The organism is Stenotrophomonas sp. GL_111 (genome assembly GCF_057835245.1).
Genome location: NZ_CM174421.1, coordinates 3,657,332 through 3,715,002 on the forward strand (window position 1 = coordinate 3,657,332; position 57,671 = coordinate 3,715,002).

A 57,671-nucleotide genomic window follows, 5' to 3' on the forward strand; every position below is an offset into this window, starting at 1 on the left:
ATCTCCTTCACCGGCGGTACCAGTACCGGCCGCAAGGTGATGGCCAGTGCGTCCAGCTCCACCTTGAAGGACGTGACCATGGAACTGGGCGGCAAGTCGCCGTTGATCGTCTGCGCCGACGCCAATCTGGACCTGGCTGCCGACGTGGCGATGATGGCCAACTTTTACAGTTCCGGGCAGGTCTGCACCAATGGCACCCGCGTGTTCGTGCCGCATGCGCTGCTGGCCGATTTCGAACAGGCACTGCTGCAGCGGGTGGCGCGCATCCGCATCGGCGATCCGCTGGACCCGGCCACCACCTTCGGCCCGCTGGTCAGTGCCGCGCATATGCGCCGCGTGCTTGACCACATCGCCAGCGGCAAGGCCGAAGGCGCGCGACTGGTGTGCGGCGGCGAGCGCCTGCTCGAAGGCGCACTCGGCAAGGGCTGCTACGTGGCCCCGACCATCTTCAGCGACTGCCGCGATGACATGCGCATCGTCCGCGAGGAGATCTTCGGGCCGGTAATGAGCCTGCTGGCCTACGACGATGAAGACGAGGCCGTGCGCCGCGCCAACGCCACCGACTATGGCCTGGCGGCCGGCGTGGTGACGCCGGACATCACCCGCGCGCACCGCCTGATCCATCAGCTCGAAGCCGGCATCTGCTGGGTCAACTGCTGGGGTGAATCACCGGCACAGATGCCGGTGGGCGGCTACAAGCAGTCCGGGGTGGGCCGCGAGAACGGCCTGGCCACGCTGCGCGCCTACACCCGCACCAAGTCCATCCAGATTGAACTGGACCGCTACGCGTCGGTGTTCTGAACCGGCCTCACAGGAGCACCCCACGATGAAGCGCGAATACGACTACATCATCATCGGCGCCGGTTCGGCCGGCAACACGCTGGCCGCACGCCTCACCGAAGACGAAGGCGTCAGCGTACTGCTGCTCGAAGCCGGTGGCCCGGACTACCGGCTCGATTTCCGCACCCAGATGCCCGCCGCATTGGCCTACCCGCTGCAGGGCCGCCGCTACAACTGGGCCTATGAAACCGAGCCGGAGCCGCACATGGACAACCGGCGCATGGAGTGCGGCCGCGGCAAGGGTCTGGGCGGTTCTTCGCTGATCAACGGCATGTGCTACATCCGCGGCAATGCGCTGGACTTCGACCAATGGGCAACGTTCGACGGCCTGGAAGACTGGAGCTACCTCGACGTCCTGCCCTACTTCCGCAAAGCCGAAACCCGCGACATCGGCGCCAACGACTATCACGGCGACGACGGTCCGGTCAGCGTGGCCACCCCGAAGAACGGCAACAACGTGCTCTTCCACGCGATGGTGGAGGCCGGCGTGCAGGCCGGCTACCCGCGCACCGACGACCTCAACGGCTACCAGCAGGAAGGCTTCGGCCCGATGGACCGCACCGTGACCCCGCGCGGGCGCCGCTCCAGCACCGCGCGCGGCTATCTGGACATGGCCAAGGACCGCGCCGGGCTGGAGATCGTGGTGCACGCCACCACCGACCGCATCCTGTTTGCCGGCAAGCGCGCGGTGGGCGTGCGCTACCTCACCGGCAGCAGTGCCGAGCCGATCGATGCCAGCGCGCGCCGCGAAGTACTGCTGTGTGCCGGTGCCATCGCCTCGCCGCAGATCCTGCAGCGCTCCGGCGTGGGTGCACCGTCGCTGCTGGCTGCGCTCGGCGTACCGCTGGTGCATGACCTGCCTGGGGTCGGCGAGAACCTGCAGGACCACCTGGAGGTGTACATGCAGTACGCCTGCACCAAACCGGTGTCGCTGTACCCGGCCCTGCAGTGGTGGAACCAGCCGGGCATCGGTGCGGAGTGGCTGTTCAATGGCACCGGCATCGGCGCCAGCAACCAGTTCGAGGCCGGTGGCTTCATCCGCACCCGCGACGAATTCGAATGGCCGAACATCCAGTACCACTTCCTGCCGGTGGCGATCAATTACAACGGCACCAACGCGGTCAAGGAGCACGGTTTCCAGGCACATGTCGGTTCGATGCGCACGCCCAGCCGCGGCCGCGTGCATGCGCGTTCGCTGGACCCGCGCGAGCATCCCTCGATCCTGTTCAACTACCAGTCCACCGACCAGGACTGGCAGGAGTTCCGCGACGCGATCCGGATCACCCGCGAGATCATCGCCCAGCCCGCGCTGGACGAGTACCGTGGCCGCGAGATCAGCCCGAGTGCGGACTGCAAAACCGATGCGGAGCTGGATGCGTTCGTGCGCGCCCGGGCGGAGACGGCGTACCACCCGTCCTGCTCCTGTGCGATGGGCACCGATGCGATGAGCGTGGTGGACGGCCAGGGCCGCGTGCACGGCATGCAAGGCCTGCGCGTGGTGGATGCCTCGATCATGCCGCGCATCATCACCGGCAATCTCAACGCCACCACGATCATGATTGCCGAGAAGGTCGCCGACCGCATCCGCGGCCGTGCGGCGCTGCCACGCAGCACGGCGGACTATTACGTGGCCGGGGACGCGCCGGTAAGGCGCTGACGTCGCCGCGAAAACGGCAGGCGCCCATCGTTGGTGGGCGCGCGCGTCCCGGTAGTGCCGGCCGCTGGCGGCTCCTCATGACCCAACGGTACGGGAAGCCGGCCAGCGGCCGGCACTACCGGGTCACACGTATCAGGCGGGCGTGCCGGGTACCATCGGCGCCACCCGCCGTGCGGTGATCGTGCTGCCCACCGAGGCCAGCACCGTGCACCCGATGGCCGCCCACTGCAGCGTTGTCAGGTGCTCGGACAACAACCCCATCGCCAGCAGCGCGGCCACCGCCGGCTCCATGCTGATCAGGATGCCGAAGGTCTCCTTGGGCAGGCGTTTGAGCGCCATCATCTCCAGCGACATCGGAATCGCGCTGGAGACGATGGCCACGCCCAGCCCGAACAGCAGGATGTACGGGTCCAGCAACGCCATCCCGGCGTGAGCCACGCCGACCGGCACCACCACCAACGCCGCCACGCACAGCCCCAGCGATACCGTATGCCCGGCCGGCAGGTGGCCGGCACGCTTGCCGAAGATGATGTACATCGCCCAGCACGCCGCCGCGCCCAGCGCGAACATCACCCCGACCGGATCCAGCGGTTCCCCATGGCCCAGCGGCAACAGCAGCAGCAGGCCGACTAGCGCGCAGCCGACCCAGAGGAAATCGACCGGCCGACGCGAGGACCACATCGCCACCGCCAGCGGCCCGCAGAACTCGATCGCCACCGCGATGCCGAACGGAATCGTGCGCAGCGCCATGTAGAACATCAGGTTCATCGCGCCCAGCGTCACCCCGTAGCGGATGATCGCCCCGGCATCGGCACGCGAGGTGGTCCAGCGCCACGGGCGGAACACCGCCAGCAGCACCAGCGCCGAGAAGCCCACGCGCAACGCACTGGTGCCCTGCGCTCCGATCAACGGGAACAGCTGCTTGGCAAAGGAGGTGCCCACGGACAGGGCGGTGACCGAGCCGAGCACGGCCAGGACGGGAATCAGATGGGCATAGCGGGCGTTCGACATCGCGCCAGCATATTGCGCGAAGGCCGAAGCAGATGCTCAATTGCAGGGGCCTTCCTGCACGTTTCGCTCACCATGACCAACGTCCCCCTGCCCGACACCTTCGACCGCGCCATCCTGGCCATCCTGCAACGCGACAACACCACCCCGCAGCGCGAGATCGCCGAGGCCGTGCACCTGTCGGCGCCGGCCGTGCAGCGGCGCATCAAACGCCTGCAGGAAGCCGGCATCATCCGCGCCAACGTGGCGGTGCTGGACCAGGCCCGGCTGGGCCGCCCGCTGACCATCATGGTCGAGGTACGGGTCAGCAGCGAGCAGCCACACCGGGTGGCGCCGTTCCGCCGCCGCGTGCAGGACGACCCCGCCGTGCAGCAGTGCTACGCGATCACCGGCGATGCCGATTTCCTGCTGATCCTCACCGCGGCCTCGATGGAGGAGTACGAGGCGATCAGCGAGCGCCTGTTCGGTGGCGACGACAACATCGAGCGCTTCCGCACCGCAGTGGCGTTGAGTACGTTGAAACGCGGGCTGGACGTGCCGTTGCTGCCCTGAGCAGGCGCGCCCGGGCAGACCACCCGGTCAGCCTTTTACCGCAGCTTCGATCGCGGCGATATCGATCTTGCGCATCGTCATCATCGCGTCGAACGCGCGCTTGGCCACGCCGGGATCCTTGCTGGTCACCGCCGCACTCAGCACGCGCGGGGTGATCTGCCAGGACAGCCCCCATTTGTCGCGGCACCAGCCACAGGCGCTTTCCTCACCGCCGTTGTCGACGATGGCCTGCCACAGGCGATCGGTTTCGGCCTGATCGTCGGTGGCGATCTGGAACGAGAACGCTTCGCTGTGCTTGAACGCCGGGCCGCCATTGAGCCCGATGCACGGGATGCCGGCGACGGTGAAGTCCACGGTCAGCACGTCGCCCTGCTTGCCGGAGGGAAAGTCGCCCGGCGCATGGTGGACAGCGATGACCCGGCTGTCCGGGAAGGTATTGGCGTAGAAGGTTGCCGCCTCCAGGGCGGTGCCGTCGTACCACAGGCACAGGGTGTTCTTGGCAAGCATCGCGGTTCTCCAGTGGGCGCAGGCGATGCGCGCACAGTAGCGGCGGCGACGTTAAGTGGATGCCGATGACGGCGCGGCCGCGTAGGCCACCCAGCCCTTGAAGGTGAAGCCGGCGTAGAACAGCTCGACATTGCTGAATCCGGCTGCGTGCAGCAGCGCTACGTCCTGCTCGGGCGACAGCAAGGGCAGGCGTGCGCCGATGGCGGCGATGGCGCGCTCGGCATCGGCGTGCGCCACACCCGAAGATGCGGCGAAGGCCGCGTACCGGCGCAGCCAGCGCTGCTGGTCGCCGTTGGCCAAGGGGAAGCTGTGGTGGGCCACCACCAGCGGCGCGCCCGGTTTGAGCCGCTGGTGCAGCGCACGCAGGGTCTGCAGGCGCTGTTCGGCGTTGAGGAAATGCAGGGTGAGCAGGCAACTGGCGCCATCGAAGGCCTGCTGCGGGGCGTCGTCGATATAGCCTTCCAGCAGCTGCACCTGTGCTACCAGCGGGCCCAGCGTCTGCGTGGCCAGCCGCAGCATTTCCGCCGAGGGATCCACCCCCAGCAGCTGCCAGCCCGGATGCGCCGCGGCGAAGGCCTTCAGCTCCAGCCCGCCGCCGGCCCCGAGCACCAGCACCTGGCCGGTATCCGGCACGTGCTCGGCCAACAACAGCTCAGCCATCCGCTGCAGGCCGTCGAAGCCGGGGACCTGGCGGACCGGGCCTTCGGCATAGCGGGCAACGGCCTGCGGATCGGAGAACGACATGGGGCACCCGGCAACGACAGAGGGACCCATAATGTAACATCACAAGTTACATTAAGCCCGAGCGACCTCGATCGCTGCGCCCCACCAGCGCGCCGCCGCCTGCGCCACGGCGTCCGGATCGACCGCGCCCTCGCCGGCCCAGGCCACCACGCCGTCGGGGCGCACCAGCAGCGCGCTCAGCCCCAGCCCGTCCTTGGCGGTGCTGGCCAGATAGTCGAAACGGCCCGCCCACCGCGTGGCCACGTCGCGCAGCGGCGCCGCCGCATCCAGGTCCAGCAGCAGGCCACGGCCGCTGTGCAGGTGCGTGGCCAACCGGCTGCCATCGGCCAGCACCAGGTCCGGCGCGCTGCGCCCGAGCAGCGGGTGGCCCTCGCCCAGGTCCACGCGCAGCATCACGCCCCAGACGCGTTCGGCAAAGTAGGTGGCGCCATCGCCGGTGTCGATGAGGTCGCGCAGGATCGCTTCCAGCGCGCGCGACGCCGGGCTGGGCCGCATCAACGCCACCTGCGCACGCGACCAGTCCAGCACCTGCGCGCCGATCGGATGGCGTTCGCGGCTGTAGGTATCCAGCAACCCCGGCGGTGCATCGCCGCGCAGCGTCGCGGCCAGCTTCCAGCCCAGGTTCATCGCATCGCCGAGACCGAGGCTGAGCCCCTGCCCGCCCAGCGGCGAGTGCACGTGCGCGGCATCGCCAGCCAGCAGCACTCGCCCGTTGCGGTAAGTCGTCGCCTGGCGGGCACGGTCGGTCCAGGTGGCGGCCTGGTGCAGGGCCGTCACCTCGAGCGCAACACCGGTAACCCGGCGCAGTACGGCCTGCACGTGTTCCTGCGTGATCGGGTGCTGGCGATGGCAGGCACCGGCGTCGAACTCCACCATCGCGATCGTGCCGGGCGCGGTGTAGGTGTACATGCCCGTCGGCGTGTAGTGGCGGCCCGGGGGAAGCACTGCGGGGTCGGCCAGCGTCACCTGCACCGAGTAACCGGTGAACTCCGGATCGGTGCCTTCAAAGGCGAATCCACCCAGCTTGCGCACCGCGCTGCGGCCACCGTCGCAACCCACCAGCCAGCGCGCCTGATAGGTCTGGCCACCGGCCTCGATGCGCACACCGTCCTCGCCGGGGTCGATGGCGGCCACGGCGGCGCCGCGGCGGATCTGCACCCCCAGTGCGAGGGCGCGTGTGGTCAACGCCGCCTCCAGCGACGCCATATCGACCACCCGGCTGGGGCCGGCTGCATCGGGCAGGCGGTACGGCCAGCGCCCGCTGTCGATGCGGTCCTGAAAGAAGGCGATGCCGGCGAAGTGGCCGCCCGGCTGCCGCGGCTGGTCCATCCAATGGGCGGCGGCGGCGTTGCCGACCGGGCCGGGCCGGGTCAACGCCAGCGGCGGAATCTGCTCCATCAGGCCGCGCCGCTGCAGCGCCTCGGTGCTGGGCGCGGTCAACCCGCGCATGCCGAACGGCAGCACCTTCAGCGGCGAGTACGGGTCTTCGGCCTGCTCCAGCACCTGCACCGAGACGCCTGCCAGGCGCAGCTCGCAGGCCAGCAGCAGTCCCACCGGGCCGGCACCGGCAATCACAACGTCATGGGTCACGGGAAGTCCTCACGCACGGCCCCACCGACGGGATGCCGGTTGCGGCTGGCGCAGATATTACACTCGGTGTAATATTATTTGCATGAACATTGCCCCACTCCCCGCGCCCGGGCCCCGGGACCAGAAGAAGGCGGCTACCCGCCTGGCCATTTCCAATGTGGCCACCGCGCTGTTCGTTGAACATGGCTTCGAGGCGGTATCGGTGGATGAGGTCGCGCGCGCCGCCGGCGTCTCGCGCAAGACGGTGTTCAATTATTTCGCACGCAAGGAAGACCTGGTCTTCGATCGTGAAGAGGAAGGCCGGGCGATGATCCGCGCGGCGATCATCGGCCGCGGTGCGCAGCCACCGGTGCAGGCGTTCCAGGCCTTGATGCACACGCTGGTGATCCAACAGCACCCGCTGTTCCGCATCAACGAACGGCCGCTGCGGTTCTGGCGCACCGTAGCCGACAGCCCCGCGCTCACCGCCCGGGCGCGCGAACTGCAGGTGACCCTCGCCGAAGAGCTGGCCGAACTGTTCGCCGAAGCGGTTGGCCAGCCCGCCACCGATGCCGACGCCCGGCTGGCCGCCACCTTGTTGATGGGTACGCTGGTGGTGGCCTACCGCGACGCGCTGCAGGCATTCGGCACACCGCGCGACCCGGCAGCGGCCCTGCTGCAGGTGATGGAACGGGGGTTCCGTGGCGTCGCTGCCGCCCTGGCCGGCAGCGTCTACGCATGAGCCGGTTGCACACATCCAACCGGCACCGCTATCTGGCGTAGTAGCCGCGCTGCTCCAGATCCTCAAGCAGGGTGGGGCCACCCGGACACCAGCCGAGGGTGCTGCGGGTGTGTTCACTGCAGGCCGCCATGTTGGCGCCGGCCATGCCGGCGAACCACCCGAAGTGCTCACGGCCGCGCGCCGCAACCGGCAGCTTGAGTTGCCGCCCGATCATCTCGGCAATCTGCTGGAACGGCACCGATGCCTCCGTGACCGCGTGGTACACCGGCGTACTGGCGCCGTGTTCGATCGCCAGCCGGTACAGCCGCGCAGCGTCGTGACGATGCACCCCGGACCAGCAGTTGCCGCCTTCCAGGTAGGCTGACACCCCGGTCTGCCGCGCCAGCTGGATCAGGATCGGCACGAAACCGTGGTCGCCGAGCCCGTGTACCGACGGCGCCAGCCGTACCGTGGCTGCGCGAATCCCACGTGCAGCCAGTGCCCGTGCCGTCGGCTCGGACAGCCGCGGTGAGCCCGGATCGGGCAGGTCCGTCTCGCAGGCACCCGCAGGCAAGCCGAGCAACCCGGAAGTCACCAGCAACGGACGCAGAGTTCCCTGCAATGCCTCGCCAAGCGCTTCGATTACCCGACGGTCCTGCGCGCAGTTCTCGATGAAACGGGAAAAATCATGGTTGAACGCGGTGTGGATGACCGCGTCGGCCGTGGCTGCGGCATCGCGCAGGCGGTCCAGCGCTTCCAACGTGGCATGCACCACGTTGGCACCGCTGGCCGCCAACGCGGCCGCCTTGTCGCGATCACGTGCCTGGCCGGTGACCGTATGCCCGGCGCGCAGCAGTTCGTGGACCACGGCCGCGCCGACCCAGCCGGTCGCACCGGTGACGAATACATGCATGGTGTTCTCCTCTTCAGGCCGATGCGATCAGGCGATGCGCATCGACAGTTCAACGTCCTCGCCGACGGCGATGGACAGATACCCTGCGTCCGCCGCACGCACGCGCGCCAGATAGGCCGGTGCATGGTCGGCGTTGTCGGCCACGATCAGCGCGCCGGGGGCCAGGCGGTCTTCCACCAGGTCCAGCACATCGTTGTAGAGCGGCTTGGCGCCGTCGAGCAGCAGCAGGTCGATGCGCTCGGGCAGATCCTCGCGCAGGGTCAGCAGTGCGTCGCCTTCGCGGATCTCCACGAGGTCCTCGACCCCGGCGGCCATCAGGTGCGCACGCGCGCGCGCCACCTTGGACGGCTCGAATTCGCTGCTGATCAGGCGGCCGCCGCCGTTGTCGCGCAGTGCTGCGGCCAGGTGCAGGGTGGAGATGCCAAACGAGGTGCCGAACTCCACGATGGCACGGGCGCGGCGGGTGCGGGCCAGCATGTAGAGCAGGTGGCCGGTCTCGCGCGAAACCGGCAGCCATACGTCTTTCAGCTGCGCATACAGCGCCAGGTACTCGGTGCGGCTGTTCATCAGGCGGCTGCGCTCGTCATCGGACATCGTCGCGAAGGCGGGGCTGGTGGCCGCATCGGCTTCATCGAACAGGCGCGCCAGCAGCGGCGCCAGTGGCGCCGTGGTCAAGGTCGTCATAGGGGTTCCGGGGTCAGGGTTGAGGGCGGGCCGGGGCCCACCTAGAATGCGAGTGATTCGTCGCATTTCCAGAATACGGGCGATCCCCGATCTGCACTATTCGCATTCCCTGCCCCACCCAGGACCGCCATGTCTCCGCGCGCAACCCCGCAGATTTCCTCAAGAAAACAGCCCCGCCAGGCGCGCTCCAGTGAGCTGGTGGCGGTGATTCTGGAAGCGGCGGCTCAGGTTCTGGCCCAGCAGGGTGCCGCCCGTTTCACCACCGCGCGGGTGGCCGAGCGCGCCGGGGTCAGCATCGGCTCGCTGTACCAGTACTTCCCCAACAAGGCCGCGATCCTGTTCCGCCTGCAGGCCGACGAGTGGGAACAGACCACCGGCCTGCTGCAGCGGATCCTCGACGATGCCGCCACACCGCCGTTGCAGCGGTTGCGCACGCTGGTGCATGCCTTCCTGCGCTCGGAATGCGAGGAGGCCGAAATGCGCGTGGCATTGAACGACGCCGCCCCGCTCTATCGCGATGCACCGGAAGCGGACGCGGTCCGCGCCGCCGGCGAGCAGACCATCGCGCGCTTCATGGGCGAGGTGTTGCCGGATGCGACACCGGCAGCGCGCGAGCTCGCCAGCGATCTGGTCACCCGCACGCTCAGCACGGTGGGCAAGGAATTTTCAGGTACCCAGCCAAGCACCGAGGCGATCGAGGCCTACGCCGAGGCGATGGCGGATATGTTCTGTGCGTATCTGCAATCACAGAGCTGCACCAGGTAGTGCCGGCCGCTGGCCGGCTTCCCAGCCATCCGGGGTTGCCGGCCAGCGGCCGGCACTACCGACTGCCACTACCGTCTACGGGCGCGCCCTCAGCAACAACGCACCAAAACCAATGAAGATCGTGCCGACCACGCGGTCGAACACCTTGCGCAGGCCCGGCCTGGCCAGATAGCCGGCCAGGCTGTGACCGCCGGCGGCGTACACCGCGTACCAGAACATCTCCATCACCGCGAAGGTACTCACCAGCACCACGAACTGCGGCAGCTGCGGCTGGCCCAGGTTGACGAACTGCGGCAGGAACGCCGAAGCGAACAGCAGCAGCTTGGGGTTGCTGATGCCGATGATGAATCCATCGCGGAACAGGATGCGGCGCTTGGTCGGGGCAAGGACATCGGTGCTGCCCACGTCCAGCGGTGCATCGCCGCCGCGCCAGGCCTTGATGCCCAGGTACACCAGATACGCCACACCGGCATAGCGCAGCCCATCGAACAGCAGTGGCGAGGCCTTCAGCACCGCGCCCAGGCCGGCGGCGGAAATCGAGAGGGCCAGCACCAGCGCAGTCAGGCAGCCGGCCATCGCGGCCACGCTGCGGCGGAAGCCCACGCGCACGCTGCGGGTCATCACGTGCAGCATGTTCGGGCCGGGGGTGCCGCACAGGACGAACACGGTGACGGCGAAGATCCACCAGGTATGCAGATTCATGGCAATGCACTTCAAAAAATGGGTAGTGCCGGCCGCTGGCCGGCTCGCCCATGATGCCTGACCCAACGCCCCCTGGCAGGCCCTATCCAGGCATTGGCCGGCACACGCAACGCACTTTCCCGCGCGGCCCCATCGGATCTGGTCACCGGGGCCCTCTCCCGAGGGCCCCGGCATGGCTACGCCCGACTCATCCGGCCATCAGAAACGCAGGTCCGCGCGCATGTACCAGTAGCGGCCACGCGGGATGTCGTAGGTGGAGGCGTCATAGCCGTTGAGCGAGCACGACAGGCAGATCGGCGGATCCTTGTCGAACACGTTGTTGAGCCCGGCGCTGAGCTGCAGCCCCTTCATCCAGTCGATCTTGTAGCCCACCTGCATGTCATGGAAGGTGGTGGCCTTGAGCTCGTTGGTGCCCTCGGTCTGGTTGCTGCAGACCGGGAAGGCCACTGCATCACCGCAGTCTTCGGTCAGCTTGGAGATATGCCGCACCGTCCACGAGGCATTCCAGTTCGCCAGGTTCCAGCTCAGCGTGCCGTTGCTGGTCCATTCCGGGATCGAGCTGTCAGCCACTTCCACGCCCGGCTTCTGCGGCTGGCGCTGGCCGGCGGCCCCCAGGGCTTCATAGCGCCCGACGAAGGTGTTCTGCCAGCCCAGCTTGAACTGGCCGATGTCACTCTGCGGCAAAGTCCAGAACAGGTCCACGTCCCAGCCATCGGTCTTGATCGAGCCCAGGTTGGTCAAACGGTTGTTGAAGCTGCTGACCGCCCCGGTGGAGGCACGGCTGATGCCGGCGCAGTACACCGGATCGAGCGTATCCACGCACAGGTCCAGCTGGGTCTGGGCGTTGATGGCCTGGATCGCACCTTCGATGGTGTGCCGGTAGAAGGTCACGTCCACGTCGAAGCGTTCGGACCACGAGGCATTGCTGCCGAACCACGGGCTCCACACGAAGCCGGCACTGAAGCTGCGCGACCGCTCCGGATCCAGCGTCGCGTTGCCGCCGGTGGTCACCGAGATCTGCGAATTGGCCTGCTGGAAACCGCCGGGCACGCCGAGCGCGGCGCAGTTGGCCGCGTTGCCGCGCGGCGGGGTGCCGCCCAGGCCGATCGAGCACGGGTCGAACAGCTGCAGATCCGCGCGCGCCGCCGAGCCGTACAGCTCGCCGATCGATGGCGCGCGGAACCCTTCGGCATAGGTGGTGCGCAATACCAGGTCGTTGGTCACCTGCCAGCGCAGGCCGTATTTCGGTGTGAACTCGCCGCCGAAGGTGGAGTAGTCCGAATAGCGCCCGGCCAGGCTCAGGTCGAGTTTCTCGCCGAGCGAACTCTTGGCGAAGATCGGGATGCTCAGCTCCAGGTAGGCCTCGTTGACGTCATACGAACCGGAGGTCGGCAGCGACGGTACGCCGTTGTAGTGGCCGATCACGGTGAGCGGATCGGGCTGGTAGTTGCCTTCGTACTTGCGGTACTCGTACCCGGTGGCGAACGACACCGGGCCGGCCGGCAGGTTGAACAGGTCGCTGCTCAGGTTGGCGGTGAACAGGCTCAGCTCGTTCTGGCTGCGGTCGCGCACCACCGGCTGGATCCAGCGCAGCATGTCCGGGGTGATCGAGCCGACACCACCGAAGATGTTCAACGGCACGCAGCCCGGCGTGGCCGCACACACCGCCGGGTCGCCCAGCGCCATGTTGACCTTGAAGATGTCGTAGCTGCCGTAGTTGGTCTGCTCGGCCTTGTTCTTGCTGTACATGCCGTTGACGTCCCAGAACCAGCTGCGATCCGCGGCCTGGAAGTTGCCGACCAGACCGGTGGCAAAGTACTGCGTGTTGACCTCCTGCTCGAAGATGCGCGCGCCGCCTTCGACCGGGCGACGGCCGATCAGGCTCATGTTGCCCGAGGACACCAGGTCGAAACCGAACGGGTTGTACGGGTTCAACCGGGATACCACGATGTTGTCGGCCAGCGGGTTGCCGGTGGCACCGTCCGGGCCGAAGAACAGCGGTTCCGGGCCGGCCTGGTTGGTTGACTCGCGGCGGTTGCCCAGCGCCTTGATGTACCACTGCAGGTTGTCGGTGATGTCGAAGCGGAACTGGCCGAAGATGCCCTTCCGCTCCGACGGGGTCAGCACCATGTTGTATTCGGCGAAGTTGAAGCGGTCCGCCGAGGTGAAGCAGTGGTAGTCGTCGGTGCGGTTGCAGCCGGCGCTGCCGTCGTAGCGCGGGCTGCTGACCCCGGTGTTGGGCACGATGTTCTGCTCGGCACCGGTGTTGGGGTCGACGAAGGCGAAGCGCCCCTGCGGAATGCCGCCACTGCCGAAGGCCAGCCCGGTGCCCGGGATCGGGAAGCGCGACTGCTCGCGGTCGCGCGCATACACCGGGTCCTGCTTGGTCCAGCTCGCGCCCAGGAACAGCGTGTAGCGATCCCCGCTGGTGCCCCAGGCCAGATCGACGCCCTTCTGGGTACCATCGCCCTTGCTGTACTCGCCGTAGTTGAGGGTGACCTGGCCGCCATCGAACTCGCGCCGGGTGATGATGTTGACCACACCGGCAATCGCATCGGAACCGTACAGCGAGGACGCGCCATCTTCGAGCACTTCGATGCGCTCGACGATCGCCAGCGGAATGGTATTCAGATCCGTCGCCGCGCCCACGCCCGAGGCGGAGGACTCGTTGACCCAGCGGATGCCATCCACCAGCACCAGCACGCGTTTGGCGCCGAGATGGCGCAGATCCACCTGCGCCGAGCCAGCCCCGACACCGCTGCCGTCGGGCGGGAAGCCAAAGTTGCCGGACGAATTGAACTTGGCGTTCAACGCCGAGCCCGAACCGGTCAACTGCTGCAGCACCTCGCCGATCGAACTCAACCCGGTGCGCTCGATCTCGCTGCGGGTGAGGGTTTGAATCGGGACCTGCCCTTCCACTTCGGCGCGCTTGATGCGCGTACCGGTCACTTCCACCCGGTCCAGATCGGTGGTGCTGCGGGGTGTTTCCTGTGCACCGGCCAATGCCGGGGCAGCCAACAACAGGCACAGCGATACAGCGACCGCCAGTGGGCGGTAGTGCAGGTCGTTCATTCGCTCTCTCCACAAAGGAATGTTGGGCTGGGGCTGCCGCGCCCCCCTGCACGACGGCAGCGTCTCCTTTGTAAACAAACGGTAAAAGTGAAGCCGTGATGCCTGACACTTTTTCACGTCACTGCGACAATTCCGAACAGGCAAAAGTGAGACGCCACAACGCATGACGCCCCTGTAGGACAGGGGCGTCGGTGGTGCACTGCAGTGCGGTTCTGGCTATTGCACGAAGGCAATCCGCTCCAGCTGCGCGTTGGTGGCCGCGGCCAGCACCTTGGCTGTCACCGCGTATTCCGAGCCGGGGTCGGCGGCGATGCGCAGCACCGGCAGGTTGCCGGCATGGGTCTGCGCCTGCTCGCGCATACGCGCTTCCAATGCAGCCACCGGCATCGGCTGGCCGTTCCAGGTGACCTGATTGGCGGCATCCACGCGCAGTTCAATCGGCGCCGGCGGGTCCAGCGGCGGCGTGATCGGGGTAGTGCGTTGCGGCAACTGGACCGGGATGGGAATGGCCACCATCGGTGCGGTCACGATGAAGATGATCAACAGCACCAGCATCACATCCACCAACGGGGTCACGTTGATGTCAGCCAGTGGTCCAGCGGTCCCTGTCGCAGTAAACGCCATGCGGTCTGCTCCTTGCCGGGGGGCCGGTTGCCCCACTGCCGACACTACGCCGGCCTGCGGCGGCCGCCAGTGGCCGTGCGGGGTTCGTTCATGATCGAGTCGGCTTGCCCTCACCGTCGTTCACGCCGCGCCGTTATGCTTCCGGCATGACTCGAATCCCCCTGTATTTCTTCAGCGCAACCACCCTGCTCGCCTGTTCCGGGGTCAGCCCGGTGGCCGATGCCCAGAACCTGGACGCGCAGCGCGCGCAGATCAAGGCCGCCATCGACAACGCCGAACGCGGCCAGTTCGATGCCGCCCAGGCCGCCGCGCTGAACAAGCACCCGCTGTATGGCTGGCTGGAATACAGCAACCTGCGCCGCAGCATCGATACCGTCAGCACCGCCCAGGCCCAGGACTTCCTCAAGCGCTACAACGGCCAGGCCGTGGCCAGCAGCTTCCGCAGCGTGTGGCTGCCCGCCGTGGCACGGCGCCAGGACTGGCCCACCCTGCTGGCCAACTGGGTACCCACCGAGAATGTCGGCCTGCGCTGCGCACAGCTCAACGCGCGCCAGGCCACCGGCAAGGCCGATGCACAGTGGACCAGCGAGGCCCAGGCAATCTGGACCAGTACTGGCAAATCGCTGCCCGACGCCTGCGATGCGGTGTTTGCGGTCCTGGACGCCAAGGGCGGGCTGAGTGCCGACATGCGCTGGGCGCGTATCGATGCCGCCGCCGATGCACAGCAGCCGGCAGTGATGCGCAGTGCCGCGCGTGGCCTGCCGGCCGCCGACCTCAGCCTGGCCAACACCTATGCCGCCTTTGTCGACAAGCCCAATGCCAGCGCATTGAACTGGCCGCGCAACGAGCGCAGCCGACGCATCGCCACCGACGGCCTGGCCAAACTGGCCAAGGCCGACCCGGCCGCCACCGAACAGCAGTTGCCGCAGTACGCCAGCGCCCTGCAGCTCAGTGCCGCCCAGCAGGCCCAGGTGCTCTACCAGGTGGCCCTGTGGACGGTGGCCTCGTATGGCCCGGAATCGGCGCGCCGGCTCAACGCGGTGCCCGATTCGGCCTACGACGAACGCCTGCACGAATGGCGTGCGCGCGAAGCGATGTCGCGCGGCGACTGGCCGCAGGCGTTGGCCGCGATCCGCAAGATGGGCCCCACACAGCGCAGCGATTCGCGCTGGCGCTATTTCGAAGCCCGCATGCTGGAGAAGACCGGCAAGCGCAGTGAAGCGCAGCCGCTGTACCGCGAAGCCGCGCGCGCGGCGACCTTCCACGGCTTCCTGGCTGCCGACCAGCTCAGCCAGCCCAGCTACACGCTGTGCCCGTGGGAACCCGATGACAGCAAGCAGGCCCAGGCCGCCGTGGCGCGCGACCCGGCGATCGTGCGCGCGATGGAACTGTTCAAGATCGAACGCAACGGCTGGGCCGTGGCCGAATGGAACGACGCCCTGAGCCGTTACGACACCACCCAGCGCCGCATCGCGGTGGAAGTGGCGCGCGACAACGGCTGGTTCGACCGCGCGGTGTTCTCGCTCGGCAAGACCCCGGACGAGCAGCGCCTGTATTCGCTGCGTTTCCCGCTGCACCACGACGACGCGATCCGTCGCGAGTCGGAGCGCAACGCGATCGACCCGGCCTGGGTGGCCGCCGAGATCCGTGCCGAGAGCATCTTCAACCCGAAGGCGCGCTCACCGGCCAATGCGATGGGCCTGATGCAGGTACTGCCGGCCACCGGTGCCAGCGTGGCCAAGTCGATCGGGCTGACCAACTACGGCGGCGCCGCCAGCCTGTACGACCCGGACACCAACATCGCGCTTGGCACCGCCTACCTGCGCCAGCTGATGAACAAGTACGAGGGCCTGCCCTACATCACCATCGCCGCCTACAACGCCGGCCCGACCCCGACCGCCCGCTGGCAGAGTCAGCGCCCCGGCTATGACCCGGATATCTGGATCGAGACCATCAGCTACAAGGAAACCCGCGAGTACGTGGCGCGGATCCTGGCCTTCAGCGTGATCTACGACTGGCGTTTGAACGGCACCGCGCTGCCGGTGACCGACCGCATGAACGGCCGCCTGCAGGCCAAGCGCAAGGCACTCACCTGCACGGCCAACGCTGACAAGGGCGGTGACTGAGTATTGCCGCGCCGGCCACGGGCCGGCGCCCACACGGGGACATCCGGGAATGACCTTGCTTGCATGGAGCGCGCTGTTCGCCGGCTGGAGCCTGCTGGCGCTGTGGGTGCTGCGCTGGGGCGGCGCGGAATGGCTGGAGGGCTGGAAGTCGCTGTTCTTCATCGACAGCCTCGGTAGCCTGTGGGAAGCGGCGCAGATCAAGCTGTATTTCCTGTGCCTGTGGCTGGTCTACGGCGTGTGGTTCCTGGCCGGCGTATTCGTTCCCGCATGGCGGGGCCTGCCCTGACTGCGGCATCATGCGCACATGAAGATCTATCTGGTTGGCGGCGCCGTGCGCGACCGCCTGTTGCAGCGCCCGGCCGGTGACCGCGACTGGGTCGTGGTCGGCGCATCCCAGGCGCAGATGGAAGCGCTTGGCTACAAGGCCGTGGGCCGTGATTTCCCGGTATTCCTGCACCCCGACAGCGGTGAGGAATACGCGCTGGCGCGCACCGAGCGCAAGTCCGGGCGCGGCTACCGGGGCTTCGTGGTCGATGCCGATCCATCGGTGACGCTGGAAGAAGACCTGCAACGCCGCGACTTCACCATCAATGCCATCGCCTGCGACGAAGCCACCGGCACGCTGGTCGATCCGTATGGCGGCGTGCGCGATATCCAGCAGCGCGTGCTGCGCCATGTCGGCCCGGCGTTTGTCGAAGATCCGCTGCGTGTGTTGCGTGCCGCCCGCTTCATGGCGCGCTTTGCGCCGTTGGGCTTCACCGTGGCCGACGAAACGATGGCGCTGATGCAGCAGATCGCCGCCAGCGGCGAACTGGATGCGCTGGTGCCCGAACGGGTCTGGCAGGAACTGCGCCGCGCGCTCACCTATGCCCAGCCGTCGGCGTTCCTGCGCACGCTGCACGATGCGCATGCGCTTGGCCCAATCCTGCCGGAACTGGAAGCGCTGTACGGCGTCCCGCAGCGCGCCGAGTTCCATCCCGAAGTGGACACCGGCGTGCACCAGGAGATGGTCAGCGACATCGCCGCACGGCTCGCCCCGGGCGATGACCTGATCGGCTTCGCCGCGCTCACCCATGACCTCGGCAAGGGCCTGACCCCACCGGAGGAATGGCCGCGTCATCTCATGCACGAGCAGCGTGGCCTGGCACCGTTGCGCGCGATGAGCGAGCGCCTGAAAGTACCGCTGGACCACCGCCACCTGGCCGAAGCCGTCTGCCGCGACCACCTCAACGTGCACCGCATCGATGAGCTGCGCGACAGCACCGTGCTGGAACTGCTGGGCCGCTGCGATGGCTTCCGCCGCCCCGAACGCATCGCGCAGCTCGCGCTGTGCTGCGAAGCCGACAAGCGTGGCCGGCTGGGTTTTGAAGACAGCGATTATCCGCAGGGCGCCACGCTCAACCGCCTGCACCAGGCCGCACTGGCCGTGCAGGCGCGCGACCTGGACCTGACCCACCTGAAGGGCCCTGCAGTGGGTGAGCAGCTGGCCAAGGCCCGAACCCGGGCGATCGGCGCGGCACGCTGATCCCGTCCGCGCCTACCAGTCGAAACGCAACCCGATATTGCCCTCGATCACCTTGCGTTCCTTCTGCGCGCTGCTTTCCAGGTCACGCGTGTAGTCGGCCACCGCAAACGCACTGACGTTGGTGTTGAAGCGCGCCACCACGCCTACACCTACTTCCAGCGCGCGTGAGGCCTGCTGGTTGGTGATGCGGTTGTCGTCGAAATCGATGCGGTCTTCGCCGCTCAGGGTCTGCCAGTAGTTGAGCTTGAAATACGGTTGCCAGCCATTGCCGGCGAGGTCGTAATCGGCGGCCAGGCGCAGCCCGACGCGGCCGGTCCAGGCGTTGTCCGCATCGAAGCGCAGCTGCGCGAAGGCATCGGCGCTGTCATCGATGGCCGTGCGCTGCCACAGGATCTGCGCCTGGGGTTCCAGCCACCACGCGCTCTGGCCGACGCGCCACAGCGGCTTGCCGACTTCCAGCGAGGCGGTGGTGCCGTCGCCACGCACGTCGATGCCGATCCCGCGCAGCGACTGCGCATCACCGTCGTAGCGGCTCTGCATCAGCACTGCATCAAGGTAGCCGCCGGCACTGCCGACCCGGGTCCAGTACACCCCGACATGCTTGTCATCCAGCCGGGTGCGGCCGACCGCGACGTTCTCCCAGCCAATAGCAAAGCCGGTCACCTTGCCCTGCGCGCGGGTGCGGCCGACGAAGACACCGAACTGATCGCGATGGCTGTCTCCGGCATTGGCATACAGGTCCAGGCCGGCCTGGATGCCCTGCAGGTCGCCATCGAAGCCCGGCTGCGCATCGCCTTCCCAATGCTGCTCGTGGCTCTGTCCGATCAGCCGCACCCATGCCGCGCGCACGCTGCCCTGCCCGGCCAACAGACGCTGCTCGCCCTGGCGTTCGTGGAAGGTGCCGATGCTGGCCAGGCTGGTTTCGCGCAGCAGCGGCAGCAGTGCTGAATACAGACCGGTCTCGAAGCGGTACAGCGGAATGATGTCGCCCTGCGCCGGACGCGCACCGGGCGTCGGCGGCACCGACAGCGCCCCCGGCAGGCCGCTGTTGCCGCTGGGCACCGCGGGCGGCGTCCCGGTGACCGGCGGCGCCACCGGGGCCGGGTCGGCCGGCTCCGGCGGCGGCGGCGGTTCGGCAGCGGTGGGATCCGGGTCGTTGGGGGGATTCACGTCCGGCGGCGGGGGCGGCGCCGGCGGCAGCACAGGCGGGGGTGTCCCCATGCCCTCGGGCGGCGGCGGGGGCTGCGTCGTGCCGCCCTCGGGTGAAGGCCCCGGTGCCGGGGTGACATTGGCCGCCAGCGTGGAACGCAGATACCAGTTTTCACCGGTACCGCCACTGACACCGCCCTTGAACAGGAAGTACTCGTAGGCGCCGGCCGAGACCGGGTTGTACAACGCGAACGCCGTGGGCGTTGTGGTGGCGCCATTGATTGCCTGCACCACCAGGATGCCGTCGACGACGGTGGCGGCACCGGCACCGCCAACATTGAGGATGCCCACCCCGGTAGTGCCGCTGGCGCTGCCGTTGGAAATCACCAGCTTGTCCGATACCGAACTGTCATCGCCCAGCACGGTCTGCAGGTACAGCGCGCCGCCATTGCCGACGTAGTTGCCCACGATGGTGAAACTGTCACCGGCCCCGCCGCCATTGCTCAGGTCGATGCGGCCGGCGTTGCTGACCGTGGCCAGCTGCCCGGATGCGAACGGCGCGATACGGCCGTTGCCACCGCCTCCGAACACGGCGCTGGTGGCATCGATGGTGAACGTGCCGGTGCCCGTGCCACTGTCGCCCAAGGTGAGGGGGCCATCGAAGCTCAACTGCGTGTCGTCGCGCAGATCGACCTGCTCCCAGTTGGCGAAGCGCGCCACGCCGTTGGTCTTGACGTTGTCCAGGCCGAGCACGTCGGTGCCCAGCCCGCCATCGAACAGCGGCACCGCGCCCAGGTGCGACACGTTGAGGTTGGCGAGCTGGGCGACATCATTGCCGTCGCCGAAGTCGATGGCGTCGTGCACCACGCCACCGCCGTTCCAGCTCAGGCGGTCATTGCCGAAGCTCAGGCGGATCTCTCCGCGCACGGTGCCGCCGGTGAGGGTCACCGCATCGTCGCCGCCGCTGACGCTGATGTTGCCGCCGATGTACCCATCGGACAGCACGATGGTGTCGTTGCCGAAGCCGGCCACCAGGTTGCCGTCGATGCTGCCGCCGGACATCAGGAAGGTGTTGTTGTCCAGTTTCAGGTTGACCCGGCCTATCCGGCCGCCGGTCATCTCGGCGTAATCGCCATCGTCGAACGCGCCGATGATGCGGCCACCGGTCATGCGGAAACGATCCAGTGCATCGCCCTGCAGCAGCGCACCGACGGTGCCGCCGGTCATCAGGAACGTATCGATGCCCGCGCCTTGCTGCACGGTACCGGTGACGCTGCCGCCACTGATCTCGAAACTATCCTGGCCGTCGCCCTGGTCGACGCTGTCGATCACCCCGTCGCGGATCACCAGCGCGTCATTGTCGGCGCCCTGCTGCACGCCACCGCTGATGCTGCCGCCGAGCATCTCCACCTGATCATCGCCTGCACCGGAGACGATGCCACCGGCGCTGCCACGAATCACGCCGCGGTTGACCACGCGGCTGCTGCCGTTGAGCTGCAGGGCCACGCCTGCCGCGGCCAGCAGGCTGCCGTCGTTGACGATCAGATGGCCACTGCCGCCCAGCAGGGTGAGCGCGTTGCCGCTGGCCACGCTGAGCTGCGCGCCGCTGAGCACGTTGACGGTGATGTTGGCGGCACCGGGCGCGCTGACCACCGCCACCGGGTCCGGCGTGGGGGGCGCGGGTGAACAGGTGACGGTCTGGCCGGTCGTGGGGGCGGCGTTGTCGCAGCCGGCCCAGGCCGGCGCGGCCATCGCCAGCAGCGCCGTCCCCAGTGCCCCCCCACAACCACGACGCATCCAGAGCGAAATACGGTCGGCCAGCAGCGTGCGTGCTGGCGAGGCGGGCGTGAGGCGCATACACCATTCCTGTTCAACAAGAGGGGTACGGCTACAGCAGCGGCCTGGTAGAACTACGCAGGCCGACCTCGGCACTGTTACGGGTCACGCGTGATTGCCGGGTAAAAGTGCGAGCTTGATCCTGTCGCAATTGCCCCGCCTTGCCGCCGCTGGCAGCACACCGCTCAGATCTTCAGATGGATCCGGCGCACATCCAGCACCGCCACCACCGCCCACCAAAACGCCACAAAGCCCAGCGCACACAGCAGCGAGGCCAGCTTGGGCGCGTCCGGGAAGGCCGCCAATGCCTGCTGGTAAAGCCAGGCCCAGCCACCGCTGGCGGCCAGAACCAGCGCCATCGCCGATGAGCCCAGGTAGGCGGCAATCGCGTTGACCCCGAAGCGGCGGCCCAGGGCCGGGGCGCCCCAGCGGTCCACCAGCAGATGCGCGGCCAGCAACGCGGCCACCGACAGGGCACCACTCCAGAGTACGAACGTGGGCGTCCACAGATGCTTGTTCAACGGCAGCCAGGCCCAGCCCAGGGCCGCCAGTGCGGCGCAGCCCACTGCCAGCCCGGCAAGGGCACCCAGCCGCCGGGCGCGCAGCCAGCCCCCCGCAATCAGCCCGAGCAGCGTGGTGGCGATCGCCCCGGCCGTGCTGAGCAGGCCTTCCGGGTCGTGCCCCAGCCCGGTCAACGGCTGGTACTGGTACAGCATCGGCGCGAACAGCGCGGTATCCAGGCGGCTGGCAGGGTTGTGCCAGTGATCCAGCGAACCGGCGCCCAGCAGCACGGCCGCGTAGCCGGCCAACAGCCCGATCAACACGATCCATTGCGTGCGCGCACGGGTGTGGATGGCCAGCACCCCGACCACCGCCACGCACACGGCGATCCGCTGCAGCACGCCCCACAGACGATAGGCCGGCAGGTCCAGCAGGCACCACGCCAACAGGTGCAGCAACGCGCCCGCCACCAGGATGCGCAGCGCGCGTTGCAGCAGGCCACGCTGCAGCGCCGGGCGCAGTGCCATCTCACCGGCCCGCGGCGACAGGCTGAAGGCCATCGAGACACCTGCGATGAACAGGAACAGCGGGAAAATCAGGTCGGTCGCGGTAAATCCGTGCCAGTCCGCGTGCAGCAACGGGGCGTACACGTTGCCCCAGTCGCCGGGATTGTTGACCAGCAGCATCGCCGCCACGGTGAGCCCGCGCAGGGCATCGATCGAGCCCATCCGCGACGATGCCGGTGCGGCCATCACACGTCCTCGCGCTGGCCGGCAATCCAGGTGCTGCGTACCTGCAGCGCATCGTCGAGCAGCACCAGATCGGCCTGGTAGCCCTCGGCGATCTCGCCCAGGCGATCATCCACATTGAGGAACTGCGCCGGGTAGCGCGAGGCCATGCGGGCCGCTTCATCCAGCGGCAGGCCGAGCAGATGCACCGCATTGCGCACGGCGGTGGCCATGTCCAGCGCCGAACCGGCCAGCGAACCGGCCGCGTTGCGCACCACGCCATCCACGGCGGTGATCACCTCGCCATACAGCTCATAGCTGGGGTTGTCGGCACCGACAGGCGGCATCGCATCGGTGACCAGCATCACCTTGCCGCGCGGTTTGGCCGCCAGCGCCACGCGCAGGCTGGCCGGATGCACGTGCACGCCGTCGGCGATGATGCCGATCCAGCTGTCGCGATCTTCCAGCGCCGCGCCCACCGCGCCAGGTTCACGCCCGGTCAGCGGTGACATCGCGTTGTACAGATGGGTGAAGCCGCGGATGCCTGCGTCCAGCCCGGCGCGCGCTTCTTCGTAGCTGGCCGCGGTATGCCCGGCCGCCACGATCACGCCGCGCTCGACCAGCGCACGGATGCTGTCCAGCGGCACGCGCTCGGGGGCCAGGGTCAGCAGGGTCACGCCGTTGTCGAGCGAGGCCGCCAGCGCGATTTCCTCGGCATCGGGCACGCGAAATTTGTTGGCGTCGTGGGTGCCCTTGCGTGCCGGGGCGATGTACGGGCCTTCCAGGTGGATGCCGAGCACCCCTGGTACGCCCTGCGCGATCGCATCACGGGTGGCATCGATCGCCGCACGCATCACCTGCACGTCGTCGCTGATCAGCGTCGGCAGCAGGCCGGTGGTACCGAAACGGCGATGCGCGCGGGCCAGCGTGCGCAGGCTTTCCACATCGGGTGTGTTGTTGAACAACACACCGCCACCGCCGTTGACCTGCGCGTCGATGAAGCCGGGCAGCAGCCAGCCGCCGCCCAGATCCACCTGCTCATCGGCCGTACCCAGCTGCGGGGCGGCGTCGGACACCAGCGCGGTGATCCGGCCGTCTTCGATCACCACCGCGAGGTCGTCGCGGAACTCATCGCCGGCCAGGATGCGGGCATTGCGCAGCACGGTTTTCATCAGACGGTTTCCGTCACCTTGTTCAGATGCGGCGGCAGGTCCGGGTTGTGCCCGCGACGCAGCGCCAATGCATTGATCGCACGATAGAACGCCTGCACGGCCAGCAGCGGCGCGCAGGCCGGGTGCGGTGCCTGTGGCAACGGCAGGTCGCCGCGCACATCGGCCAGCCATACCTGCGCGTTGCGCGCTGCGAACTCCTGCACCACCGCGCGCGTGCCCGCACCGGTTTCATCGGGCTGGGCGAAGGCCAGCACCGGGAAGCCCGGGCCAACCAGCGCCATCGGGCCGTGCTTGACCTCGGCCGAGCTGTACGCCTCGGCATGCAGGCCGCAGGTTTCCTTGAATTTCAGGGCCGCTTCCTGCGCTGCGCCCAGGCCCAGCCCGCGGCCGAGCACGAACAAGTTGTGGGCCGGCACCAGGCCGTCGGTCAGTGCCGACCAGTCGCTGTTCCAGGCCTGGCGCAGCGCGTCGGGCAGCACGCGCAGCGAGGCGATCAGCGCCGCGTCCTGGCTCCAGTAGGCCACCAGCTGCAGAATCGCCGACAGCGAGGCCAGGTAGCTCTTGGTTGCCGCCACGCTGCGCTCGGCACCGGCGCCGAGCGGGATCACCGTTTCGGCCAGCTGCGCCAGCGGTGAATCTTCCACGTTGACCAGCGCCACCACGCGCGCGCCGGCCGCACGCGCGGCTTCGGCATTGCGCAGCAGGTCCGGGCTCTTGCCGGACTGCGAAATCACGATGTACAGCGCGCCGCGCAGTTGCAGCGGCGCTTCATACACCGAACCCACCGACGGCGAGGCCGAGGCGGTGACCAGCCCCAGCCGGGTTTCCAGCAGGTACTTGGCATAGGTGGCCGCATGGTCCGAACTGCCCCGTGCGCAGGTGACCACGAACGGCGGTGGTGCCGCGCGCAGGCTGGCCGCCAGCGTTTCCACCGCCGCCTGGTTGCGCACGAACTGCGCGGCGATCACGTCGGCCGCTTCCGCGGCTTCGCGGTACATCAAGGTGTCGTGGGGGGCTGGCAGGGACATGGGCACTCAGGTGGTTTCAGGAGAAGGAGGACGCGCGCCTTGCGGGCGCATCGGCGCGGTCGAGCCACGCACGACCAGTTGCGGGACGAAGCCCTGGTTCTGCAGCTGCAGCGGCGCATCGTCGTAGGCATCGCTGCGCAGCTGCGAAATCAACAGGCGCGCGGCGTGCCGGGCGATGTCTTCGGTGGCCTGCTTGGCAGTGGTCAGCGGCGGCCACGACTGGCGCGAGAACGGGCTGTCCTCGAAGCCGGCGATGGACAGGTCGTACGGCACGTTCATGCCGGCCGACTTGGCTGCGGCCAGCACGCCGGCCGCGATTTCATCGTTGGAACCGAAGATCGCGGTCGGCGGCTCGCGCAGCGCCAGCAACCGCCGCGCACCACGGAAACCATCGTCGAAGGTGTAGTCGCCCTGTACCACCAGGTGCTTGTCGATGCTCATGCCGTAGTCGCGCAGTGCGGCTTCGTAACCGGCGTAGCGCTCGCCGCTGGAACGGTGCGAGCTGCCGCCCCACAGGAAGCCGATGCGCTGGTGACCCAGCTGGATCAGATGCTCGGTGATTTCGTAGGCCGCCTCGCGGTCGTCGACGAACACACAGGCGCCGTCCTGCGGGTCGGCGGTGGCGGCGATGATGCGCACCAGCTTGATGCCGCGCGCGGTCAGCGCGGCGACCAGGTCGCTGCGTTCGGACATCGGTGCGGTCAACACCAGCCCGGCCAGACGCGATCGCTGCACCCAGTCGGCGAGCTCGTCGGCAAGCATCGGTGAACTGGAATCGCAGGGATGGATCTGCAGCCCGAACCCGGTCTCGCGGCAGGCGGCCAACACGCCGTTCTGCACGCCGATGATGTGGTACGGGTTGGGGTTGTCGTAGACCAGCCCGACCACCAGGGTGGTGCCGGTGCGCAGGTTGCGCGCAGCCGGATCGGGCTCGTAGTCGAGCTCGGCGATGGCACGCAGCACCCGCGCACGGGTGGCCTGCATCACCGAGGGCTCGTTGTTGATCACCCGCGAGACCGTCTTGAGCGACACCTTGGCCCGTTCAGCGACATCCTTGATGGTCGCTCTGCGCATGGTCTTTTCCTGGCTGTCCCGTGGAGCGTCCATGATCGCCGATCACTGGCCGTCGCGGGGCAGCCCGACCCGATGGCCGCGCAGGGAGTAGAACAGGATGTAGAGGTAGCACGGCACCATCAGCCCGGCGAACACCCACTGGAAGTCGAAGTGCTGCTTGAGCACCGCGAACGCCTGGGGAATGATCGCGCCGCCGGCAATGGCCATCACCAGCAGGGCCGAACCGGTTTCGGTGAAGCGGCCCAGCCCGCGGATCGCCAGCGGGAAAATCGCCGGCCACATCATCGCGTTGGCAAAGCCCAGCGCGGCCACGAAGCCCACCGATACATAGCCGTGGGTGAGCAGCGCGCCGATGCAGAACACCACGCCCAGCGTGGCCGAGATGCTCAGGTAGCGCGACTGCGAGACCAGGTGCGGAATCAGCGCCAGGCCCATCAGGTAGCCCAGCAGCATCGCGCCCAGGGTGATCGAGGTGAACATCTTGGTCTGGTCCAGCGGCAGGTCGAAGCCGTGGCCATAGGTGCCGATCGCATCGCCGGCCATCACTTCCACGCCCACATACACGAACAGGCACAACACGCCCAGCCACAGGTGCGGGAACTGGAAGATGCTGGTGCGCTCGGCAGTGCCCGGCGCGCGCGGCGGGGTGGCATTGGCCTCGGCGGTCTTGAGTTCCGGCAGCGGCGAGAACAATACGGCCACCGCCAGCACCACCAGCAGCCCCGCCATGGCCATGTACGGCGCCTGGATCTTGGCGGCGAAATCATTGAGCAGCACGGTCTTGGCGGCCGCATCGGCCACCTTCACCTGCGCGTCCAGGTCACCGATGCCATGCAGCACCAACGTGCCGATCAGCACCGGGGCCAGCATGCCGGCGATCTTGTTGCAGATGCCCATCAGCGCGATGCGTCGTGCGGCGGTCTCGATCGGGCCGAGGATGCTGATGTACGGGTTCACCGCCGTCTGCAGCAGGGCCAGGCCGCTGCCGATGATGAACAGGCCGCTGAGCGCGCCCGGGTACCAGCGCTGCTGGGCGAAGTGCGCGAACACCACCGCGCCGGCCGCCATCACCAGCAGGCTCAGGCTCAGGCCCTTCTTCATGCCGGTGCGCTTGAGTATCCACGAGGCCGGCAGCGCCAGGAAGAAGTAGGACAGGTAGAAGACCATCAGCACCAGGAAGGCGCCGACTTCGTCCAGCTCGAAGGCCAGTTTGACGAAGGTGATCAGCGGGCCGTTGAGCCAGGTGAAGAAGCCGATCAGGAAGAACAGCACGCCGATGATCAGGATCGAGGTGAGCACGCTCGAACGCGCGGAAGCAGCAGGCACGGCAGACATCAAGAAGGCTCCTGCATCGACGGCGCGCCAGGGCGGCGTCGGAAGAGTGGCTGGGAACAACGTTGTCACATTTATTCGTCGCAGCCGCTGGGTTTGTCAACAACTGGTTTTCCCGCGGTCACGCAGAATCGACATGCTGCACCTGCGCAAAAAACCCGCGATGCCTCGCCCCGTGGTCGTAGAGCCCGTAGTTCCAAGGACTTTGCGAAAACATGACAGGAGCGTGATGAAAACGTTTTCGGTCACACCTGGGCGCTGCAACGCAACATCGAAAGTCTACGGTTATCGTTGACATCGTTGTCAGAACGATTACAGACTCCGCCTCAATCGCCAGGCCGGCCCTGGCCGAGCGCACCCCAAAGGGAGTCCGTGTGACCGCAGCTGCCCACTCTGTACCGTCCCATGCCCTGCCCGCCGCGGTGCCGCCTTTCCTGGCCGCCGATGTCGGGGGAACGCATGTGCGGGTGGGCCGGGTCCAGGCCAGCCACGACCCGAGCCATCCGGTCCAGCTGCTGGACTACCGCAAGTTCCGCAACGCCGACTATTCCGGCTTGAGCGCGATCCTGGCCGAGTTCCTCGCCGACGGCCCGCGCCCGGCCCATTGCGTGGTCGCCACCGCCGGCTATGCCCGCGCTGACGGCACCGTGATCACCGCCAACCTGCCGTGGCCGCTGTCGGCACGTCAGATCGAACGCGACCTGGGCCTGGACGAGGTCTATATCGTCAACGACTTCGAAGCAGTGGCCTACGCCGCCGCCCAGGTCGATGCCAGCGGCGTACTGCAGTTGACCGGCCCGGCCACCGCCCCGCGTGGCCCGACCCTGGTGGTCGGCCCCGGCACCGGGCTGGGCGCGGCGGTGTGGATCCCGACCGCGCACGGCGCGGTGGTGCTGGCTACCGAAGCCGGCCAGCCGACGCTGGCCACCACCACCGAACTGGAAATGGCGATCGTGCGGCAGATGCAGCGCGAACACGCGCACGTCTCCGTCGAGCACGCCCTATCCGGCCCCGGGCTGATGAATCTGTATCGCGCCCTGTGTGCCTTGAATGGCCAACCGGCCACGCTGACCACCCCCGATGCGATCACCGCCGCGGCGATGTCCAACCAGGACGCGCAGGCGCGACAGAGCCTGGAGGTGTTCTGCGGGTTGCTCGGCAGCACCATCGGCGACATGGCCCTGCAGTACGGCGTCACCGGCGGGGTCTACCTGGCCGGCGGCATCCTGCCGCAGATCCGCGAATTCCTCTTGAACAGCAGTTTCGTGCCCCGCTACCTCAACAAGGGGCCGATGCGCGAAGCGCTCGAACGCATCCCGGTGAAGGTGGTCGAGCACGGCCAGCTCGGCGTGATCGGCGCCGCCAGCTGGTACCTGGGTCGCCAGGACGCCTGATCCGTTTGCAGCACCGCACACGCAGCCCCGAACACCCCGTACCAGAAATGCAGCACGCAACACGTGGCACGACACCGCCCGGGCTACCCCGTGCAGGCCAACGCAACTTCAAAACGAACGCCGGCAGCCGGCGACCATCGAGTGATGAGGAGAGACATCATGAACACCCGTAAGACCCTGCTTTCTGCAGCGATCGTCAGCTGCCTTGCCTTCGGCGCCCACGCGCAGCAGGCCCCGACCGCCGCCGCCACTGCCACCGACCTGGACACCGTGCAGGTCACCGGTATCCGCGGCTCGATGGAGAAGTCGCTCGATACCAAGCGTGAAGCCAATTCGCGCCTGGAAGTGGTCACTGCCGAAGACGTCGGCAAGCTGCCGGCGCACAACGTTGCCGATACCCTGCAGCGCCTGCCGGGCGTGAACATCAGCTCGTCCAGCGCCGACGAAGGCGGCTTCGACGAAGCCGACCGCGTCAGCCTGCGCGGCACCAGCCCGAGCCTGACCCAGACCCTGATCAACGGCCACAGCGTCGGCTCGGCCGACTGGTTCGTGCTCAGCCAGGGCAGCAACGTCGGCCGCAGCGTCAGCTACACCCTGCTGCCGTCCGAGCTGGTCCGCTCGGTGGAAGTGAACAAGTCCTCGCAGGCCAAGCTGCAGGACGGCGGCACCACCGGCACCGTCAACATCATCACCCGCAAGCCGCTCGAGTTCGCCAAGCAGATCACTGCTGAAGCCTCCATCGGTGCGGTGCGTTCGGACCAGGCCAAGTCCAATGATCCGCAGCTGTCGGGCCTGTTCAACTACAAGAACGATGACAGCACCTTCGGCGTGATGGTGCAGGCCTTCAGCCAGAAGCGCGAACTGCGCCGCGAAGCGCAGGAGCTTCCCTCGGGCTTCTTCCAGATCGACCCGAACGGTACCGTGGGCAAGAGCAACCCGGACCTGGCCGGCGTCTACGCACCGGCGCTGCTGGGCTCGACCCTGTTCGAACAGACCCGCGAGCGCAAGGGCGGCCTGATCTCGCTGCAGTTCAAGCCGGCCGACAACCTGACCCTGGGGCTGGAAGGCTTCAGCTCGAAGATGGAAGCCAACAACTACAACCGCAACTTCATGTTGTGGGGCGGCAAGATCCTCAACGACGACAAGAACGACAGTGGCGCGATCGTCCGCCCGGGCCAGGCGCCGCTGCCCGGCTACGTGGTCAAGGATGGCGTGCTCACCAATGCCAACTTCGCCGGGGTCGCCGGCACGCCGTACGCCGTGTACGACATGATCTACCGCGAAGCCACCGCCAAGAGCAACTACATCACGCTCGATGCGGACTGGCAGATCAATGACAGCCTGTCGGCCAAGTTCCAGGCCGGCAACACCAAGGGCACCGGCACCACCCCGCGCCAGTTCATCGCCGAGGTGACCGTGGGCGACGGCGGCGGTGCCAACTGGACCACGCATGGCGCCGGCGCGCCGGTGGACTGGAACGTGGGCGGCAACATCGGCCCTGATGGCGTGACCAGCTTCGGCACCTGGGGCAACCAGGAAGTGACCGCCGAAGACAAGGAAAAGTGGTTCACCGCCGACTTCAACCAGTACTTCGATGGCGGCACGCTGAGCTCCATCGAGTTCGGTGCCCGCTATGCCGACCACAAGCGCGAAGCCCTGTCGCCGGAAGGCGCCACCCCGGGCGACATCTGGTCGGCCCTGAAGGGCAGCGCCACCGGCAACTTCCCGGGCGGTTTCGCCGGCGGCATCGGCGGCAACTTCCCGCGCAACATCTGGTACTACACCCCGGGTGCACTGAAGGACGCCATCCTCAACAACTCCACCTGGCTGGCCGGCAACGATGGCCCGACCGGTCGCCACAACTACGGTGCCGAGTGGAAGGTCGCCGAGAAGAACTTCGCCGGCTACGTGCAGGCCAACTTCGTCGGTGACCGCTGGAGCGGCAACGTCGGCCTGCGCTACGTCAACATCAAGCAGGACATCGACACCTACCAGGCCGTCAGCGATGCCGCCAACGCCGATGTCCGCAGCCTGTTCGGCATGTGGAAGTCGCTGGCCTTCCAGAACAAGCACGACCGCATCCTGCCGAGCGCGAACCTGAAGTTCGACATGGCCGATGACCTGGTGTTCCGCTTCGCCGCGTCGCAGACCCAGACCCTGCCGGACTTCTCGGCACTGGGTGCGTCCTCGTGGGGCTCGGACCTGAGCAGGACCGGTGGCGGTGGCAACCCGAACCTCAAGCCGGTGCTGTCCACCAACTTCGATGCCAATCTGGAGTGGTACTTCATGCCGCGCGGCATGGTGTCCGTCGGTGCGTACTCGATGAACCTGAAGGACTACGTGGCCTTCGGTATCCAGACCCAGATGCTGTTCAGCGAATTGACCAACCAGCTCGAGGCCTACCAGGTCGCCGTGCCGGTCAATGCCGACGGCAAGGTCAACGGTCTTGAAGTGGCCTACGAACAGCCGATCGGTGAGTACTTCGGCGTCAGCGCCAACTACACCTACGCCGATGGCAGCACCTCGCACACCTGGGCCGATGGCACCAACAACCTGCTGGGTACCTCGAAGAACACCTACAACGTGGGCGCGTACTTCGAGAACGACACCTTCGGTGCACGCGTCAGCTACACCTCGCGTTCCTCGTTCCTGATCGGCCTGAAGGGCGCCAACCCGTACTACCAGGATGATTTCGGCACCCTGTCGCTGTCGCTGAGCTACAAGGCCACCGATTGGATGAGCGTCAGCTTCGATGCGCTGAACCTCAACAACCCGACCCTGAAGTACTACCAGAGCTCGACCATCCCGAGCGCGTTCTACGAGAACGGCCGCCAGTACTACCTGAACTTCCGCTTCAAGTACTGAGCCAACGGCAGCAACACCGCCGAGTAGTGCAAGCACGCCGGGCCTGGATCATTCCGGGCCCGGCGTTTTTCATGTAAAGGAAGTACTGCACCAGAACCCAGGAGCCGTTCCGATGACGAAGCCCACCCGCGCCCACCTGCGTGCGCCCCTGCTGCTGAGCGCCCTGCTGGCCGCCCTGCCGGCAGCGCAGGCGCTCGCCGCCGACCCGTCCATGCCGCCGTTGATTCCGCTGCCGGCCCACTACCAGGCCGCTACCGGCAAGCCGTTCGTGCTCGGCGCCGCCACCCGCGTCGGTGGCAACGATGCGGCCGCCCGCCGTGCTGCCGACCAGTTCGTGCGCGTGCTCGCGCGCAATGGCGGCCCCACCCTTGCCGTGGCCCAGGACGCGGCCAAGGCGCAGATCCGTTTCCGCCTGGACCCCTCCGCCACCAACACCGCCGAAGGCTACGCCCTGAAGGTGTCCAGTGATGGCATCGAGATCAGCGCCGGCGACGATGTCGGCCTGTTCTACGGCGCGGTCACCGCCGCGCAGCTGTTGACCACCGGCACCAAGGGCGAAGTCGCCGCGGCCACCATCACCGACACCCCGCGCTTCGTCTGGCGCGGCCTGATGCTCGATTCGGCGCGGCACTTCCAGAGCCTGGAAGAGATCAAGCAGGTGCTCGATGCGATGGCCGAGCTCAAGCTCAACACCTTCCACTGGCACCTCACCGATGACCAGGGCTGGCGCATGGAGATCAAGCGCTACCCGAAGCTGACCGGCGTGGGCAGCTGCCGCATTCCGGCAGGCGATGGCGGCCGCGACCCGGCCACCGGCCAACCGCGCCCCTACTGCGGCTTCTACACGCAGGACCAGATCCGCGAGGTGATCGCTTATGCCGCCGCCCTGCATATCCAGGTCATCCCCGAGATCGATGTGCCCGGCCACGCCACCGCCGCGATCGCCGCCTACCCCGAACTGGGCGTACTGGATACGCCGTTGCAGCCGCTGAGCGAATGGGGCGTGTTCCCGAACCTGTTCAACACCGAGGAAAGCACCGCCACCTTCCTGGAGAACGTGCTCGAGGAAGTGATCGCGCTGTTCCCGTCCAAGTACGTGCACGTCGGCGGCGACGAAGCGGTCAAGGACCAGTGGGAGGCCTCGGCACGCGTGCAGCAGCGCATGCGCGAAGTAGGCGCACGCGATGAAATGGAAATGCAGAGCCACCTGATCAAGCGCCTGGAAAAATTCCTGGAGCAGCACGATCGGCGTCTGATCGGCTGGGACGAGATCCTCGAAGGCGGGCTGCCGCCGGAAGCCACCGTGATGTCCTGGCGCGGCACCGAAGGCGGGCTCAAGGCCGCCAGCGAAGGCCACGACGTGGTGATGTCGCCGGTCACCGACATGTACATGGACTACCTGCAGACCACCTCGGCCAACGAGCCGCCGGGCCGCCCGCTGAGCACGCCGCTGGGCCGCGTATACGGGTTTGAGCCGGTGCCGGCTACCTTGGCCAAGGACAAGCAGCAGCACATCCTCGGCCTGCAGGCGAACATGTTCACCGAACACACGCGCAGCTACGCGCGCCTGCAGCACAACCTGTTCCCGCGCCTGGCCGCCGTGGCCGAAACCGGCTGGTCGCCGCGCGAGAGCCGCGACTTCGCCAACTTCCTCACCCGCCTGCCGACCCAGCTGCAGCGCTGGCAGGCCGTCGGCATCGCGTATGCGCAGACGCCGTTCCAGGTGGAACTGGACAGCACGGACGATCGCAAGGCGGGCACCACCACGCTGGCCCTGCGTACTCCGCTGGATTACCCGATCCACTACAGCACCGATGGCAGTGCGGTCACCGCGCAGTCGCCGCGCTACACCCGGCCGCTGACCCAGCCGCTGCCGGTCACCCTGCAGGCCGCGACGTTCTTCAATGGCCAGCCACTGGCCAGCGCCGCCAGCCGTTTCGACATCACCGCCGCCTCGCTGCTCCGCCGCAGTGACGAGCAGCTGGCGATGTGCCCGGGCGAAGGCAAGCTGTTGTTGCGGCTGGAAGACGATGGCCCGGCCGAGGGCGAGCGCGCGATTTTCGCCGTGAACATCTTCAACCCGTGCTGGTTGTGGGAGAAGGCCGACATGACCGGCATCACCCAGCTGCGGGTGCGTGCGGGGCAGATTCCGTACTACTTCCAGCTGGCCCATGACGAGCCCAAGCGGATCTTCTCGCCGGCACGCAGTGCGCACGGCGAGATGGACATCCTCAACGGCCAATGCACGGGCAAGCCGCTGGTCAGCGTGCCATTGCCGGCCGCGCCGGACGCCGATGGCTTCATCACCTTGGATGCCACGCTGCCGCGTGCGTTGAAGGGCAAGCAGAACCTGTGCGTGCGCTTCACCGGCGATACGCGGCCTACGATGTGGGTGCTGGATGCGTTGACGCTTGTACCGCGCTGAGGGGAACGGCGTACCGACCAACGGTCGGTACCCACCGGTGCTCACCGGTCCGGCCAGCGGCCGGCACTACTGGCTGGATTGCGGTGGTGCCGACCGTTGGTCGGCACTGCCTTTAGCCGCGCAACCGCAGCAGCAGATTCCGCAGCGGCGTGAACACAATCGCCATGCCGGCGATCACGCCCACACTGTTGGCCAGCGCATCCATCGGGTCGGCCATGCGGTTGGCGGTCAACGCGCCCTGCGCGAATTCGATGCCCACGCCCAATCCAACCAGTCCCGCACCGACCCCCAGCAGCGCCGCACGCGTGCGGTAGATCTGCACCGCCGAGGACGCCAGCAGGAAATAGGCCAGGAAGTGCTCGACCTTGTCGCTGTTCTGCGGCAGGTCCAGCGGCGGGGGCGGAATCAGGCACACGGTGATCGTCAGCACGATCGCCAACCACCACAGCCCCAGCCAGAACCGCGGCCAGCGCAGCGGCTTCAACATCCCTGTCGGTGTCATGTCAGAGCCGCCAGGTCAGGTCGCCGAGCGCGAACGCGGCTTCAAAATCGACATCGCGCTGGAACCCCATCACCTGGAAGCGCTCGCCCATCTCGCTGGGCAGCGTGAGCTTCTTGACCTGGTCACGCAGGCGCACCTTGCCCAGTTCATCAACGCGGCTTTCGGCCTTCTCCAGCAGCGTGTCCAGACCATTGCCGAGCAGGAAACTGGACTGCGTGCAGTAGCCGGCCAGTTCGAACCCGGCACCGGTGCCGGCCTCGGCCAGGGCGGTGAAATCCACCGACGCGGTGAGGTCCTGCAGGCCCGGCCAACGGTAGATATCGTTGTGCACGTGGTGGCGGTAGAACGCGCGCACCGTGCCATCGTCGCGGTCATCCTGGTAGAACTCGTTGCGCGGGTAGCCGTAGTCGACGAACAGCATCGCCCCGCGCTGCAGGCCACCGGCCACCGCCTGGATCCAGTACGGCAGGTGCGGCAGCAGCTCGGAGCGGTAACCGTCGGCGAAGGGCTTCTCGCGGTAGGCCTCCACATGCCGCACCGCGGCGCTGAGCATCGCATCGGCCGGCTGCGCACCGCGCATGAAGGCGTTGTCGGCGTCCAGCTCCACGGTCTCTTCGTAGACCATGCCGTCACGGGCCAGGAAGCGCGGCGTCGGCAGCGCGTCGATGACTTCGTTGGCGAACACCATGCCGTCCCAGTCGTCATCGAACGGGCCGTCCAGCCACTCCACCAGCGCGAACAGCGGCGGGATCAACGCCTGCTCCAGGCGCTCACGTTGGCGCTCGCGCAGGTCCGCGCTGGGCTCCAGGATCGCGTAGCGCGCCGGCAGCGCATCCAGTTCCAGCATGCGCTTGAGCAGGATCTCGGCGAAGGCGCCGCTGCCGCCGCCCAGCTCCATGAAACGGGCCTGCGGGCCCAGCTGCTGCATCACCGGGGCGATCGCATTGGCCAGGGTCGCGGTGAACAGCGGGCCCAGTTCCGGTGCGGTGGTGAAATCACCCGTCGCGCCGAACTTGCTGGCACCGGCACTGTAATAGCCCAGCCCGGGCGCATACAGGCTCAGCTCCATGAACCGTGCGAACGGCATGGCGCCGCCATTGGCGAGGATTTCCGCGCGCAGCGCGGCCGCCAGCTGGTCGCTGTGGGCCAGGGCGTCGGAATCGGGGGGGGGCAGTGGGGAATGCATGGTGCAGGCGATTGCGGTGACAATGCACAGCATAGCCGAGCAGGGAGTACCCCCGATGACCGCCACCGCACCCGTCGTGCTGATCACCGGCAGCGCACGCCGGATCGGCGCGGCCATCGCCCGCCAGTTCCACGCCTGTGGCTGGTCGGTGGTGCTGCACGCGCATACCTCCACCACCGAACTGCAGCAGATGGCCTTCGACCTGGACATGCTGCGGCCCGGCAGCGTGCTGGCCCTGCAGGCCGACCTGCGCGATGCCGAGGCCCTGCCCGATCTGGTCGAACAGACCGTGGCCCAGTTCGGGCGGCTGGATGCGCTGGTCAACAACGCGTCCAACTTCTACCCCACCCTGCTGGGCCAGATCACCGCCGAGCACTGGGACGACCTGTTCGCGGTCAACGCACGCGCGCCGCTGCTGCTGGCCCAGGCCGCCGCCCCGCAGCTGCGCCGCCACCAGGGCTGCATCGTCAACCTGACCGACCTGCACGGCACCCAGCCGATGCGCGACCACCCGGTCTATGCGGCGGCCAAGGCCGCGCTGGAGATGGTCACCCGCTCGCTGGCGCTGGAACTGGCGCCCAAGGTGCGGGTGAACGCGGTGGCGCCCGGCGCGATCCTGTGGCCCGAGCAGGGCAAGGACGATTTCGCCCAGCAGGCCGTGCTGGCACGGACCCCGCTGGCGCGGACCGGCACCGTCGAGGAAATCGCCGAAGCGGTGTACTGGCTGGTCAGCGACGCTCCGTTCATCACCGGCCACACGCTGCGCGTGGATGGTGGGCGGACCCTCTCTTGAGCGGTAGTGCCGGCCGCTGGCCGGCTCGCCTGAACCCGACATCTGCTGAACCCGACATCGCCTGGTTGCCGGCCAGCGGCCGGCACTACCGGGCGCGGTCGGCATACCCGGGTCAACCGGGCATCAGCTCCAGCGTGTCGAAGCTGTCGTCATGTTGCCGGTGCGCGCGCCACAGCGTGGCCAGGTCCAGCCCGCTGACCGGGTCGATGAACGCGGGGGCGATGTCGGCCAGCGGCTTGAGCACGAAGGCGTGCTTGAGCTCCGGGCGCGGGATGCGCAGGTGGCCGGGGCCTTCCACGATCAGGTCACCGTAGAACACCACGTCGATGTCCAGGGTGCGGTCGCTGAAGCGCGGGCCGCTGCGGTCGCGGCCATGCGCGTCTTCCAGCGCATGCAGCCACGCGTCCAGGCTATCGAGCGGCAGCTCGGTCTCGATCGCCACGGCGTTGTTGAGGAAGTCCGGGCCGTCGAAGCCCACCGCGGCGGTGCGGTAGGCCGGCGACACCCGGATCGCGCCGAAACGCTCGCGCAGGGCCGCCACCGCGGCGTGAAGATGCTGTTGCGGCTGCAGGTTGCTGCCCAGGCTGAGGAGCGCAGTGGTCATGGTATTCAGCGTGCGTGGGGCGAATCCACACGGGGCCAACAGGGCCACCGCATAGAATCGGGGTGCACATCATAGGGCACCACCATGACCTATTGCGTCGGCATCGCGGTGGACGAGGGCCTGGTCTTCGCCGCCGATACCCGCACCAACGCCTCGCTGGACGACGTGCGCGTGCACCGCAAGCTGCACGAGTTCGAATTCCCGGGGCAGGCAGCCTTCGTGATCATGGCTGCCGGCAACCTGGCCACCACCCAGCTGCTGGTCTCGCGGCTGCGCCGTGACGTGGACGAGCAGCGCGCGGAAAACCTGTGCGCCTACCGGCACCTGTTCGAGGTAGCCGAGTATGTCGGGCGGGTGCTGGTGGACAGCCAGGTCAAGACCAGCCACCCCGAGCATGGCCACGACGGGGTCAACACCCAGGCCACGTTGATCCTGGGCGGCCAGATCGGTGGCGAGCAGCCCGGGCTGTACATGATCTATCCACTCGGCAATGCCATCGCCGCCTCGCCGGAAACGCCGTTTCTGCAGATCGGCGAGTCCAAGTACGGCAAGCCGATCCTGGACCGCATCCTGCGCCCGCAGACCCGGCTGGAGGATGCCGCGCGCACGGCGATCGTGTCGCTGGACTCCACCATCCGCTCCAACCTGTCGGTGGGCCTGCCGGTGGACCTGGTACTGATCCGCCGTGGCGACCTGCGCATCAGCCAGCGCATGCGCCTGGCCGGCGACTCCCCGCTGTACGCGCAGATCCACGGCAGCTGGTCGCACAAACTCGAGCAGGCCGTGGCCAGCCTGCCCGGCTTCCCCTGGGAGGCCGAATCCGGGTAGTGCCGGCCGCTGGCCGGCTCCTCGCGATCCCCGGTGTTACAGGGGTTGCCGGCCAGCGGCCGGCACTACCGTTTCGAACGCAGTAGGTGCCGGCCGCCGGCCGGCACAGGCTTCAAGCTGTCTCCAGCGCCTCGGCCACCGAGCGGAACACCTGCTGCATTTCCAGCGGCTTGCGCAGCACGTGCACGTTGATGATCGGCGGGAACACCGCCAGCGGCACGGTCACGTCGGCTTCTTCCAGCACCAGCGCCGGGCCGCGATAGCCCAGCGTGGCCATCTCGCCGAGCAGGTGGCTGGCCGAGAGCAGCTTGGAGCCGGCATCGGCGATCACCAGGGCCGGCATCGCTTCCTGCTGCATCCAGCGCAGCGCGGCAGCGCCGTCGGAAGCCAGCTGCAGGTGGTAACCCTGGCTGGACAGCGCGTTGCCCAGCAGCGACAGCCGCGTGGCCTCGCCGTCGACCACCAGGATCGACTGGCCGGTACCGGCGGCGATCGGCTGGTCGATGGCTTCGCTGTCGGCGGCCACTTCCTGCATCGGCAGCAGCAGGTCGAAACGGGTGCCCTCGCCCAGCGTGCTGTCGACGTGGATGCTGCCGTGCGCGCCCTCGACGATGCGCTTGCACGAGATCAGCCCCAGGCCGGTGCCGTTGGCCTTGGTGGTGAAGAACGGATTGAACAGGTGCGACAAGGTGTCCGCGTCCATGCCGGTGCCTTCATCGGTCACCGAGATGCGCAGCCAGTCCTCGCCCTGGCCGTCCACGTCGGCCGCGGCGCGCAGGGTCAGGCGGCCGCCGGAAGGCATCGCCTGGATCGCATTCAACGACAGGTTCAACAGCACCTGCTGCAGCTCGGTGTAGTTGGCGTCCACCGCCAGGCCGTCATCGGCCACGTCCAGGTGCAGGGTGACCCGGTCCGGCAGGTTGCTGCGCAGCAGCAGCTCGACCCCTTCGAACAGGTGCGCGATGCAGATCTGTTCACTGGGCTTGCGCGAGCCGCGCACGAAGGACAGCATCGATTCGGCCATCTCGTGGCCGCGCCGGCCGCACTCGGCGATCACATCGGCCAGGTGGTGCAGCTGCGGGTCGTCGGTGCGCGCCTTGAGCAGGTCCGGCATGATCAGCAGCGGCTGCAGGATATTGCGCAGGTCGTGGCTGAGCCCGGCGGCCAGCAGCGACAGGCTTTCCAGCCGCTGCGCGCGCATCAGCTCGGCTTCCACCCGCTGGCGGTCGATCGCGCTGCGTGCCTCGCGCACCGCACGCGCCACCGCCGAGGGCAGGCGCGCCGGCTGGTGTTTGATGATGTAGTCGTTGGCGCCCTGGTGCAGAGCCGCAACTGCGTTTTCCTCACCCATCGTGCCGGACACGAAGATGAAGGGCACATCGGGGTGCCAGTTGCGCACGATCTGCAGCGCCTCGTTGCCGGAAAAACCCGGCATGCTCAGGTCAGACAGCACGATGTCCGGTGCGAAACGCAGCAGCGCCTCGCGCAGTTCATCGGCGCTCTCGACCCGTTCGAAGCTGGCTTCGAGGCCGGATTCGAGCATCTGCTCGCACATCAGTTCGGCGTCTTCCGGGGAGTCCTCCACCAGTAGCACGCGCAGCATTCCCAGGGATGGGCCGGTCAGCGGCATGGGCTTACTCGAACTCCGGGGCCTGGTTGATCACGGCCCAGAACTTGCCCAGGGTCTGCACGGCACCGAAGAACTGGTCCACGTCCACCGGCTTGACCACGTAGGCGTTCACGCCCATGTCCCAACTGCGGGCCAGGTCGCTTTCTTCGCGCGAGGACGACAGGATCACCACCGGCAGGCGCTTGAGCTCTTCGGTGTTGCGGATCTCACGCAACACTTCCAGGCCGTCCATGCGCGGCATTTTGATGTCCAGCAGCAGCACCGCCGGCAGGCCTTCTTCGCGATTGGCGAAGGCGCCACGGCGCAGCAGGTAGTCCATCGCTTCCACGCCGTCTTCAACGTGCACGATCGGGTTGGCCAGACGGGCCTCTTTGAGGGCGTCAACCGCCATCTCGGCGTCGGCAGGGCTGTCCTCGGCGAGGAGGATGGTACGAAGTGCGGTCATGCGGCAGAGCCCTTGTTGATTGCGTCGAGCGCAGGAGGAAGCAGGAAGTGGAAGGTGGCGCCCTCGTCGACCACCGACTCGGCCCAGATGCGGCCACCGTGGCGGGTCAGCACGCGACGCACGCTGGCCAGGCCGATCCCGGTGCCGGGATAGTCACTGGCCTTGTGCAGTCGCTGGAACACACCAAACAGCTTGCCGGCGTAGGCCATGTCAAAGCCCGCGCCGTTGTCGCGGACCGTGAACAGGTGGCCGCCATCGGGTTGCAGCTGGTAATCGACCTCGATCCGGGCCGGATCGCGGTTGGAAGAATACTTGATCGCGTTGCCCAACAGGTTCAGCCAGACCTGGCGCATCATGTTTTCGTCGGAGACGAGGATCGGCAACGGTGCAATCTTCCACTCGACCTGACGCTGAACGCCGGTTTCCTCGGCCTCGCTCTGCGCGTTGGCATCCAGCATCGCGCGGGTATCGGCAACCAGCGACTGCATGTCCACAGCCTGCATGCGCATCGCCGCGCGGCCAAGCCGCGAGTACACCAGCAGGTCGTCGATCAGCGCGGCCATGCGCCGTGCCGAGTTTGAGATCACCCCCAGGTAGTGCAGCGACTTCTCGTCGGCCTCCTCGCCCAGGTGGCGGGTGAGCTTGTCGGAGAAGCCGGCCACGTGGCGCAGCGGCGCGCGCAGATCGTGCGAGACCGAATAGCTGAATGCTTCCAGTTCGCGATTGACCTCCGACACCTGCTCGACCTTGCCCTCCAGCTGGCGGTTCAATTCCTCGACCCGCTGCTGCACGGCACGCTGCACGGTCACGTCGCTGACCGTCATCAGCACCACTTCGTCATCCTTGTCCGGCAGCGGCATGCGCCGGGCATTGATCAGCATGGTGCGCACCTGGTCATCGGCGGTGCGTTGTTCGTGTTCGTAGTCCCACAGTTCGCGGCCGCGCAGCAGCACGTCGATCAGGCGCTGGCGCACTACCGCATCGTGCCAGGCCCCGTTGCCGATGCTGTCCAGCGTGCGGATCTCACCCTCATCGCTGTCGTCCAGCCCGTACAGCTCGGCGAACGCCGGGTTGTGCAGCTGCACCTTGAGATCACGATCCAGCAGTACGATCGGCTCGCGTACCGTATGCAGCACCGAGGCCGCACGCGCCGCCGAACGCAGCGAGGCCCGTTCGGCCACCGCACGATGGCCGATCTGGCGATGCAGCAGCCACAGCACTAGCCCGAGCAACGCCAGCTGCACCATCAACGCCGACCACGACACCAGTTCGCCCTGGCGCTGCTGCTGCGCAAATATTTCGTTGCGCTCGCGCAGCAGGTTTTCCTCATTGGCCTGCAGTTCCTCGATCAAGCCACGAATCGGGTAGCGGGTGGTCAGGTCCTGGACCAGCTGACGCTGATCGATGTCCGGCGAGGAACGGGCCAGTTGTTTGGCCAGGTCCATGCGCCGCTCCAGCATCGACTGGATGCGCCCGATCCGGACCAGCTGCTCGGGGTTGTCGCGAGTCAGTTCGGTCAGCCGCTGCAGACGCCCGGGAATATCGTTGGCCTGGGCCAAACGCTCACGCAGGCCGGGGGCATCGATGCCCTTGGACATGGTCAGCGCGGCCGATTCCACGTCGCGCACATCGGCCTGCAGCTGGTACACCGCCACACCGACATCCTGGGTGTGGGTCACCCAGCGCATCGCCTCCACGTTGTCGTCGGACAGTTGGCGCAGCGTCAGCCACGGCACGATGATGATCGCCGCCGCCGCCAGTGCCAGCGCCGGCAAGCGCCAGCGATCCCAGATGTCATCACTGAAAACCAGCGCCATAGTCCCTCTTGAACTCACGTTGCCGTGGCCGGCGGTGCTCCCCTGCCTCGGGACGCGATGGACGCCTGGCCAGCGATGGCGAAGCGATCAATATAACCTAGCCCAAATCTGAATACGCAGCCCGTTCTGTTTTCTGAATCATTAAAAAAGGCGCGCCAGACGGCGCGCCCCAGGGGATGGAAATGTGCTGGCTTCAGCGCTTGGCGCTGGCGGCCACCTTCAGGCCCGTGGCATCCACGCGCTTGACGCCCTTGATGCCCTCGGTCACGCGGACCGCCTTGTCATGCTCGGCCTGGCTGGCCACCGCACCGGTCAGCGTCACCACGCCGTTGACGGTCTCCACCTTCACCTCGGTGCCCGGTACGTTCTTGCTGGTCAGCAGATCGGTCTTGACCTTGGTGGTGATCCAGCTGTCGGTCACCGGCTCGGCCGATTCATGCGTGTCGGCATGGGTCATCGGCGTGGCTTCGGTACTCTTCGGCGGCGTCTTGGCCATCACCGACGAGGTGCCCACCAGCATGCCAAGGGCCAGCGACGCAGCAAGCAGATTACGGGTAGTGTTGGTCATGTTCACACGCTCCTTTGCGGTTGTGGCCCCAGTGTCGCGGGCCGGCCGTTGTGGACACGTCGCCGCCACATCACGTTGCCGTGAACCACTCAGGTACCTGCACAACGGTTCATGTTCGCGCCCACGCCGCGCAGCCGTTACGCTGTCTTTCCCGTTGTTTTCGCGGAGCATGCCATGCGCGCCCAACTGCAGCTTGGATTGATCGGCTATGGGCTGGCCGGCAGCGTCTTCCACGCCCCGCTGATCCAGCACACCCCGGGCCTGGCCCTGCACAGCATCGTCAGCTCGCAACGCGACCGCCTGCTGCGCAGCTTCACCGACGTGCGCATCGCCACCGACCCGCAGCAGCTGCTGGATGACCCGGCCATCGATGCAGTGGTCATCGCCACCCCGAACGATGCCCATGCGCCCCTGGCCATTTCCGCGTTGCGCGCGGGAAAACACGTGCTGGTCGACAAACCCTTCACCCTGGACGCCGCCGAAGCCGAAGCCGTGATCGCCGCCGCGCACGCTGCCGAGCGCGTGGTCTGCGTGTTCCAGAACCGTCGCTTCGATGCCGACTTCCTCACCCTGCGCCGCTTGCTCGTTGAAGGCCGGCTCGGCCGCATCGCCGAATGCCACTCGCACTTCGACCGCTACCGCCCCGACGTACGCGAACGCTGGCGCGAAAGCGACGTGCCCGGTGCCGGACTCTGGATGGACCTGGGCCCCCACCTGCTCGACCAGATGCTGCAATTGTTCGGCTGGCCCCAGGCCATCACCGCCGACCTGATGGCCCAGCGCGATCACGCGCGCAGCGACGACTACTTCCACGCCGTACTCCACTACCCCCACCACCGCGCCATCGTGCACGCCGGCTCACTCGTCGCCGCCTCCGCGCCCCGCTTCGCCGTGCACGGCAGCCAAGGCAGCTACCTCAAGGAAGGCCGCGACGTACAGGAAGACCAGCTCCGCCACGGCACCGCCCCCGGCGCACCGGGTTGGGGCCTGGACCCGCAGCACGGCCAGCACGTGATCATCGACAGCGAAGGCCGCAGCCACCGCAGCAGCGTGGACAACCTGCCGGGGGATTACCGGCAGTTCTACGCCCAGTTCCGCGATGCCATCCTCGACCAGGGCGCGCCGCCGGTCAGCACCGAACAGGCCCTGCAGGTCATGCGCCTGCTGGACGCCGGCAGGCAAAGCGCGCAACGCGGACAACGCATCGCGTTGTCCTGAAAAGCAGCCACGCATGGCGTGGCGATACCCGATCGTTGCTGCGTAGCCACGCATGGCGTGGCGATATCCGATCGTTGCTGCGTAGCCACGCATGGCGTGGCTCTACCCCACCGGTACTGGCCATCCTTGAGGGAGGGCGTCGGGCCACCCTGCCCAGGACTGTTGGCAACATGGATGTTGCCAACAAGCCCCCACGGACGGGTTCACGGCGTGTCCTGGGCAGGGTGGCCCGACGCCCTCCCCGCCCATAACAGCAACACGCCGGCTGTTGCCGTTGCCGTTGCCGTTGCCGTTGCTTAAACGATAGAGCCTCAGCTGCTCTTGATCGCATGCCCACCAAACTCATTGCGCATCGCCGCCAACAGACGGTCACTGAACGAATTCTTCTCGCGCGAGCGCAACCGCTCCAACAGCGACAGCGTGATCACCGGCGCCGCCACATCCAGATCGATCGCCTCGGCCACCGTCCACCGCCCCTCGCCCGAATCCTCCACGAACGGTGCAATCCCCTCCAGCTGCGGATTGCGACCCAGCGCATCCGCGCTCAGATCCAACAGCCACGAACGCACCACACTCCCGTGCTGCCACGCCTTGGCCACCTGCGCCAGATCCAGATTGAATTCCGTCTTGTGCTGCATCAACGCAAAGCCCTCCGCGTACGCCTGCATCATTCCGTACTCGATCCCGTTGTGCACCATCTTGCAGAAATGCCCCGCACCGGCCGGCCCCACATGTGCCCAGCCCCGGTCCTCGCCCGGCGCCAGCGTGCGGAAGATCGCATCAATGCGCGCCACCGCCGCCGCATCGCCGCCGATCATCAGACTGTAGCCCTCCTGCAACCCCCACACCCCACCGCTGGTACCGCAGTCGATGTAGGTCACCTCATCGGCCTGCAGCTGCTGCGCACGCCGCATCGAATCCTTGTAGTACGAATTGCCACCATCGATCACCACATCGCCTTCGGACAGGTGCGGCGCCAGCGATGCCAGCGTCTGGTCCACCACCTCCCCGGCCGGCACCATCAGCCACACCACCCGCGGCACCGACAACGACGCCAGCGCCTCGGCCACCGAAGCCGTCACCTCGAAACCACGCGCCGCCGCCGCGCTGCGCGCCGCCTCACCCGGATCCACCCCGATCACCCGGTGCCCACCGCGGTGCAGCCGCTCGGCCATGTTGGCGCCCATCCGGCCCAGCCCGATCATTGCAATGTCCATCTATCACCTTCCAGCTTGCGAGTTGTGTTGCGGGGATGCTGACGGCGGGGAATCGCACTGGCGAAGGCGTGCGTCGATCCAGCGCCGATACAGCGTGGTATGCAGAGTGTGCAGGCCCAGTTCGAAGGCAAACGGCGTACGCGGATTGCGGTCGAGCAGGCGTGCGATGTGATATCCGACAGGACGTATACCGCGAGGATGCACATAAATCACGAACCCCCGGTAGAACGGATCGTCCAGCAGCGCATCCAGTTCAGCCAGCAGCGGCTGCTGCGCGGCCGGCACCTCCCGCCGCAGCAGTGGATCGCGCTCCACCAGCAGCCGCTCGAAGCGCCGTGGGCCCGGCCCCGGCATCTGCCGGGCCAGCGCCCAGATCTGCCGGTTCACCGCATCGTAGTGGGCAAAGCCCTGGTGCTCGCGCAGCGCGTTGGCGGCGGCATCGCTGACATCGACCACCACGAAGTTCTCGGCCTGGTTGTTGATGTCATCCAGGTAGCTGCGGTCGAACACGTGTTCGATGAAACCCGGCACGCCCACAAACGCCTGCCGGCCACGCTGTGCGGTCTGCCGCGCCTTGCCATCGGCCAGGAACGTACCGGCATGGCGGCCCAGCAGGATGCTGTCGGTCTGGTGCAGGGTCAGGAACGTGCCGATCGACAACTCGCCCGGCGTGAACGCGGCATCGAACGCGGCATCGCCATACAGCTCGCGCTGCGTGGCCAACTGCGCCACCTGCCGCCCCACCCCGCACTCCGCGCGCACCCGGCCATCGTAGAAGTGCTGCAGCGCGCTGCTGTTGCTGGCCGCCGGCTGGTAACCCCGGCCGAGGCTGCGGAAGCGCTGCCAGCCCTGCGCCTGCGCGCCGCGTGCACCGAACCCGATCCAGCCCAGCTGCAGCGCCGAAAAGCGAAAGCCCGGATTGTCCTGCAGCTGCGTGGTGGCACGACGGGTCGCCTCGCCCAGTTTGAACGCGTAGGCGCACACCGTCGCCGGATGATCAAACAACTGCGGCAGATACGCCTCGCGTTGCCCGGCGCTCCACGCTTGCGGCAGCTGCACGCGCAGATCGCCGGCCGCCTGCGCCTGCTGCAGATCCGCGCGCTCACAGACCGCCCCGCCGTGCACCACTGGGGCCGCCACCGCCGCCTCTTCAAAGCGCCAGCCGAGTTCCTGCAGCAGCTGTGCGGTACAGGATGCAGATGGAGTGGCCGCCGTCGCCGTGGCGGCCAGCACCGCTACCAGCGCCAGCGCCGTGCGCAGCGCCCTGCGTCGCCTTCCCGCTGCACCGCGTCGCCGCACCCTGCGCGCCCGCTCAGTTCACCGGGGCCGGCGTATCCACCACCGGCACCGGTGCCGGGTCGGGCGCTGCGGCCGGCGGCGGTGCAGGCACCGGCTCCGGCGGCTTCGGCGTTGGCGTTGGCGTTGGCGTTGGCGTTGCCGCCGCCGCTGGCAGGTACTGCTGCAGGCGTTCGAAGAAGCGGCGATAGAAGCCGGCATCCTGCACGGTGCTGCTGGCCACCTTCACCAGCGAATCGTCATTGCTGCCGAACGGCAGCGACACCGAGCCGAGCGCACCCACACCGACGCTGGCCGAGGTCGGGCTCTTCTTCAGCGCATAGCGGTCCTGCACCGCGCTGACGAACACCAGCGCCTGCTCGCCGCGTGCCGCGCAGGAAATGCGCAGCACCAGCTGTTCGTGTTCATCGTCGCGCGGTTGGAAGTTCTTGTTGCCTTCCACCGCATCGGTGTCGGCACGGGCGATCGCATAGCCCTGGCTGAGCAGGGTGCGGCGTGCGGCTTCGCAGGCCTGGCCCGGGGCCCCGGGCACACTGCGCGAATAGGTGTCACCGGAATCGAACGACTCGCGGATCAGGGTGCTGTCGGCGGCACGGCCGCCACAGCCGGTAAGGACCGACACGGCCAGCAGGCCTGCCGGGATTGCGAGGTACGGCCGCATAGGCGCTCCTGCGAAAACAGACTCGACCCAGCATAGTCCTGCCCGCGTATGCGCCAGGTTTAAACGCGAAGGGCCGGCACAGTGGCCGGCCCTTCGTTGTTCTGGTGTTCACCCGGCACCGAGCCAAACAGGCCCGGCCTAACCCTTCAGTCGGCCCAACGGCCCACCGCGGTGGACTGCGGCAGCACCTGCGCCGACAGCGGGCGGTCGGTTTCCAGCAGGTTCACCGCATCGGCCAGGATCGAGGCCGACTCGCGCAGCAGCGGGTCCGGACGCTTCTCGGCGGCCTTCTCGCGTGCGGCATCCTTGACGATGTCGCGCTCGTTGCCGGTCAGTCCGTCATCGTTGCTGTCATCGGCCAACGGGTCCAGATCCAGCCCCAGTTCCTTGCGGATGGCCTGGCGGTCGGTGCGCTGCTTGTCCTGCTTCTCACGCTCGGTGCGGCGCTCGGCCTCGTTGAGCGAGATGTACTTCTTGGCCTTCTCGGCGCGGAACTGCTGCACGTCCTCGTTCCACCACTGGAATTCCTTGTCAGCGGCAATACGCGTTGCATGACGGGTTTCGAGCTTGGGCAGCAGCGGGCCGAAGTTGCCGTACTGGGTGTGCGGCACGGCCGCGATGCGGGTCCACGGCAGGGCATTGTCGTAGGTGCTTTCGCCGTACTCGCTGGCATCCACGCTGGCCGGGAAGGCCAGGTCGGGCACCACGCCCTTGTGCTGGGTGCTGCTGCCGCTGACGCGGAAGAACTGCGCGATGGTCAGTTTGACCTGGCCGAAGCGCTGGGCCTCACCGGACGGCCAGCGGTCCAGGTCGACGATGTTCTGCACGGTGCCCTTGCCGAAGGTGGTCTCACCGATCACCAGGCCACGGCCGTAGTCCTGGATGGCACCGGCGAAGATCTCCGACGCCGAGGCCGAGCCGCGGTTGATCAGCACTGCGAGCGGGCCGTCCCAGGCTACCGCTTCACTGCGGTCGCTGTTGACGGTGACGCGGCCGCCGGATTCGCGCACCTGCACCACCGGGCCCTGTTCGATGAACAGCCCGGTCAGCTCGATCGCCTCATCCAGCGAACCACCGCCGTTGTTGCGCAGGTCCAGCACCACGCCGTCCAGCTTGTCGGTCTTGAAACCGGCCAGCAGCTTGGCCACGTCGCGGGTCGCCGAGGCGTAGTCGGTGGCGTTGCGGCGGCGGCCTTCGAAGTCCTGGTAGAAGGTTGGCAGCTTGATCACGCCGACCTTGCGCGCCGGTTCCCCGTCCTTGGCCGGAATGGTCAGGGTCTCGCCCTTGGCGGCCTGTTCGGCCAGGCGCACCTTCTGCCGGGTCAGCACCAGCGTGTGGTGCTTGCCGTCCACGCCTTCCTCGGCCGGAATGAACTCCAGGCGCACCTGGGTGTCCTTCTTGCCACGGATCTTGGCCACCACGTCATCGATGCGCCAGCCGATCACGTCCTCGATCGGACCGGACTTGCCCTGGCCGACGCCGACGATGCGGTCACCCGGCTTGAGGGTGCCATTGACCGAGGCCGGACCACCGGCGATGACCTCACGGATCACCACCATGTCGTCCTGGCGCTGCAGCTGCGCGCCGATGCCTTCCAGCGACAGCGACATCGCCTGGTTGAAGTTCTCGGCGGTACGCGGGGTGAAGTAATCGGTATGCGGGTCCACCGCGCTGGTGTAGGCATTGAGGAAGAACTGGAACACGTCCTCGCCCTTCAACTCATTGACCGACTTTTCCAGCGTCGCGTAGCGCTTGTCCAGCGTCTTGCGGATCTCGGCCGGCGGCTTGCCGGCCAGCTTCAGCCGCAGCCAGTCGTTCTTGACCGACTTGCGCCACAGGTCATCCAGTTCGGCATTGCTGGCCGCCCACGGCACGTCCTTGCGGTCGTACTCGAACTTGTCGTCGGTGCTGAAATCGAAGTCCTGCTTGAGCAGCTTGCGCGCATAGCCGATGCGCTCCCCCACCCGCTGCTTGTACACCGCGAACACCTGGAACGCCGGCTCCAGCTCACCGCCGCGGATGGCCGTGGCGATATTGGCCTCGAACGGCGCAAACCGGGTGATGTCGGCCTGGGTGAAGAACTGCTTGCTGCCATCCAGGGTTTCCAGATAGCGCTTGAACACGTCCTTGGAGGTGGCCGCATCCAACGCGCGCGGCCGGTAGGCGTAGCGGCTGTCCGAGAGCAGTCCGTAGACGAGCTTGGAGGTGGTGACCTGGTCGGCGGTCGCCGCCGACGGCAATGCCGGCGAATCGGCATACGCGGCCAGTGCCAGCGGCGCGGTCAGCGCCAGGGCCATCAGAAATGCGGGGGCTTTGAATTTCATCGACTTGCTCATGGCACCTTGCCAAGGGGGAGACTGCGTGCGGATCAGACCACACGACAGTGCCGAAAGTTGCGGGGTTTGTCATCCACCCCGGCGCAACGCGTATTTCCAGCGTAAACGGGGCCCTGTAGCAAATTGTGAATGTGCAGCCACGAGGACACGCCACCGCCCGTTGATGGGGGGAGCGGTTCAGGGAATGGGGGATCGCCCGCGTTGGGGTTTGCCGGGTTGCCGGCCAGCGGCCGGCACTACCGCGGCGCGTCCGCAGGGGGCGCGCCGACCGGCGCCGGGCATGGGGAAGGAGGCGAAGCGCGGGTGCGCTTACGCCACCCCTGCGCCCTTGGCCTGGACGTCGGCGTGGTAGGACGAGCGCACCATCGGGCCCGAGGCGACGTGGCTGAAGCCCAGCTCGTAACCGTAGACCTCCAGCGCCTTGTAGTCCTCCGGCGTCCAGTAGCGCAGCACCGGATGGTGGTGCGGCGTCGGCTGCAGGTACTGGCCGATGGTGATCATGTCCACGTCGTGGGCACGCAGGTCGCGCATCGTCGCGCGCACCTGGTCCATCTCCTCGCCCAGGCCCAGCATGATCCCGGACTTGGTCGCGATCGACGGATGCTGCGCCTTGAAGTTCTTCAGCAGGGTCAGCGACCACTGGTAATCCGCACCCGGACGCACATTGCGGTACAGGTCCGGCACGGTCTCGATGTTGTGGTTGAACACATCCGGCGGATTCGTCGCCAGGATGTCCAGCGCGCGCTCCATGCGGCCCTTGCCACGGAAGTCCGGGGTCAGCACCTCGATCCGCGTGTTCGGCGACGTGGCCCGGATCGCACCGATGCAGTCGGCAAAGTGCTGGGCACCGCCGTCACGCAGGTCGTCGCGGTCCACGCTGGTCACCACCACGTACTTCAGGCCCATGTCGGCCACCGTCTGCGCCAGGCTGGCCGGCTCGTTGGCATCGGGCGGCTTGGGCCGGCCATGTGCCACGTCGCAGAACGAACAGCGCCGCGTGCAGACCTCGCCCAGGATCATGAAGGTGGCGGTGCCATGGCTGAAGCACTCATGGATGTTCGGGCAGCTGGCCTCTTCGCAGACCGTCACCAGACGGTTTTCGCGCAGCTTGGCCTTCAGCGTCTGCACCGCGTTGCCCGAGGGAATCCGGACCCGGATCCACGACGGCTTGCGCAGTACCGGCGCGTCGGCGAACTGCACCGGCGAGCGGCCGATCTTGTCACCGCCCAGCTGTTTGACGCCCGTCTGCAACGGCGCAACGGACGGCGTGTCGCCCTGCACGATCTGCAGGGGAATGAGGCGAGCGGTGGTTTCAGTCATGGCCTTGGTCGGCGGCGTTCAGGCCGCGTCTGTCAGATCGGGCAATTCGGAAGCAGGCTGGAGGTCCAGGCCGAACTGGCGGGCCAGATGGCCCAGCAGTACCGGCTTGACGGCCGCCATGCCGGACGGTCCCCCCAAGTCTACCACCGAGGTCACCTGCAGCCCTTGGTAGCCACAGGGGTTGATGCGGTGGAACGGCTCCAGGTCCATGGCCACATTGAAGGCCAGGCCATGGAACGTGCAGCCGCGGCGGACCCGGATGCCCAGCGCGGCCACCTTGGCCCCGCCCACATAGACACCCGGCGCGCCATCCAGGCGTTCAGCGCCGATATTCCATTCGTCCAGCGTGTCGATCAGGGCCTGCTCGATCCGGCACACGTAATCGCGCACCCCGATCCCGAGCCGGCGCAGCTGCAGCAGCGGGTAGATCACCAGCTGGCCGGGGCCGTGGTAGGTGACCTGGCCGCCGCGGTCCACGTGCAGCACCGGGATGTCGCCGGGGGCAAGCACGTGTTCGTCCTTGCCGGCCTGGCCCAGGGTGAACACCGGATCGTGCTCGACCACCCACAGCTCATCGGCGGTGGCGTCATCGCGCGCATCGGTGAAACGCTGCATGGCATGCCAGACCGGCGCATACGGCTGGCGACCGAGGTCGCGCACGATGGCCGGCCGGGCCGGGCGGGCGCCCGGGCTGGCCACGGTGTCGCAGGCGCCTACAGCGTCCACTTCACTTCCGGGTGGTCGCGCAGGGCAGCATGCGCGGCATCGTACTGCTCGCGGTTGTCAGCCTTGAACACCAGCCGCACCGACACATACTTGCCGTTGGACGAGTGTTTCCAGCTGACCTGCTCGGTCAGTACTTCGACGCCGGCCTGCTCAAGCAGGCGCGGCAATTCGCGTTCGAGTTCCTGGCCGGCTGCGCCCATGGCGCTGAGTTCAAACTGGCCGGGGAACTGGAAGCCGTGGTCGGGGTTGTCAGACGAGATCTCCATAGACGCGATTATGGGGACGGTCGCGGCCGAACCCAAGCGCTGCATGATCGTGCCCATACCTGCGCCAAACGCTACGTGAAAATCGGGCTTCACCAGCAAAACGCTCCAGTGCGTGCGCAGGCCTGTTCAGCGCATCACGCGCTGACTACCCTGCATCGGATTAAAACTGAGCAAACCCTGAGCGGGAATCCCATGCAGTTGAAGCCTTTCGCGTTGCCGGCCGCGCTCGCCGGTGTCCTGGCGCTTGCCGCCCCTGTGGTACACGCAGCCGCCCAATGCGGCCCCGATTCGATGCGCGACCATCCGCCGCAGGTGAATTTCCGGGTGGACAACGACCTGTTCGGCGGCAAGGACCAGGACCAGGGCTATACCAACGGGGCGCAGATCACCCTGGTGTCGCCAAACCTGGTCGATTACACCGACGACCCGTGCCTGCCCAGGCTGGCACGCTGGGTGAACCGGCGGCTGGAGCGGCTGCATCCGGGCGAGTTCGAGCAGCAGAACATGATCTTCAGCGTGGCGCAGGGGATCTTCACGCCCACGGATTTCACCCGGAAGGATCTGATCGAGGATGACCGGCCCTACGCGGGGGTGCTGATCGCGAGCTTCGGCTACAACGCGCGCCGTGGCGACCACCTGCAGACGACGCAGCTGGCGCTGGGCGTGGTGGGGCCGTGGGCGCAGGGCAAGCAGGTGCAGAATGCGGTGCACAGCGTGCTGGGCGATGAGAAATTCCAGGGCTGGGACAACCAGCTGCGCAACGAGCCGGTGTTCATGCTGACGCACGAGCGCATGCGCCGCTGGCCGGCCGATGCGAGCGTCAACGCCGGCGGTTGGGGCTGGGATGCGATCAGTCACTACGGCGGTGCGGTGGGCAATCTGGCCACGCACGCGAACGCAGGCGGTGAGGTGCGTTTCGGCTGGAAGCTGCCGGATGATTTCGGGAGCACGCCGTTGCGCCCGGCCGGTGAGAACACGGCGCCGACGCGCGGGGGTCGGCCGAGCGGCTGGTCCTGGCATCTGTTCGCCACGACGGACGCATCCTGGGTGATCCGCGATATCACGCTGGACGGCAATACATTCCGCAACAGCCACAGCGTGGACAAGCGCCACGTGGTCGGCCAGGCCGGCTACGGTCTGGCGGTGATGCGCGGCCGCTGGAAGTTCGCCGTGGCCCGCTACCACAGCACCCGCGAATTCGACGGCCAGCGCGAGGCGCCGGTCTTCGGCAGCTTCACCATCAGTCGGTCGCTTTGAGGCGCTGACGTCAAAAGCCAAATCAGCGCCTGATTGCTCCTGGCAGGAGGGGGACGGGTATGCCCAGGCCAGGACACGCCGTGAACCCATCCATGGGGGCTTGTTCACAACATCCATGTTGTGAACAGTCCCGGCCTGGGCATACCCGCCCCCCTCCATCGAAGTTCATGCGATGGCGGTGAGTAAGGGCAGCCGCACCTGCACACCTCAGCAATGCTTGAACTCACTGCACCAGCTTCGGCGCTTGCTTTGACTCGGCTTCGGCTTCGGCTTCGGCTTTGACTTGGCTCGACTTCGGCTTCGGCTTCGGCATTTGCCAAGGCACGCGAGAATCCGTAGAGAGGGTGTCGGGTAGCCAGGGGCAAGACCGTCGACGGCATGGATGCCGTCGCCGAGCCCCCATGGATGGGTTCACGGCGTGTCTTGCCCCTGGCTACCCGATACCCTCGCCCACGCACGCAATCGAGCAATAGCGCTTTTGCTCTTGAAGTTGAAGTTGAAGCAATTCCCAACGAAAAAGCCGGCGTGCGCCGGCTTTTTCTTTGATCCAGATCGAAGCGGAATTATTCCGATTCCCACCACATCCAGAAGCTGTCCCACAGGCGCTTGAAGAAGCCGGCCTCTTCAACTGCAGCCACCGCCACCAGCGGGGCCTGGGCTACCACCTTGCCATCCAGCATCACCTTCAGCGTACCCACCGACTGGCCGGCCGTGAACGGCGCTTCCAGCGTCTTGGGTACATCGATGCTCGGCTTCAGATCGTTGTAACGGCCGCGCGGCACGCTTACCAGCAGCGGCTGGGCCACGCCCAACTGCAGGTTGTCCGCCTTGCCCTTCCACACCTTGTGCTCGGCCACCACCTTGCCCGGCTCGTACATCCGGTGGGTTTCAAAGAAGCGGAAGCCCCAGTTCAACAGCGCCATGCTGTCATCGGCGCGCTGCTTTTCCGAACTGCCGCCCAGCACCACCGCGATCAGACGCTGGTCGCCGCGCTGTGCCGAACTCATCAGGCAGTAGCCGGCCTCAGACGTGTGACCGGTCTTGATCCCGTCCACGCTCTGGTCGCGCCACAGCAGCTGGTTGCGGTTGGGCTGCTTGATGTTGCCCACGGTGAACTCTTTCACCTTGTTGTAGGCGTAGGTTTCCGGGTAATCGCGCACCATCGCACGGCCCAGCAGCGCCAGATCGTATGCCGTGGTGTGGTGGCCCGGCGCGCTCAGACCGTGCGCGTTGACGAAGTGCGAATCCTTCATGCCGATCTTGGCCGCGTAGCTGTTCATCAGCGCCGCGAACGCTTCTTCGCTGCCGGCCACGTGCTCGGCCAGTGCGATCGCGGCATCGTTGCCGGACTGGATCGCCATGCCCTTTTCCATGTCTTCCAGACGTGCCGTCTGGTTGACCGGGAAGCCGCTGTAGCTGCCGTCGGTGCCGGCGCCGCCTTCGCGCCAGGCGCGTTCGCTCATCATCACCTGGTCGTCCGGGCGTACCTTGCCGTTCTTGACCTCGGCGGCCACGACATAGGACGTCATCACCTTGGTGATGCTGGCCGGGGCCAGGGTCTGGTTGATGTTTTCACCTGCCAGCACCTGGCCGGTGGCGTAGTCCATCAGGATCCAGGCTTTGGAAACGCTCGGCTTGGGCGCCGGCGGGGTGGCAACAGTGGCCGGGGCGGCGGCAGGAGCAGGTGCCGGCGCCGGGGTCGGCGTGGGGGTCTGGGCGGAGACCATGCCCACGAACAGGGTCGTGGCCATGGCAGCAGCGGCAAAGCGGAATTTCATCGGACAGCAAGCTCCTGGAGGGCGCCAAGGGGGGAAAGAGGGAGAGAGCCATTGTAGGCCCATGCGACGGCGGCACGCGTGGGCGGCCGCCGGGCGGGCGTGAAGGTCATTCCTTCACGATCTGCGGCGAGCCAAATCCCAGACCCACGATACGGCCGGCAAGTTCCGACGCGCTGGCATGGTCGGCGGCCGGTACACGCAGGCGCCACAGGGTGCGCCCGCCACTGACGATATCGCTGATGCTGGCCCCCACGATGCCGGCCGACGACAGCTGGCCCAGCGCGCGGGTGGCATTGTCGCGGCTGGCGAAGCTGGCCACCTGCAGCAGCACATTGCCCACCTGCTGCGGCAGGCTGGGGGTGGCCGCCGGTGTGGTGCTGGGCGTCGGGGCCGGCCGCGGCGCGGGACGCGGCGCAACGGCCACGGCGGTCGCTGCCGGCAGCGCGCTGACCGTCACCGGGGCATCGTTGAGGTTGGCGGCCTGGGTGGCGGCCGGCGCGGGCGGCAGCTTGCCGACCAGCCGGTCCATGTCGCTGGCACCGCGGGGTGCGGCGGTGGTGGCCACGCTGGTGGCGGCTGCGGCGCGGCGCTCGCGGCGCGACGGCTTGTTGGCCAGCAGGTTGTCCTCGCCGGGCACCAGCGCGCGCACTTCCACATTGCCGGTGCCGCGCTGGGTGATGCCCAGCCGCACGGCCGCGGCGTAGCTCAGATCGATCACGCGACCATCGTGGAACGGGCCACGATCGTTGACCCGCACGATCACCGACTCGCCGTTGTCCAGGTTGGTCACCCGCGCGAAGCTCGGCAGCGGCAGGGTCTTGTGCGCGGCGGTGAAGGCGTACATGTCATACACCTCGCGGTTGGAGGTCAGCCGGCCATGGAACTTGGCGCCGTAGTAGGACGCAGTGCCCTTCTCGGCGTAGCCCTTGACCTGGTCCATCACCGCGTACTGCTTGCCCAGCACCACGTAGGGCGACTTGTTGCCGACCGCCGACCGCGGCAGGTCCACCACGTCCGGCTCGGGGATGCAGTCCACGTTGGGCACGTAGCTGGGCGTGCTGTCGTTGACCCCGGGCTTGTACAGGCCACCGGCGCGGTAGTTGCCACGGGTGGACAGGTCTTCGCTGGCGGCCGCATACGGCGAGCCCTCCGGGCAATGCCCGGGGCGGCCGCCCTTGCCCTGCACCAGGGTGCCGCCCGGCTTGCCGCCGTGCGAACCACTGGTACCCGCTTTGTTCGGCGCACTGCTGCAGGCGGCCAGCGCCAGGACCAGCAGACCGATGATCAGCCCTCTGCAGCGTGCGGGTGCGTTCATGCCGGCGGCAGCTCCTGTCCGGCGATGGCCTGGGACAACTGGTATACGGCCATCGCGTACATCTTCGAGAGGTTGTAACGGGTGATCGCGTAGTAATTCTGGAAGCCCAGCCAGTACTGTTTGCCGTTGCTGGCTTCCAGCGTGATCGGCGTGGCGGTCAGGCCTGCCGGCACGGGCGCGCTGGGCTGATAGCCGCGCGTGGCCAGCTCGGACAGGCTCCAGCTCGGGGTCCAGTCAGTCGGGTCGAACGGTGCACGGCCTGCGGCCAGCGTGGCCGGTACGGCAACCGGACCACCGCGCACCCAACCGCCCTTCTTGACGAAGTAATTGGCGATCGAGGAGAACACGTCGTCGTAGCTGTTGAACAGGTCGCGGCGACCATCGCCGTTGCCATCCACCGCGTAGTCCAGATAGCTGGACGGCATGAACTGGCCCATGCCCATCGCGCCGGCATAGCTGCCCTTGATCGCGGTGATGTCCAGCTTCTCATCGCGGGTCAGCGCGAACAGGCGCGCCAGTTCGTCGCGGAAGTAGAGCTCGCGGCGGACTTCGCGTTCCAGCTTGGCCGGGTCGCCACTGCGCGGGTATTTGAAGGCCAGCGTGTACAGCGCATCCAGCACACGGTAGCTGCCGGTGTTGCCGCCATAACTGGTTTCCACGCCGATGATCGCCACGATCACTTCGGCCGGCACACCGGTGCGTGCCTGCACGCGCATCAGTTCATCGCGGTGCTGGGCAAGGAATTTACGGCCACCGTCGATCCGCGCCTGGCTGATGAACATCGGCCGGTACTCGTTCCACGGTTTGACCCGCTCGGCCGGACGCGACATTGCCGCGATGATCGGATCACGCACCTGCGCCTGGGCCAGGGTGGCCTCGATCTGCGCGGCGGGGATGCCATAGCGGGCGGCGGTATCGCGTACGAAGTTGGCACGTGCCACCTCGAACGGAACCGGGGTCAGGTCGACCGGTGCGGCGGTGACGGCAGCGGCTTCCGGCGCGGCTTCGGCCGGGCCCTTGTGGGCCGGTGCCGGTTTGTTCGGCGCGCCCGAGGCCTGCGGCGACGGTGAAGGGGATGGCGGCTGGGTCGCGCAAGCGACCAAACCGAGCGTGAGCATGCAGGCCAGAGTGCGTCGAATCATCGCGGCAGGTTAGCAGGTCATGGATGAATTAAAACCCCTAACACCATGAATCACAACGGATTGCCGTCAATCCGCAGCAATCATTAACACCGCGTGCATATCGACACCCATCGCACTCCCCATTCAGTTGCAGAACCCCTGCCGCTGTCTGGAGCAACAGCCCCTTCTTGTTGAAGGGGCGCGCCGACAGGCGCGGGCTAAGGTGGAATGCGTGGATCTTCTGCGCCACAGGTGCTGAAATTGGAATGCGTGGGCAACCGGCAACCTTATGCACCGAAGGTACATAAGGTTGGCCGGTTGCGTCCCCATCCCCATGGACGCAACCGGCAAACCGACCAGGTCGGTACTGGCGCGGCGCGCAACTCCCCAGCGCGCGCCTCGCCCCGTGTACCCGTCAGGTCAACTACTCCCCGCCAAGCTCCCCAGATGCATCGCTTGGCTCGACACACCTCTGCTGGCGGGCCGCCATTGTGCAGGGCGTTTACGACAAGTCCATTGATCAGGATCAAGTCGCTTCATATCTGTGCGCCACTTCTCACTTTTTGGTCATTTTGTTGACGACACCTCCACCAAACTGGATGGGAGATGACGCAATCGACCGTTATCGACCGTGAATTGGATGACGTCCACGGACGGCCATCACTAATCCGAACCCGGCCAATAGACTCACCGCCGAGGTGCCGCCATAGCTGATCAACGGCATCGGCACGCCCACTACCGGCAACAGACCGGAGATCATCCCGCCATTGACCAGTACATAGACGAAGAACACCAGGCCGGTGGTGCCGGCCAGCAACCGCGAGTAACTGCAGCGCGACTGCGCGGCGATCCACAGGCAGCGCCCGATCACGAACAGGAACAGGGCCAGCACCGTAACCACGCCGACCCAACCGAACTCCTCGGCCAATACCGAGAAGGCGAAGTCGGTGGTGTATTCGGGCAGGAAATCCAGCGTGGCCTGGGTGCCCTGCCCCCAGCCTTTGCCATGCATGCCACCGGACCCGATCGCGATGCGCGACTGGATGATGTTCCAGCCGGTGCCGAGCGGATCGTTCTCCGGATACAGGAAGGTCAGCACGCGGTCCTTCTGGTATTGCCGCAGCAGCCCGAACCAGGCCAGGGGCGCGGCCAGCGAAATCCCGCCCAGCGCCAACGCCACCCAGCCCCAGTGCAGGCCGGCGAGCAGCAGCGCGAACATGCCGCTGGCGGTGACCAGGGTGGCGGTGCCCAGGTTGGGCTGCATCAGGATCAGC

Annotated in this window: 48 protein-coding genes (2 of these 48 running past the window's edge); 15 read left to right on the forward strand and 33 right to left on the reverse strand. The window is 67.3% G+C overall.

From position 1 onward, the window contains the following. Both betB and betA read left to right on the forward strand, forming a co-directional pair. Positions 1-801: the 3' portion of a betaine-aldehyde dehydrogenase gene (gene betB, locus AC3IPM_RS16255; RefSeq protein WP_489301186.1), read on the forward strand. The gene continues 672 nt to the left of window position 1, outside the view; only the last 801 of its 1,473 coding nucleotides appear in the window; its start codon lies off the left edge, out of view; its stop codon occupies positions 799-801. Between the two features lie 25 nt (positions 802-826). Then, the gene (gene betA / locus AC3IPM_RS16260; protein WP_489301188.1) at positions 827-2,497 is read left to right on the forward strand and encodes a choline dehydrogenase; all 1,671 of its coding nucleotides are present in this window, start codon (positions 827-829) and stop codon (positions 2,495-2,497) included. A gap of 132 nt (positions 2,498-2,629) precedes the next feature. On the opposite strand, the gene AC3IPM_RS16265 is transcribed toward betA, so the two are convergent. Next, the gene (locus AC3IPM_RS16265; RefSeq protein ID WP_489301190.1) at positions 2,630-3,508 is read right to left on the reverse strand and encodes an EamA family transporter; all 879 of its coding nucleotides are present in this window, start codon (positions 3,506-3,508) and stop codon (positions 2,630-2,632) included. Between the two features lie 72 nt (positions 3,509-3,580). Here AC3IPM_RS16265 and AC3IPM_RS16270 point away from each other — a divergent pair, with 72 nt between their 5' ends. Next, positions 3,581-4,057, forward strand: a complete 477-nt coding sequence (locus AC3IPM_RS16270; RefSeq protein WP_489301192.1) for an Lrp/AsnC family transcriptional regulator — start codon at positions 3,581-3,583, stop codon at positions 4,055-4,057. Positions 4,058-4,084: 27 nt separating this feature from the next. Here AC3IPM_RS16270 and AC3IPM_RS16275 read toward each other — a convergent pair whose 3' ends face one another. From AC3IPM_RS16275 to AC3IPM_RS16285, 3 genes are read right to left on the reverse strand one after another with little or no spacing between them, the layout of a single operon-like run. Further along, entirely contained in the window at positions 4,085-4,564 is a 480-nt protein-coding gene (locus tag AC3IPM_RS16275) for a VOC family protein (RefSeq protein ID WP_489301194.1), read from the reverse strand. Positions 4,565-4,615: 51 nt separating this feature from the next. Then, the gene (locus AC3IPM_RS16280; RefSeq protein ID WP_489301196.1) at positions 4,616-5,308 is read right to left on the reverse strand and encodes a class I SAM-dependent methyltransferase; all 693 of its coding nucleotides are present in this window, start codon (positions 5,306-5,308) and stop codon (positions 4,616-4,618) included. A 51-nt stretch (positions 5,309-5,359) separates the two neighbouring features. After that, positions 5,360-6,898 carry an FAD-dependent monooxygenase gene (locus AC3IPM_RS16285; protein ID WP_489301198.1) on the reverse strand — a complete coding sequence of 513 codons (1,539 nt, stop codon included), beginning with the start codon at positions 6,896-6,898 and terminating at the stop codon, positions 5,360-5,362. Between the two features lie 82 nt (positions 6,899-6,980). Between AC3IPM_RS16285 and AC3IPM_RS16290 the strand changes: the two genes are divergently transcribed. Continuing rightward, the gene (locus AC3IPM_RS16290) at positions 6,981-7,619 is read left to right on the forward strand and encodes a TetR/AcrR family transcriptional regulator (protein ID WP_489301200.1); all 639 of its coding nucleotides are present in this window, start codon (positions 6,981-6,983) and stop codon (positions 7,617-7,619) included. 28 nt (positions 7,620-7,647) lie between these two features. Here AC3IPM_RS16290 and AC3IPM_RS16295 read toward each other — a convergent pair whose 3' ends face one another. Then, positions 7,648-8,511, reverse strand: coding sequence for an SDR family oxidoreductase (locus AC3IPM_RS16295; protein ID WP_489301202.1), 864 nt, complete (start codon positions 8,509-8,511; stop codon positions 7,648-7,650). Between the two features lie 27 nt (positions 8,512-8,538). Continuing rightward, on the reverse strand, positions 8,539-9,195 hold the full coding sequence (locus tag AC3IPM_RS16300; RefSeq protein ID WP_489301204.1) for an O-methyltransferase: 657 nt from the start codon (positions 9,193-9,195) through the stop codon (positions 8,539-8,541). Between the two features lie 129 nt (positions 9,196-9,324). Here AC3IPM_RS16300 and AC3IPM_RS16305 point away from each other — a divergent pair, with 129 nt between their 5' ends. Next, positions 9,325-9,960 carry a TetR/AcrR family transcriptional regulator gene (locus AC3IPM_RS16305; protein WP_489301206.1) on the forward strand — a complete coding sequence of 212 codons (636 nt, stop codon included), beginning with the start codon at positions 9,325-9,327 and terminating at the stop codon, positions 9,958-9,960. Between the two features lie 75 nt (positions 9,961-10,035). Here the strand turns inward: AC3IPM_RS16305 and AC3IPM_RS16310 are convergent, their stop codons facing one another. The 3 genes from AC3IPM_RS16310 to AC3IPM_RS16320 form a co-directional block, all read right to left on the reverse strand. Beyond that, on the reverse strand, positions 10,036-10,662 hold the full coding sequence (locus tag AC3IPM_RS16310) for a LysE family translocator (protein WP_489301208.1): 627 nt from the start codon (positions 10,660-10,662) through the stop codon (positions 10,036-10,038). A gap of 198 nt (positions 10,663-10,860) precedes the next feature. After that, positions 10,861-13,734 carry a TonB-dependent receptor gene (locus AC3IPM_RS16315; protein ID WP_489301210.1) on the reverse strand — a complete coding sequence of 958 codons (2,874 nt, stop codon included), beginning with the start codon at positions 13,732-13,734 and terminating at the stop codon, positions 10,861-10,863. A 216-nt stretch (positions 13,735-13,950) separates the two neighbouring features. Continuing rightward, positions 13,951-14,358: an ExbD/TolR family protein gene (locus tag AC3IPM_RS16320; protein WP_489301212.1), complete on the reverse strand. Its 408-nt coding sequence runs from the start codon at positions 14,356-14,358 to the stop codon at positions 13,951-13,953. 146 nt (positions 14,359-14,504) lie between these two features. On the opposite strand from AC3IPM_RS16320, the gene AC3IPM_RS16325 reads away from it, so the two are divergent. The 3 genes from AC3IPM_RS16325 to AC3IPM_RS16335 are packed head-to-tail and all read left to right on the forward strand — an operon-like array spanning position 14,505 to position 18,009. After that, positions 14,505-16,484, forward strand: coding sequence for a transglycosylase SLT domain-containing protein (locus AC3IPM_RS16325; RefSeq protein ID WP_489301214.1), 1,980 nt, complete (start codon positions 14,505-14,507; stop codon positions 16,482-16,484). Between the two features lie 49 nt (positions 16,485-16,533). Next, positions 16,534-16,770, forward strand: coding sequence for a hypothetical protein (locus AC3IPM_RS16330; protein ID WP_489301216.1), 237 nt, complete (start codon positions 16,534-16,536; stop codon positions 16,768-16,770). 18 nt (positions 16,771-16,788) lie between these two features. Beyond that, positions 16,789-18,009: a multifunctional CCA addition/repair protein gene (locus tag AC3IPM_RS16335; protein ID WP_489301218.1), complete on the forward strand. Its 1,221-nt coding sequence runs from the start codon at positions 16,789-16,791 to the stop codon at positions 18,007-18,009. Between the two features lie 12 nt (positions 18,010-18,021). Here AC3IPM_RS16335 and AC3IPM_RS16340 read toward each other — a convergent pair whose 3' ends face one another. The 6 genes from AC3IPM_RS16340 to AC3IPM_RS16365 form a co-directional block, all read right to left on the reverse strand. Further along, on the reverse strand, positions 18,022-21,015 hold the full coding sequence (locus AC3IPM_RS16340) for an autotransporter family protein (RefSeq protein ID WP_489301220.1): 2,994 nt from the start codon (positions 21,013-21,015) through the stop codon (positions 18,022-18,024). A 164-nt stretch (positions 21,016-21,179) separates the two neighbouring features. Next, positions 21,180-22,247 (reverse strand): acyltransferase family protein, encoded by a 1,068-nt coding sequence (locus AC3IPM_RS16345; RefSeq protein ID WP_489301222.1) that lies wholly within the window; start codon positions 22,245-22,247, stop codon positions 21,180-21,182. After that, on the reverse strand, positions 22,247-23,395 hold the full coding sequence (gene nagA, locus AC3IPM_RS16350; protein ID WP_489301224.1) for an N-acetylglucosamine-6-phosphate deacetylase: 1,149 nt from the start codon (positions 23,393-23,395) through the stop codon (positions 22,247-22,249). The genes AC3IPM_RS16345 and nagA overlap by 1 nt, the downstream gene beginning before the upstream one ends. Next, positions 23,395-24,423 (reverse strand): SIS domain-containing protein, encoded by a 1,029-nt coding sequence (locus AC3IPM_RS16355; RefSeq protein ID WP_489301226.1) that lies wholly within the window; start codon positions 24,421-24,423, stop codon positions 23,395-23,397. Before AC3IPM_RS16355 ends, nagA begins: the two co-directional genes overlap by 1 nt. Before the next feature lie 6 nt (positions 24,424-24,429). Further along, positions 24,430-25,497, reverse strand: coding sequence for a LacI family DNA-binding transcriptional regulator (locus AC3IPM_RS16360; protein WP_489301228.1), 1,068 nt, complete (start codon positions 25,495-25,497; stop codon positions 24,430-24,432). 42 nt (positions 25,498-25,539) lie between these two features. Continuing rightward, positions 25,540-26,832, reverse strand: a complete 1,293-nt coding sequence (locus tag AC3IPM_RS16365) for a sugar MFS transporter (protein WP_489301230.1) — start codon at positions 26,830-26,832, stop codon at positions 25,540-25,542. 371 nt (positions 26,833-27,203) lie between these two features. On the opposite strand from AC3IPM_RS16365, the gene AC3IPM_RS16370 reads away from it, so the two are divergent. From AC3IPM_RS16370 to AC3IPM_RS16380, 3 genes are all read left to right on the forward strand, one after another. Further along, a complete protein-coding gene (locus AC3IPM_RS16370; RefSeq protein ID WP_489301232.1) occupies positions 27,204-28,223 on the forward strand; it encodes a glucokinase family protein in 1,020 nt (339 codons plus the stop codon). Between the two features lie 159 nt (positions 28,224-28,382). Next, a complete protein-coding gene (locus tag AC3IPM_RS16375; protein WP_489301234.1) occupies positions 28,383-31,088 on the forward strand; it encodes a TonB-dependent receptor in 2,706 nt (901 codons plus the stop codon). A 112-nt stretch (positions 31,089-31,200) separates the two neighbouring features. Continuing rightward, positions 31,201-33,513 (forward strand): beta-N-acetylhexosaminidase, encoded by a 2,313-nt coding sequence (locus AC3IPM_RS16380; protein WP_489301236.1) that lies wholly within the window; start codon positions 31,201-31,203, stop codon positions 33,511-33,513. A gap of 112 nt (positions 33,514-33,625) precedes the next feature. Here the strand turns inward: AC3IPM_RS16380 and AC3IPM_RS16385 are convergent, their stop codons facing one another. Beyond that, entirely contained in the window at positions 33,626-34,000 is a 375-nt protein-coding gene (locus AC3IPM_RS16385; RefSeq protein WP_489301238.1) for a VanZ family protein, read from the reverse strand. Between the two features lie 16 nt (positions 34,001-34,016). Next, on the reverse strand, positions 34,017-35,201 hold the full coding sequence (locus AC3IPM_RS16390; protein WP_489301240.1) for a class I SAM-dependent methyltransferase: 1,185 nt from the start codon (positions 35,199-35,201) through the stop codon (positions 34,017-34,019). Positions 35,202-35,256: 55 nt separating this feature from the next. Here AC3IPM_RS16390 and AC3IPM_RS16395 point away from each other — a divergent pair, with 55 nt between their 5' ends. Next, the gene (locus AC3IPM_RS16395) at positions 35,257-35,994 is read left to right on the forward strand and encodes a pteridine reductase (protein ID WP_489301242.1); all 738 of its coding nucleotides are present in this window, start codon (positions 35,257-35,259) and stop codon (positions 35,992-35,994) included. 112 nt (positions 35,995-36,106) lie between these two features. On the opposite strand, the gene folK is transcribed toward AC3IPM_RS16395, so the two are convergent. Beyond that, positions 36,107-36,598: a 2-amino-4-hydroxy-6-hydroxymethyldihydropteridine diphosphokinase gene (gene folK, locus AC3IPM_RS16400; protein WP_489301244.1), complete on the reverse strand. Its 492-nt coding sequence runs from the start codon at positions 36,596-36,598 to the stop codon at positions 36,107-36,109. 84 nt (positions 36,599-36,682) lie between these two features. Between folK and AC3IPM_RS16405 the strand changes: the two genes are divergently transcribed. Continuing rightward, positions 36,683-37,426: a proteasome-type protease gene (locus AC3IPM_RS16405; protein ID WP_489301246.1), complete on the forward strand. Its 744-nt coding sequence runs from the start codon at positions 36,683-36,685 to the stop codon at positions 37,424-37,426. 112 nt (positions 37,427-37,538) lie between these two features. On the opposite strand, the gene AC3IPM_RS16410 is transcribed toward AC3IPM_RS16405, so the two are convergent. From AC3IPM_RS16410 to AC3IPM_RS16425, 4 genes are all read right to left on the reverse strand, one after another. Then, entirely contained in the window at positions 37,539-39,056 is a 1,518-nt protein-coding gene (locus AC3IPM_RS16410; protein ID WP_489301248.1) for an ATP-binding response regulator, read from the reverse strand. 4 nt (positions 39,057-39,060) lie between these two features. Further along, on the reverse strand, positions 39,061-39,501 hold the full coding sequence (locus tag AC3IPM_RS16415; RefSeq protein ID WP_489301250.1) for a response regulator: 441 nt from the start codon (positions 39,499-39,501) through the stop codon (positions 39,061-39,063). After that, the gene (locus AC3IPM_RS16420; RefSeq protein ID WP_489301252.1) at positions 39,498-41,318 is read right to left on the reverse strand and encodes a sensor histidine kinase; all 1,821 of its coding nucleotides are present in this window, start codon (positions 41,316-41,318) and stop codon (positions 39,498-39,500) included. The genes AC3IPM_RS16415 and AC3IPM_RS16420 overlap by 4 nt, the downstream gene beginning before the upstream one ends. Before the next feature lie 193 nt (positions 41,319-41,511). Further along, positions 41,512-41,886 carry a BON domain-containing protein gene (locus AC3IPM_RS16425; protein WP_489301254.1) on the reverse strand — a complete coding sequence of 125 codons (375 nt, stop codon included), beginning with the start codon at positions 41,884-41,886 and terminating at the stop codon, positions 41,512-41,514. 174 nt (positions 41,887-42,060) lie between these two features. Between AC3IPM_RS16425 and AC3IPM_RS16430 the strand changes: the two genes are divergently transcribed. Then, complete coding sequence (locus AC3IPM_RS16430) at positions 42,061-43,104, forward strand: oxidoreductase (protein ID WP_489301256.1); 1,044 nt, start codon at positions 42,061-42,063, stop codon at positions 43,102-43,104. Positions 43,105-43,415: 311 nt separating this feature from the next. On the opposite strand, the gene gnd is transcribed toward AC3IPM_RS16430, so the two are convergent. From gnd to AC3IPM_RS16465, 7 genes are all read right to left on the reverse strand, one after another. Continuing rightward, positions 43,416-44,321, reverse strand: coding sequence for a phosphogluconate dehydrogenase (NAD(+)-dependent, decarboxylating) (gene gnd, locus AC3IPM_RS16435; protein ID WP_489301258.1), 906 nt, complete (start codon positions 44,319-44,321; stop codon positions 43,416-43,418). A gap of 3 nt (positions 44,322-44,324) precedes the next feature. Next, positions 44,325-45,620 (reverse strand): hypothetical protein, encoded by a 1,296-nt coding sequence (locus AC3IPM_RS16440; RefSeq protein ID WP_489301260.1) that lies wholly within the window; start codon positions 45,618-45,620, stop codon positions 44,325-44,327. A gap of 13 nt (positions 45,621-45,633) precedes the next feature. Beyond that, positions 45,634-46,278 (reverse strand): DUF2242 domain-containing protein, encoded by a 645-nt coding sequence (locus tag AC3IPM_RS16445; RefSeq protein WP_489301262.1) that lies wholly within the window; start codon positions 46,276-46,278, stop codon positions 45,634-45,636. 146 nt (positions 46,279-46,424) lie between these two features. Further along, positions 46,425-48,602: a carboxy terminal-processing peptidase gene (locus AC3IPM_RS16450; RefSeq protein WP_489301264.1), complete on the reverse strand. Its 2,178-nt coding sequence runs from the start codon at positions 48,600-48,602 to the stop codon at positions 46,425-46,427. A gap of 321 nt (positions 48,603-48,923) precedes the next feature. Continuing rightward, positions 48,924-49,934 carry a lipoyl synthase gene (gene lipA / locus AC3IPM_RS16455; protein WP_489301266.1) on the reverse strand — a complete coding sequence of 337 codons (1,011 nt, stop codon included), beginning with the start codon at positions 49,932-49,934 and terminating at the stop codon, positions 48,924-48,926. 18 nt (positions 49,935-49,952) lie between these two features. After that, positions 49,953-50,660, reverse strand: coding sequence for a lipoyl(octanoyl) transferase LipB (gene lipB, locus AC3IPM_RS16460; RefSeq protein ID WP_489301268.1), 708 nt, complete (start codon positions 50,658-50,660; stop codon positions 49,953-49,955). After that, a complete protein-coding gene (locus AC3IPM_RS16465; protein ID WP_489301270.1) occupies positions 50,648-50,926 on the reverse strand; it encodes a DUF493 family protein in 279 nt (92 codons plus the stop codon). The genes lipB and AC3IPM_RS16465 overlap by 13 nt, the downstream gene beginning before the upstream one ends. A 192-nt stretch (positions 50,927-51,118) precedes the next feature. On the opposite strand from AC3IPM_RS16465, the gene AC3IPM_RS16470 reads away from it, so the two are divergent. Continuing rightward, a complete protein-coding gene (locus AC3IPM_RS16470; RefSeq protein ID WP_489301271.1) occupies positions 51,119-52,183 on the forward strand; it encodes a lipid A deacylase LpxR family protein in 1,065 nt (354 codons plus the stop codon). Positions 52,184-52,746: 563 nt separating this feature from the next. Here the strand turns inward: AC3IPM_RS16470 and AC3IPM_RS16475 are convergent. From AC3IPM_RS16475 to rodA, 4 genes are all read right to left on the reverse strand, one after another. Then, positions 52,747-53,961, reverse strand: a complete 1,215-nt coding sequence (locus AC3IPM_RS16475) for a D-alanyl-D-alanine carboxypeptidase family protein (RefSeq protein ID WP_489301273.1) — start codon at positions 53,959-53,961, stop codon at positions 52,747-52,749. A 106-nt stretch (positions 53,962-54,067) separates the two neighbouring features. Next, positions 54,068-55,276 carry a septal ring lytic transglycosylase RlpA family protein gene (locus AC3IPM_RS16480; RefSeq protein WP_489301275.1) on the reverse strand — a complete coding sequence of 403 codons (1,209 nt, stop codon included), beginning with the start codon at positions 55,274-55,276 and terminating at the stop codon, positions 54,068-54,070. Then, on the reverse strand, positions 55,273-56,418 hold the full coding sequence (gene mltB, locus AC3IPM_RS16485; protein ID WP_489301277.1) for a lytic murein transglycosylase B: 1,146 nt from the start codon (positions 56,416-56,418) through the stop codon (positions 55,273-55,275). The genes AC3IPM_RS16480 and mltB overlap by 4 nt, the downstream gene beginning before the upstream one ends. Positions 56,419-57,019: 601 nt before the next feature. Beyond that, on the reverse strand, positions 57,020-57,671 hold the 3' portion of the coding sequence (gene rodA, locus AC3IPM_RS16490; RefSeq protein ID WP_489301279.1) for a rod shape-determining protein RodA. 449 nt of this gene lie beyond the right edge of the window; 652 of the gene's 1,101 nt are visible here — the last part of the coding sequence; its start codon lies off the right edge, out of view; it ends in the stop codon at positions 57,020-57,022.

Bases quoted from the DNA above. Each gene is read 5' to 3' on its own strand.
- lipA (WP_489301266.1), bottom strand. From the start codon at position 49,934: ATGACTGAAACCACCGCTCGCCTCATTCCCCTGCAGATCGTGCAGGGC.
- AC3IPM_RS16305 (WP_489301206.1), top strand. From the start codon at position 9,325: ATGTCTCCGCGCGCAACCCCGCAGATTTCCTCAAGAAAACAGCCCCGC.
- AC3IPM_RS16315 (WP_489301210.1), bottom strand. From the start codon at position 13,734: ATGAACGACCTGCACTACCGCCCACTGGCGGTCGCTGTATCGCTGTGC.
- AC3IPM_RS16300 (WP_489301204.1), bottom strand. From the start codon at position 9,195: ATGACGACCTTGACCACGGCGCCACTGGCGCCGCTGCTGGCGCGCCTG.
- AC3IPM_RS16325 (WP_489301214.1), top strand. From the start codon at position 14,505: ATGACTCGAATCCCCCTGTATTTCTTCAGCGCAACCACCCTGCTCGCC.
- AC3IPM_RS16355 (WP_489301226.1), bottom strand. From the start codon at position 24,423: ATGTCCCTGCCAGCCCCCCACGACACCTTGATGTACCGCGAAGCCGCG.
- AC3IPM_RS16425 (WP_489301254.1), bottom strand. From the start codon at position 41,886: ATGACCAACACTACCCGTAATCTGCTTGCTGCGTCGCTGGCCCTTGGC.
- gnd (WP_489301258.1), bottom strand. From the start codon at position 44,321: ATGGACATTGCAATGATCGGGCTGGGCCGGATGGGCGCCAACATGGCC.
- folK (WP_489301244.1), bottom strand. From the start codon at position 36,598: ATGACCACTGCGCTCCTCAGCCTGGGCAGCAACCTGCAGCCGCAACAG.
- AC3IPM_RS16450 (WP_489301264.1), bottom strand. From the start codon at position 48,602: ATGAAATTCAAAGCCCCCGCATTTCTGATGGCCCTGGCGCTGACCGCG.
- AC3IPM_RS16395 (WP_489301242.1), top strand. From the start codon at position 35,257: ATGACCGCCACCGCACCCGTCGTGCTGATCACCGGCAGCGCACGCCGG.
- AC3IPM_RS16270 (WP_489301192.1), top strand. From the start codon at position 3,581: ATGACCAACGTCCCCCTGCCCGACACCTTCGACCGCGCCATCCTGGCC.
- AC3IPM_RS16295 (WP_489301202.1), bottom strand. From the start codon at position 8,511: ATGCATGTATTCGTCACCGGTGCGACCGGCTGGGTCGGCGCGGCCGTG.
- AC3IPM_RS16360 (WP_489301228.1), bottom strand. From the start codon at position 25,497: ATGCGCAGAGCGACCATCAAGGATGTCGCTGAACGGGCCAAGGTGTCG.
- AC3IPM_RS16405 (WP_489301246.1), top strand. From the start codon at position 36,683: ATGACCTATTGCGTCGGCATCGCGGTGGACGAGGGCCTGGTCTTCGCC.
- AC3IPM_RS16390 (WP_489301240.1), bottom strand. From the start codon at position 35,201: ATGCATTCCCCACTGCCCCCCCCCGATTCCGACGCCCTGGCCCACAGC.
- AC3IPM_RS16375 (WP_489301234.1), top strand. From the start codon at position 28,383: ATGAACACCCGTAAGACCCTGCTTTCTGCAGCGATCGTCAGCTGCCTT.
- AC3IPM_RS16475 (WP_489301273.1), bottom strand. From the start codon at position 53,961: ATGAAATTCCGCTTTGCCGCTGCTGCCATGGCCACGACCCTGTTCGTG.
- AC3IPM_RS16280 (WP_489301196.1), bottom strand. From the start codon at position 5,308: ATGTCGTTCTCCGATCCGCAGGCCGTTGCCCGCTATGCCGAAGGCCCG.
- AC3IPM_RS16445 (WP_489301262.1), bottom strand. From the start codon at position 46,278: ATGCGGCCGTACCTCGCAATCCCGGCAGGCCTGCTGGCCGTGTCGGTC.
- AC3IPM_RS16410 (WP_489301248.1), bottom strand. From the start codon at position 39,056: ATGCCGCTGACCGGCCCATCCCTGGGAATGCTGCGCGTGCTACTGGTG.
- mltB (WP_489301277.1), bottom strand. From the start codon at position 56,418: ATGATTCGACGCACTCTGGCCTGCATGCTCACGCTCGGTTTGGTCGCT.
- AC3IPM_RS16310 (WP_489301208.1), bottom strand. From the start codon at position 10,662: ATGAATCTGCATACCTGGTGGATCTTCGCCGTCACCGTGTTCGTCCTG.
- AC3IPM_RS16430 (WP_489301256.1), top strand. From the start codon at position 42,061: ATGCGCGCCCAACTGCAGCTTGGATTGATCGGCTATGGGCTGGCCGGC.
- AC3IPM_RS16330 (WP_489301216.1), top strand. From the start codon at position 16,534: ATGACCTTGCTTGCATGGAGCGCGCTGTTCGCCGGCTGGAGCCTGCTG.
- betA (WP_489301188.1), top strand. From the start codon at position 827: ATGAAGCGCGAATACGACTACATCATCATCGGCGCCGGTTCGGCCGGC.
- AC3IPM_RS16385 (WP_489301238.1), bottom strand. From the start codon at position 34,000: ATGTTGAAGCCGCTGCGCTGGCCGCGGTTCTGGCTGGGGCTGTGGTGG.
- AC3IPM_RS16265 (WP_489301190.1), bottom strand. From the start codon at position 3,508: ATGTCGAACGCCCGCTATGCCCATCTGATTCCCGTCCTGGCCGTGCTC.
- AC3IPM_RS16470 (WP_489301271.1), top strand. From the start codon at position 51,119: ATGCAGTTGAAGCCTTTCGCGTTGCCGGCCGCGCTCGCCGGTGTCCTG.
- AC3IPM_RS16320 (WP_489301212.1), bottom strand. From the start codon at position 14,358: ATGGCGTTTACTGCGACAGGGACCGCTGGACCACTGGCTGACATCAAC.
- AC3IPM_RS16345 (WP_489301222.1), bottom strand. From the start codon at position 22,247: ATGGCCGCACCGGCATCGTCGCGGATGGGCTCGATCGATGCCCTGCGC.
- AC3IPM_RS16365 (WP_489301230.1), bottom strand. From the start codon at position 26,832: ATGTCTGCCGTGCCTGCTGCTTCCGCGCGTTCGAGCGTGCTCACCTCG.
- AC3IPM_RS16465 (WP_489301270.1), bottom strand. From the start codon at position 50,926: ATGGAGATCTCGTCTGACAACCCCGACCACGGCTTCCAGTTCCCCGGC.
- AC3IPM_RS16480 (WP_489301275.1), bottom strand. From the start codon at position 55,276: ATGAACGCACCCGCACGCTGCAGAGGGCTGATCATCGGTCTGCTGGTC.
- AC3IPM_RS16380 (WP_489301236.1), top strand. From the start codon at position 31,201: ATGACGAAGCCCACCCGCGCCCACCTGCGTGCGCCCCTGCTGCTGAGC.
- AC3IPM_RS16420 (WP_489301252.1), bottom strand. From the start codon at position 41,318: ATGGCGCTGGTTTTCAGTGATGACATCTGGGATCGCTGGCGCTTGCCG.
- AC3IPM_RS16335 (WP_489301218.1), top strand. From the start codon at position 16,789: ATGAAGATCTATCTGGTTGGCGGCGCCGTGCGCGACCGCCTGTTGCAG.
- nagA (WP_489301224.1), bottom strand. From the start codon at position 23,395: ATGAAAACCGTGCTGCGCAATGCCCGCATCCTGGCCGGCGATGAGTTC.
- AC3IPM_RS16340 (WP_489301220.1), bottom strand. From the start codon at position 21,015: ATGCGCCTCACGCCCGCCTCGCCAGCACGCACGCTGCTGGCCGACCGT.
- AC3IPM_RS16275 (WP_489301194.1), bottom strand. From the start codon at position 4,564: ATGCTTGCCAAGAACACCCTGTGCCTGTGGTACGACGGCACCGCCCTG.
- AC3IPM_RS16415 (WP_489301250.1), bottom strand. From the start codon at position 39,501: ATGACCGCACTTCGTACCATCCTCCTCGCCGAGGACAGCCCTGCCGAC.
- AC3IPM_RS16290 (WP_489301200.1), top strand. From the start codon at position 6,981: ATGAACATTGCCCCACTCCCCGCGCCCGGGCCCCGGGACCAGAAGAAG.